Origin of the sequence: Roseofilum reptotaenium CS-1145 (genome assembly GCF_028330985.1) — a bacterium.
Taxonomy (GTDB): Bacteria; Cyanobacteriota; Cyanobacteriia; order Cyanobacteriales; family Desertifilaceae; genus Roseofilum; species Roseofilum reptotaenium.
Genome location: NZ_JAQMUE010000080.1, coordinates 115,343 through 173,013, shown reverse-complemented (window position 1 = coordinate 173,013; position 57,671 = coordinate 115,343). Strand labels below are relative to the sequence as shown.

Sequence of the window (57,671 nt, the reverse complement as noted above, 5' to 3'; positions counted from 1 at the left end):
ACCGAGCCAGCGCAGGAGTCTATGAAGACCTCTCTGGAAAAGCCATTATCGATCGCCTCCAAGAATATCTCACCAGTCCCTGGGAATCCGTCTATGAGGTTATCCCAGATGACTATGACACAATTAAAACTACCCTTATTTCCCTCATTGATGATCGCCACTGCTCCCTCGTTGTCACCACTGGAGGAACCGGCCCCGCTCCCAGGGACGTAACCCCGGAAGCCACGGAAGAAGTCTGTGACAAAATGCTGCCGGGATTTGGGGAACTCATGCGTTCCGTATCCCTACAATATGTTCCCACAGCCATCTTATCGCGACAAACCGCAGGCATTCGCGGCAGCGCCCTCATTGTCAATCTTCCTGGTAAACCGAAATCCATTCGAGAATGTTTAGATGCTGTATTTCCTGCCATTCCCTACTGCTTAGACTTGATTGGCGCACCCTATCTAGAGTGTAATTCGGACGTGATTCAAGTCTTTCGACCGAAGAAAAAGTAATTATGTTTAGATCCTAAGCCATACAAGCTATTGCCTATTGCCTAGCCAGAATCGCTATATCAAAAGTCTATTCTTCCTTTATTTCCTCCCATTCTCCTTGCAGAGTAAACCCTGCCCAATAAAACGGCGCTCTCCATTGAGTCTCGGTTTGCATCTCCAGTTGTGCCTCTTGCAAGGCTTTTGTGGGCGATAATTGTTCTTGCCACATCAGACGATAAAAACGAGTCATCATCTCTGCGGTGGCGGCATCATCAACATTCCATAAACTGACGAGTACCCTAGGCGTACCCGCATACATAAACCCTCGGGTTAATCCGATTAAGCCTTCTCCTTGAATTTCTTTCCCTAGTCCCGTTTGGCAAGCACTGAGAACCACCAAATCAGCAGATAAATCTAAGTTGTAAATGTCGTGGAGACGCAAAAATCCATTGCTGGGATTACCTTGTTCGTCGATTAAGGACAGCACTAACCCCGACAGTTCGGGATTGACGCTGTTGAGAATGCCGTGGGTGGCAAAATGCACCGTGCGATACTGGTTTAATGGAGTATGGGTGGCAAAAGCGTAGTTGGCTTCAAAGTCAAAGGCTTGAATCCGTTGGGATTCCGGGATAAGGGAGGCGATCGCCTCAGCTTCTTGCCGAGTACCGGGCAGTCGTTGGAGTTGAACACCTATATCTGTGGTGGCACGGGGAAGTAAGGACACAGAATTAGACGTTGAGGAAGAAGGATGATTCTCTAACCGTTCGTCATCTCGACTAAACACTGGATCGGCAACGATCGCCAATTGCTGAGGTGCGCTTTGGCGTTGGGAAAAATCTTGACGCAAAATGGCTAGGGTAGACAGGGAAGGAAGATGGACGAGTTCATAAGCTTCGACTAACGAACTCAAGTTGTTTTCTCTAGCATGGGGATTGGGGAGAGCGCTGAAGGGAATGTAGTGTAAGGCTCCATCAGCAACGATCGCCAGACGTTTTTTATCGCTGTGTTCTCTGAGAGGTTGGAGAATGAGGGAATTTAATGCTTCACCAGAGGCGATCGCTTTTTGGGGTTGATGACGAGAGCGAGGATGACCGATATCGCCACGAAATTGTCTAGCTTTTTGCTCAATGTCTTGACGAGAAGGAAGGATATAAGAGATTAAACGGTCTTGGGTAATTGCCCAGAGAAAACTGCCCTCTTCACCCAGAGCATATTGCAGAACTAAAGTATCGCGATCGAGAATATTTTGCTGAATTTCTTCTAAAGTCACAGGTTCAGGTTGAGTCAGGGCGGCATAGCTCGGACTTACTTCTCGGATTTTCCTTTGTAGAGCCTTGTATTGATTCAAGAGATATTGCCGTTCTTGTTTGAGGTTAACGACTTGTTCTTGAGTAAATTCTTCCTGATACAGGGCAACTTCCCGGCGATCGAGGGCATCTAATTGTTGCTGTAAGCGGCGTTCCTGAAGCACTAAATCCGGATCGACTCCTTTGCGAATATCGGTATTCGCTTCCGCAAGGAGTTCTAGGAGGCTTCTAGCGCGAGAGCGTTCGTTAATATTCAGCGCTTGCGCATCATAACCTTTAGTTGGATGGTGTTGATGCAACTCCATTAATAGGTCGATGTAGAACTCGTAATAGAGCTGTTTAGCAGCAAAAAAGGTTTGTCGTTCTTCCGGGGAATTTTTTCGAGCGCGTACTTCTTCGATGAGGGCGATCGCCGCTTCAATGCGATTCAAAGCCATGTTAAGGTTCCCGCGCTGGCGTTCTATTCGTGCCATCCCCAAGAGGGTATCTGCCTTAGTTTCCGGAACGGGATCTAATTTCAGAGCAGTGTTGAACGCATCCCAAGCTTGTTCCAAATGGCCTAACTCAGTATGAACCTTGCCTAATTCAACATAAAGGAAATCATACCGTCTATCGGCAACAATTAATGACTGGTTAAAGAACCTCAAAGCCGGTTCTAAATTCCCCAATTCAAAGTGAAGTTGACCAATTTTTCGCAAACTCGCACCTAGTTTCCATCGCAAACCCCCTGCTTCAAAAAGAGTTAGAGAGTCGTCATAAAACTCCAGCGCTTTTTCTGTCTCTTTCAATTGTTCGTAAACTGTCCCTAAATCCTCCAAGGTTTCTCCTTCTCTCCTGGCATTTCCCAGGTTGCGGTAAATTTGCAACGCTTGCTCATAGGAGGCGATCGCTTTTTCTCGATCTCCTAACTCTAGATAAATGCCTCCCAGTTTTGACCATATTCCAGCTTCTTTTTTAGGATTGTTAATCGTTTGAGTCAACCGCAAGGCTTCGCGATAAAACCCAAAAGCTTCCGGATAGTCTCCCGAACGAAAATAGAGGTTAGCTATCCAAGTTAAGGTATTGACCTCTCCTTCGGGAAAATTACGTTCTTGATACATCCTTCTAGCTTGCACAAAAAAATATAACGCCTGTTCGATATCTCCCAGTTCTACATAATCTTCTCCCACACGCATCAAGCCCGTGACTGCTTCATCTGTGCCAATGTTTTGATACTGTTGTCGATAGGCATTAAAGGCTTTCCATGCCTTCTGTGGATTGCCAATTTGATAGCAAGCCTTCCCAATTTCTCGAAAAACTTCGGCGCTTTTCATCGGTTTAGATTCAAGGAATTCTTGAGCGGAACTGACGGCGCGATCGCAAAACTCTATGGCTTTCTTTTGTTCTCCCGAATAGGCATAAATTCGACCAATCCGGAGCAACATATCCAGGGTTCGTTCTTCTCGAAACGATGCATCGGGTTCTTGTTCGTAAAGTTCCAAAGCTTGGTTATAAGAGGCTAAAGCATTTTCCAAATCTCCCAGAGTCGTGTACGTTATTCCCGTCCGGTACAGCGTCCAGGCTTCCCCAGAATGATCGCCATTGTCTTGGTAAACTTGCCGCGCTTGAGAAAATAGAAGGATAGCTTGTGGTACCTGCTCTAACTCGTAATGAAGTTCAGCCATCCGTCTGAGGTTTACGGCTTCTTTTTTATAGTCTCCTAACTGTTGATAAATGGGAGTGGCTTGCTGGTAAAACTCTAACGCACTTTCCTGTTCTCCGAATTTGATATAGTCATCACCAATTTCAATTAATGTTCTCGCTTCTCGCTCTAAATTTCCTTTTTCTCGGTAAACCTGTGCTGCTTGCTTGAAGGACTCTCGTGCAGGGTAATAATTGCCGAGTTCGTAGTCGATTTTGGCAATTGTTCTCAGATGAAAGACTTCACTAACACTGTCCCCTAATTCGCGGTCGATCGCAACTCTTTGGCGATAAAAATCTAAGGCTTCTTCTTTCTCTTCCAACTCATTTTCGTAGAGGGACGCAATCCGGTAAAGGGTTCTGGCTTCTCCAGGGCGATCGCCAAGACTCCGATAAAGGTTTAACATCCGATCGAGGGCTTCTAATCCCTGCTCCCACTCTCCGAATCGATGGACATGGATGGTGGCAATTTTCTCTAAAATTTGGGCTTCTCCCTCTCTATCACCAGCCTGTTGATACACTTGAACAGCTTGATTTAAGAAGGTTAGCATGTCTTCCTGACGATCGCGATCGCCATATCGTTCGGCGATCGCCAGCAAAAACGTGGCTTCCCCTTGCAGATCGTTGACCGCTTGATACACGTCTCGTGCTTTGTTATACTGCTCTAAGGCGGCTGCTGGTTCTTCTAAGCGATCGTAAATTTGACCTAAATGACCCAAAACTATGGGTTGGCGATATTGGAAATCTAATGCTTTATTTGTATCCCCAAGTTGACGATAAAAATGACTCATTCCTACCAATAGATCCAGTTCTTGGGAATAGTACTCTAGCGCTTTAGCCGTTTCTCCCAGATCGCTATAGATATTCCCTAAATGATTCAACATTTCCCCTTGCTTAACCCCATTTCCCAGATTTTCGTATAGGGTTAAGGCTTGTTGATAAAACGCTAATCCCTGTTGCAGATTATCGGAGGAAAGATAGCGATCGCCCAAAATTTCCAGGGTTAAGGCTTCGCCATCGAAATCATCTATCTCACGAGCCAGACTCAAAGCTTGCTGGTGAAACTCTAACGCTCTGGCTTGATTCTCGCTCCACCAGTAGCGAACCATTGTATTTAAGAGCCGAACGTTCTGTTTTTTTGCCCAATGGCTATCTTCTGAAGACGATGCACCAATTTCTTGGTAAATGGATCGAGAGCGATCGAATATGTCCAATCCGGCTTGCTCGTCAAACCATTCAAATAAGCGTAATCGAGTTAAATTGTTCAGAATAACCGCTTCGCCTTTGCGATCGCCAATCTCCTCATAAATTCTCAACGCTTGCTGGAACAATTCGTATCGTTCGCTGGTATCGGTTTTGGATTCTGCCAGCCAGTTGAGCAACTGTGCTTCCCCCTGTCGCGAGGCAAAGGTTGCGGTTTGAGGAGATTGGTTGAACACTTCATAAATGGCTAAGGCTTGATGAAAGAATTGGGCAGCTTTATCCGAATCACTGTGACGTTGTTGGTTTAAAATATCTGAGCGACGAGAGGTAACTGATGTAAAACCGCGATCGCTCGCAAATTGCCATTCTTTCTGCCATCGATCGGCATCCATGTCGTGAATTCTCCCCAGTTGCCCTAAAATCAAGGCTTCTTGGAGGCGATCGCCAAGCTGTTGAGCCAAAGCTAAAGCATCACGGTAACGCTCCCGCGCTGGGGTAGTGGCTCCCCAATATTGGTAGATGGAGCCAAGTTTAATTAAAGCTGCTGCTTCCTGCTCGGAATTCCCCGCCCTGTGCCATAGGTAACGGGCTTCTTCCCACTGGGCGATCGCCGGTAATTGAGCCGTCAAGGTTTGCTGCTTGCTTAAGCGCTCGCCTTTCTCCACCAAGTCTTGAGCCAAAACGAGACAAGAATTCTGGGTGAGAATAGATTCTGGGTTAGGTTTCGGGGCGATCGCCACAGATTCAGTGGTAACCAGCACTGTTAACCAGAAGGCAAACCAAAGACGATTCATGGTAGTTATATCATTTCTCTATATACATGCACACTCACAAGGGGCTTAGAGCCAATTGCCTCCCAAGGATCAATTGATGCAAACTTTTCTGGATTTGATATTACCCGTTGTCTGCGAACCCTATTCTACTCATTCACATTTTGGTCATAATCTTCCTGCAATAAGAATTTACCAAATTAAGTTAAGATTTAAACTGAAACCGGGTAAAACATCTTCTCCGGATAAGGTGGTTGGATTGTCTAACGTTTGTTTTTCTTGTCCCTGACGATAAATTTCAACTTGACGGTTTTTCGGGTCGATCAGCCAACCTAACCGAGTGCCATTATCCATATATTCGAGCATTTTATTTTGTAGGAGTGTCAAGGAATCGCTAGGCGATCGCAGCTCGATGACAAAATCGGGACACAAGGGCGGGAACTTCTTTTTCTGCTCTGCGGTTAAGGCTTCCCATTTGGCTAAGGGTATCCAAGACGCATCGGGGGAATAATCCGCCCCTTGAGGAAGCTTAAAACAAGTGGAAGAATCAAACCCTATTCCGGTTCCGTCTGTATCCGTCCAATTGGCTAATTGTTGAGCGATCTTAAAATTCCGGTTTCCCGTTTCTCCCCCTGTCGTTGGCATAATAATTAGGTCTCCTCGAGCCGTTCGTTCTAATCTTAAGTCGCGGTTGGCAACACAAAGTTGATAAAATTGTTCCTCGGTAATCGAGGCACTTTCTGGATTGTTTAAAATGAATGCTGTCATGGTTTTCTCTCCTTGTTGACATTCTCACCCGTCTGTCTGAAGCCATGGTAATTCAATTTTAGCTCGATCGTGCGCTTGCTAGTCCCTCGATACAGCAGAGCGATCGCAGTCCAGTTCGAGAATGGGCTAATAGGATATAGTGAAGCTAGAGTGCGATCTCCACTATCCTCCAAAACTATGAATAACCCATCAAAGATGTCCAACAATCAAAAACTCGCTCTACTTCAAGAAATTGAGCAAATTCCAGAAGAAGATATCCCCGGTTTGCTAGAACTGGTTCGTTGCCTTCGTCAACAGACTGTTCAAACCAATCCCGTGCAGAATTGGAATGATGCGATGGTTCGTCTTAATAGTGGAGATCGTCAAGACAAACAGCTCAAACAGCAAAGATTACAAGAGATGTTTGCCTCTTGGTCTGAGTTGGATGACGAATGCGAACAAAAAGAATCCTTAAAACTCATTGAATCTCTACAAAGAACATCCATTTATAGGTGGTAAGAGTCATAAAATCACTTTAATCTTTAATCAAAGGATTGCCGATCTCCATGATAGAACAGACTCTAGACAACCAACGTATAGTAATTTTCTTACTTAAAAGAGTTTGTTCATCGCTGATAAATTTTAATTCGATTGGTGGTAATTCCTTGTGGGGATATAGTTGCTCGAAGATTGCCGCTATTGCACACACAGATCTATTAGAAGTTCCACTATCTTCTAACAAGCGCTCGGCTTTTGCAGTGAAGTCGCGATCCATTAATAGGGCTGTGGCAACAAGTTGCGGTGCAACCCAACTGCCGTGTTTGATTCGAGACCACAGTAACTCTAAATAGAGTTCAACATCATCCAGCAGTAGAAGAATTACACAAGCGACTAAATGAGGTCGCCAATTATAGTCCTCAAAAATAATGATTAAATTATCCAATATTTCATAGTCTTGATATTCTGCAATAAGCTGCTTGACTTGCACAACAGCATTTTCCGCTCTCGAATTGAACTGTAGAAAAGCAAGATAATCGACTTTACAACATCTTCGCACCTCGCCATCAATTTCTCTGAGTTCAAAAATAAATGTTTGTTGTGTTCTTCTTTTTTTTTCTAGAATAGCTTTAGCGTCCTCATTCATTCTTTAAACACTAAACTTGAGATTTTTTATTCACCTTTATCTTTAGTTGCTGCTAAGATAAACCAAGTCCCTCGGCTGGCTAATGCTCCTTTATTGACCGTTAATTGTTGAGTTCTCAACCAACTGGGGATAAACTGTTGGGTAATGCGGTCCGGTTCAAACCCAGCTTCAGTAGTCAATGCTGCCAGGTCTTGCATTTTCATCGCGCTCCAATAGGGTTCATTATTATTCGCTGTTTCCCAATCAAATAAGAAAGCTTGATAGGGAGTCAGATAGGAATAGGGAGGAGATTCTAGGTGAACCATCATACCACCGGGACGCAGGAGGCGATCGCACTCTTTCAACACCCGCCGAATGGCCGAAACCGGGATTTCGTGGAATAAAATGTGACTGACAATTAAATCAAAGGAGCCATCTGCAAACGTCATGGACTCCGCATTCTGTTGATGGAAATGAACCTTGCGGTTTAAGGCTTCTGCTCGACCATGACCATACCGCAACAAGGGAGCGCTCAGATCTACCCCATGTACTTCTGCTTCTGGATAAGCTTCTACATAGGGGAGGGTACTGTGACCAACCGAACAACCTAAATCGAGAATATTCTGGGGTTGAAACTGTGGATATTCGGCTTTCAGATAGTGATGAATGAGGCTCTGTCCTAAGTCATCATTCAGAGAACCCAGCCATCCTAACCCATAGAGATAAACCCCATGGTCATAAATAGCGCCTGCGGTGACATCATCGTCTTGGTCTTCCGTATGATATCCCCCGGGCATACAGTGAATATCCACCTGGGTTTGATGGGAAGGCATAATAAATTTGGGGTCTAGGCTCAAAGAACCGAGGGAGGGATGTTTGGGTTTAGACCGCTCAATCAATTCTGGCAGTTGTCGCTCAACGCTGGTACTCACTGACTGCCAAAGCATTTCCTGATTCAGCCGTTTTAAGGCACCCATCCACTGGTAGCGTGGTTGGTTTTTCATGAAGCGACGAATTTCCCAAGGCTGAGGATTGGGGTTCTGGGCGGTTAATTCTGGCTCTATTTCTTGCTCGTACAGGGTTTTAATGCTAGGAAAGATCTTGTGCTGCAAATAGCCTTTGAAGCTCATGACAAATTCTTGACGCGCCCTTTCATCATGGGTCGCTTTCGGTAAAACGGGATGTTGATATTCTGAAGTCATCATGGCTATTGAGTTGGGCGGTTGTCGATCGCAGTCGCTTGATTTTAGCGCAAGATTTTTAATTCTGATCGGGGAATCTGAACGCTTCAGTGGTAAATGTTCCTAGCTTCTTCTATCGCTTCTAAAATGGAGAGAAAATACTTAACTAGAGAGATGAGTCGGAGTTAACCCATGAAGATTGAAATTGTTGGTCAAGACGCAGAAGCCGCAACCGAAGAGCTACTGAGGATTACCGGAATTGAGGGGACTTATGAAACCCTGAATGAACCCCAGAGAGCCGAGGTATTAACGATGATCGCCACTATTGTGGGTATTGTGGGAGGTACGATGGCGATCGCCAATCAACTTTACGAATGGTATCAGAAATCCCAGAAGAAAGACTCAGGACGCAAGCTGGAGAAAGTGATGATTGTCACCGATGACGGGCGGCGTTTACTGCTCAAAGATGCTACAATCGAGCAGATTAAAGAACTCTTGGAGTAAATAAAAATTGTTGATTATTAATTGTTAATTGTTAATTTTCCCATGGTTCGGATTCTACACATTCAATTGACCCCTGTAGGGAAAGACCAGGCTAGGTTTCAGTTTTTCTGGGATAATCCCAACCAATTTGAGCCACGGTTTCTAGCTCTGAGCGAGATTGAGGAATTACTCCAAATAAGCGAGACAGATTATTACACATTACTTCCCGTGTCCTATGCAGAGATGGGAGAAGAACTGTTTAACTGGCTTGATGGAACCGACCGACTGTTGCAATCTGCGCTAAATGAATCCCGAAAAAAGCACAGAGGCGAGCAAATTGTCCTGGCGATTTCCACATCAGGGAGATTGGCCAATCTTCCTTGGGAGATTTTGCACAACGGCAAACAATTCCTCGTGGAGCAAAAACCGCCGATTGTTCCCGTTCGCTGGGTAACAGAAGGGTTAGATGGTGAGCAATTGACGGTGAAGGAAGAAGCCAAACCCCGTTTTTTGAATATGGTATTTATGGCTTGTTCTCCCCAAGATGTGCAACCCGTGCTGGATTTTGAGGCAGAAGAAGGCCAGATCTTAATGGCAACCAAAGGGATTACCAAAGACCTGTGCTTAACTGTTGAAGAAAGCGGATGCCTGGAGGAATTTCAAGATATTTTTAATTCCGAAGAAGACCCATTTGATGTGGTTCATTTAACCGGTCATGGAACCATAGACGGTGAGCAACCTTATTTTCTCACGGAAGACGAATATGGGTATTGTCAGAAAAGCAGTGCGGCAGATATTGCTAAAACCTTACAACTGAATTATCCCAAGTTAGTCTTTTTGTCTGGGTGTCAAACAGGATATTCAAGATCTTCAGCAGGCCAACTAGTACTCTCGATGGCGGAAGAATTAGTCCTTGAGGGAGCGCCAGCCGTTTTAAGTTGGGGAGACCGAGTTCAAGATAAGGAAGCTTCCGCCATTGCGGCCACCTTGTATCGAGAATTATCGGCCGGCCAAACCCTGGTGCAGGCCTTGGGACTAACCTATCAGCGCCTATTAGAGGGCGAAGGTATGGTTAATCTTGTTACTTGGGATCTGGAATCGGGTCAAGGTGAGTATCGCCAATGGCACCTATTGCGGCTGTATGCTACCTCTTTGCCTGGTGTTTTGGTGACCAAACGTAACAGTCGAAGGCAACGGCGACAACCAGCACCCCCGCGCAACATTAAAGATTTTATTCCCACGCGAGAGCAAGAACTTCCCCTCGGCCCCAAAGAGTTTGTCGGTCGTCGTCGCCAGTTACAAAATTGTTTACGCAGTCTGAAAACGGATGAGGATAAGGTAGGAGTTCTCTTAACCGGAATGGGAGGTTGGGGGAAAAGTGCCATTGCTGCTCGATTATGCCAGCGCCTATTACCTTGGTTTAAGGAACCCATAGTTTGGACTTGGCAAGAACAACCCATCAACGAACAGAGCATTGTTAAGAAATTAAGCGATGAGCTGGAGGATGCAACAGAACGCCAACTGCTCCAGGGACAAGAAGAACTCAAATATCGACTGCGAAATCTATTTGCTGCATCTGACTCTCAGCCATTTTTATTGGTGTTGGATGATTTTGAGCAGAACTTGGAACTCATTTCCGGACAGTATAGACTCAAGCCAGAGACCGCCAGAGTTTTAAGAGCATTAGTCTGGGCTATGCAGAGGACTAATGCCGGACATCGGATGATTATTACCTGTCGCTATCAGTTTCAATCAGATCTTTTAGAGGGATTTTTTATCCAGCCCTTAGAAAGTTTTCATCATGCCGACCTGTTGAAAATCTTGCAGCGCTTGCCCCATTTTAACTCAGATGAGAACCAGGCATTAATTCCCCGCGCCCTAACCCTAGCCAGTGGCAATCCTCGTTTATTGAAAAAAATCAACGATGAAGTTCTCGTGCAAGACAATGCCGAGGAACGGCTGACCCAATGGGAAACTAACCCAGAAACCTGGAAGTACAAAGTGATTTGGGAAGATTTGAATCCCCTCATCGACGAGCCTCTAGCCAAAATTCTCAGTGCCTGTTTGGTGTACCGAATTCACGTCCCGATGGCGGCTTTAGAGGCAGTTTGCCAAGGACAATTGTCCAGTAGAGAAGAGGAACGAGAACAAATTGAGCGAGCGATGGCTTTGGGATTAATTGAAATTAGCTATCACCTGGAAGAAGACCAGCGCGAGTATCGAGTTTCACAGAATTTATCCCAGATTTTTTCAGCAGTCCGGTTACTAGAAGACACAGATAAACTTTATCCTCTATACCAAAAAGCTTGGAGTGCGTTAACTGAATTGTGGGCAAATCGAGGCAAGAAAAATCAAGAGCAATGGCAAGAGATATTTCGATTAAAGTTTGCCGATAAAGGAAATCCAGAACGATTTAGAGAAGGGTTCAAGCAAATGCTATCTGTTCAGTACAATACAGCAGCAGATCAAGGTTTTGAGAAGGAATTGAGGAAATTTAAATCTGAACTTACAAGAGATGGATTGTGCCAGGAATTAGAAACTTTATTACAGCAAGAAAAGTGGAGAGAAGCCGATGAAGAGACATCTTGGATTTTTTATCAAGTTATGGTATTAGATGGGTTTGATGATTTTTATGATCTTTACCGCAGAATTCCCAGCGATAACTTTAATGATATTGATATATTGTGGGTGCAATACAGCGATGGACAATTTGGATTTAGCATACAGAAACACATTTGGAAGACTTTAGGTGGACATCCTGATGCAGCCTCAGAAACTTGGAAAAATTTCTGCAAACAGATACAATGGCATGATGGAAGTGAATGGAAAAGATATGAGGACTTAAGCTTTGATAGAGAAAAAGCAGCGATTGGAGAATTACCAGCTCTTTCGTACACTCGATGGAAAAGGCCTGGTTTTGTAATGAGTTATGGAGAGTGGTTATTGGGGTATGGAGGAGCAGGCATAAATTGGCTAAAAGTTGTTTTTTATAGAAAAAAATCTAAAGTAAAACGTAAAATAGTTATCCGTCTAATGAGGCGGTAACGATAGAAATTAGTCAGACGTATCTTCAATTAATTTCAATTAATATTGTAAACCTGCCCGATCGCTGTTTGGTGTGGTTAGGGCGGGTTGACAGAGGTTATGGGTTGGTATTATAAATCGTTGGCGAACCCGCCCCTAAAGGCGATCGCATCTTCTCAAAGACAAAATCAGCTTACTCTTCTACTAAAATAGAAGCAATATCTCTAGACCCATGAATCAGTCTAATAATAGTTAATGTCTCTTCAGAATACTGATAAAAGATTAGATATTTTTCAAATCCCGTAACTCTCCATTTTCTCAATCCTTGTAAGTTAGGATTTTTGACTTCATATATCCGCCCAATACCTGGATTCTTAGCTAATTGTGAAAAAGTCGATCGCACCGCATCAAAAAAGCGCATAGCCGAGTCAGCATCGTTAATGGCGATATACTCAAAGTGTTGCTCTAAATCGAGATTTGCTTGTGGTGCGATCGCAATCTTTGAAGCCATACAACGTAACTAGGACAAATTATTGATTTTATCGACTAACTGACTTCTTTTCTCTTCCCACCATTCGTCTGTAACTTCAATGGGTGTACCGCTATTCAATCCTTCCAGTAAGAGTTGCTCTAAATACCGTTGTTCCGCTTGTTTCTGTGCTTGAGTAATTAAGCTCAAGATATAGTCATTGGCGTTTGAGTAACCTTCTTTTGTAGATTGCTGGCAAACAAAGTTATTGATAGACTCTGGCAGGGTTAGATTTAAGTGAGTCATACTCTTTTCGTAGGAATAATACTGTACGACAATGATTCTTTATTGTAGCATCTCCATCGAGCAAATAGCAGATGGGGATGGTCAAGCGATCGCACTCTTCAAATGTTTGTGTTAATCCAGACAAGAATCGATCGCTCTAAACAGCTATGTCTATGCTCCATTACAGAATATAGCAAGTCACTAAACGAGGAATATTTTAGGGTTTCCATCTACATGATTAGGATTAAGACAATAGCTAGCCAGTTTTGCATCTTCAATAATGGCACTTTCAGGGTTGGGCAGTCGATTGGCTGTCATCTAGTCGATTGGCTGTCATCTAGTTGACTTGAATTGCGATCGCTTAGGTAAAAAAGGCATTGACGTTGCAAGAAAAATCCGGAAGCAAAGGAGACGTTATCTCATCTTCCTCTAATAAGATCATCACTAATTCCAACTTCGCTCGTTCCCGTCGATAAACCTCTACCGTCTTTAATTGCCAGTCCACAATCCAATATTCCCGAACGCCCTGATTAGAATACAATTTAAACTTGCTTTCTTTATCCCGACGAACATCAGCTTTACTTTCCGATAACACTTCAACCACTAACTCTGGAGCCGCGATAAAATGACCCGATTCATCAACAGATTTGTTTAACCTCTCATTCGTCATCCAAACTAGATCGGGGATAACATTATCGGTCTCAGTAAAGATTAGCCCTGGATTGAATATTATTCACCTGTTCCTGTTGTTGCTATCCAGTTTTCTAGGACTGTGCAAATTTTACCTATAGTTTTTTGATGTTTCCAATGGGGGCGTGGGTTATGTACAATTCTCCATTGATAATTTCATAGCGGTTATTGTTATTGGGCAACAGTTCTAAATCGGCTGATGTCCAGGGAATTTGAACGTTTGTCATAGAAGTAAGGAGCTATGGAACGACAATTGATTTAACTATAGCGATTCTAAATCATGGGTTAACAGTTTGTGCTCATTCAGGCTTGCCTAGAGTTTAGCTAGGATTTTTTCCAAGGCAGGATAATTGATTTTGGCGTTGTGACGGGCATCAACGGGGATTTTAGATACAATTTTGATTTCATCGATTTGGGCAAATTCTAGGGCTGATTTGAGCTGGGAGAATTGATGTTCATCAGCCGGGTGTAGGGGATTTAATTCTAAAATTAGCCAGCGTTGGTTGTGATACTTAACTAGGGCGGCGCGTTGGATCGCCGGGAATTGATGGGCGATCGCCTCTACACTTAAAGGATAGAGTATCCCTTTATCGTCCTCAATCTTGGCACGGGTGCGGCCGAGCAGCCATAAATTCCCCTCAGCGTCGAGATACCCCGCATCTCCAGTACGATGCCAAGGGGTATCACCAACACAAAATTTGGTTTCTAAATCCCCCTCTCCGTTGACATAACCGGGTAAAACATGATCTCCACTGACCACAATTTCTCCCGGAGTCAGGGGCGGTAACGTATAGTCAGCAAAGGCTTCAGGAGTCAGGGGCGCAATGGGTGTTCCCCAGGAGTCGGGGATAATTTTTAGGTTGATTTCCGGTATAGGATGACCTGCGTATAGTCCTCCTAGGGAGCAAGGAGAAGAAGTATGGTTACTGAGCGAAGTCGAAGTATGGGCGATGGGTTCGGCTTCCGTGGAGCCATACATGGGGATAATTTGGGCACTTTTGGCACATTTTTGCAGGCGATCGCACAATTGAGGAAAAACCGGAGCGCCCCCTGTAAAAATACGCTGGAAACTCTCCAATCTCATCTTGTGCTGTCCGCAGTAGCTCACCAGACGCTCTAGAAATGCCGGAGAAGCAACCGTACTTGTGGGTTGATGAGTTTGAATTTGCCGCAAAATGGGAGCAGGATGAACAAATCCCGGTTTTCTCAAGTCCCCCGCAGGAATAAGACTCGTGACTCCAGAAGCCAGATTCGCCAAAATAAAGATCGGCAGGGTTGTCAAATCGATCGCTCCGGGTTGATGATGCAGATGATGCGCTAACACTTGATGCTGGGTGAGCAGAAAACCATGGGTACGCAAAGCCGCTTTCGGTTTCCCCGTGCTACCACTGGTAAACGTTAACAAGGCAGCCGTTTCAGCCATCGCTGGATGCACAGTTGGTGAAGGAGGATAACTCCGCCAACGCTGCCAATTTTTAAGCCCCGGAAGAAAAATATGGGGAACCAGTTTCAGAGGGATCTGCCGTAGAGCAGGAGATTTTAACAGCAGCAAGCTAGCTTTTGGCGTTGCCAGCAGTCCTTGAGGAGGGGCTATCTGACAACATTGTTCCAGATGAGTTTGACCAGCGCTAGGATCGAGAAACATAGCAATAATGCCCAGTTTGAAGAGCGCAAGTAGGGCAATGTAGAGATCGATAGACATGGGCAAAAATACCAGAAGCCGCTCCCCTGCTTTTAACCCCAACTCTTGCAAATAAGCCGCCGCACGACTCGAAGCGATATCCAATTCAGAAAAAGAAATCGACTGTTTCTGGGTAATAATAGCCGGATAATCCCCAGACTGACGACACTGTTCTTGCAGGCGATAGGCAATATTCACCATTACTCCTCCTGCAACCATTGGGGAGGGTTAACAATAAGCTGTGCAGCGCGCTCATGATCCAAGGGTTTGGCAAAAAAGTACCCTTGAGCCATTTCACACCCTAGAACTTGTAATTGTTTGATTTGCTCTATGGTTTCCACCCCTTCAGCCGTCACATCCATACCCAATTGATGAGCTAGGGTAATAATTGCTTCGACAATTTTCAAATTATCTTCATTTTCATCCAAATCTCGAATAAACGAGCGGTCAATTTTCAAGGTATCTACTTTTAAGCGCTGAAGATAGCTCAGAGAAGAATAACCCGTGCCAAAATCATCTAAGCATACGCGAATTTGGCGGTCTTGAAACTGTTCAATCAACCCTTCTGATTTATCATTTTCCATAATCACACTTTCCGTAATTTCCAGCTTGATTAAGTTGCCATCAATTTCCACCCCTTGCAATATCTTATCGAGTTGCTCAACCAAGTCTGCCTGTAAGAATTGCTTGGTGGAAAGGTTAATGCTAATTGTGATGGGAAAATATTGGAGATAACGCTCTTGCCAAATTCTCAGTTGTTGACAGGCTTCTTTTAAGATCCAACGGCCTATGGGGACAATTAACCCGGTTTCTTCAGCCGCTGGAATAAATTCATTGGGAGGTCTAAATCCTTGCTCTGGATGTTGCCAGCGCACGAGGGCTTCAAAACCGGTTATTCTACCCGTTTTCAAGGAAACAATCGGCTGATATTGCAGGTAAAACTCATGGCATTTTAGGGCTTGCCGTAAATCCATTTCTAGCCGCAGCAAAGATACAGCATTGGCGTGCATGGCTGAGTCAAAAATCTGATAGCTTCCTTGCTTTAAAACTTTTGCCCGGTACATCGCCGTTTCTGCATCTCGGAGAATCTCTTGAGGAGGGCGTTCTTCTCCAATATAGAAGGTAATCCCAGTACTGATATTAAGGTAGACTGTGTGTTGATCCACATGCAAGGCAGCCAAGAATTCTTGATGAATTTGTTGGGCAATATCGGTAACTTCTTCTAAGTTGCGAATTTCTTCGAGTAAGATTGCAAATTCATCTCCCCCTAAATGGGCTAACGTATCGATTAGACGGGTTAAGCTTTCCAAGCGGCGAGCCATGGCAACAATCAATTGATCCCCGATCGCGTGACCTAAAGAGTCATTGATGACTTTGAAGCGATCGCCATCAATAAACAAGACAGCAAATCGATAATCAGGTTGATGGTTTTGCCGGCTGACGGCATCTTCCAATCGCTCTAAGAATAACGTCCGATTGGGCAATCCCGTCAAGTTACTATAATAGGCTTGATGATGGAGGCGTTTCTGAACTTTGTGACGTTCAATAATTTCCTTTTTCAGTTCCTGATTGGCTTCCTCTAGTCGTGCAGTCCGCTCTTGCACCCGTCGTTCTAGTTCCAGGTTGAGTTGTTCGACTTGGGCTTGGGCCGCTTGGCGATCGCGGATTTCTTGCTGCAAACACGCTTGTTGCTGTTTAATCTTTTTACTTAAGCTCTGGATTTTAAGCTGGGTTTTCAATCGAATAATCGTTTCGGGTTCATTATAGCCACTAAAAATACAATCAAAAACCCCCATAGCAATCAAGGTTTCGGATTGAACCTCTAGCCGATGATCGGCAATTAAAACGACCGGAATTTCACAGGTTTTGATATTTTCTTTCAGTTTTAAACACAGATCGCGATCTTCCGATTGAATCTCGCTCACTTTAAGAATAATCAAATCCGGCTGAGTGGATCGGGCAATCATTAGCGCCATCAGAGGATTAGGAATATGGCGCAGCGTATATCCTTCTTGACTGAATCGGTGAGCTAAATCCTCAAATCCTTGGGATTGGCGATCGACCAGTAAGATATTTCCGAGGGGCAAAGATAATTGAATCTGATCCATTTGTTCATTGGCAGATGCATACGATCTAGACACGGAAGAAGACGAGAACAACATTCAGGAGCGGTTGTACGAGTGAAGGCTAGATTATGGAGCCAGCGATCGCCACAGTTATCCAAGAGTAATTTTATAATTTTATCTCTCTTGAAGGGAGTATCTGAGAAAAGTCAACTTAAATTCAGGTTTTCTCTATTGTAAAACACACTGGATTCTCCTGAAGCGACTATTCTACGTCCTCAGTCTGGTTATGCACCCAACCATTGATAATTTTATATCCCCAATGGGAATTAGCGGCTGCCAGTCGTTGAGCGGCTTCTGGTTCGGCGATCGCGCACAAGTCGATCAGCTTTTGATATCCTTCTTGTTTTTCCAGCTCTCGACGCTCCTGAGCCTGTTTTTGACGCTGCTCAGGGCCGATTTTGGGTCTTCCTGGAAGTAGGGAATCGATTTGATGTAACGGTTCCATGGGGAATGGGGGATGGGGGGATGGGGAATAGGGAGATAGGGGGGTTTGATCGTATTATTAAAAGTTAACTTTTGAAAAAAGGATAAAATCCTCTCTCCACGAGACTTTGAGCGATCGCCAAAAATGACGCATGAAACCCCACTGCTCCCTGAGCGGAGTCGAAGGGAACATCCTTAATTCCCCTAAAAGGGCAACGAGGGTTGCACTTGATTATCAATAATCTCATATCCCCATTCGGGATGTTGCTGGAGTTGCTGTTTGACCCAACTGCGTCCCAGGGGACTTTGATAGGCTTTTTGCAATTGCTCTAGGGACGGGGAACTGTCTTGATCGCCAGAAGGTTCAGATTCAGGTAAGGCGCTCGGGGCAGAAACTTGTAATAATTTCTCCATCACCTGTTCTTTGGTAATTTCGGGTCGTTGAGTAAACGAAGGAGGTAGATAGGGCGTGCTTAAGCCTTGTTGTTTGGCTTTCAGCGCTCGATCGGCGAGGCGATCGCACTTTCGCAGAAATCCTGCCCATAAATCTTGAGCCAATACGGGTTTTCTTAAGTCAGCTCGTGCTTTGGAAACAGCGACTTCTAGGGGTTCTCTCTTCTGGACATAATATTGAATCCGTTCTTCTTCAAAGGCAGGATAAGGCACTCCCGGTTCAATTTCCCAATCCCGTTTGACTTGCTGACTCGACCCCAAGGGGCGATCGCTGATAAACTCCTCCCAAAAGGGTGAAATCATGCCTTTGGTGAGTCCATCGACAATCTTAAACATCCATCCCGATGGATTGTCTAAGCCTTTTTGTTTGGCATACTCTAGAAGTTGGGACTGAAAAGCTTCAAATTGTTCTTGAGAAGTCCAAGGGCCGGTAAATTGGTAATGGGGAGTGACACTAACTGCGATCGGCTGGCGTTTTGCCGGAAAATAAGGGTCAGCAGGAGGTGAAGAAGCACGCGTTTCTCCAGGCTGAAGAGCCATTTCTAGCTGTTCCAGGTTAAGGCGCATATCGACTATATCCCCTCTACCCGGTACAAGACGCTCTTCGAGCAATCCTTTTTGGGCTAACTGTTGGCGAGCTAGTTGCTGTTCTGCCTCAGTTAAGCCCGTTTGAGCTGTGAGGTCTTGACCATTGATTCTGATCCAGTTGTCAGAGCGATCGCCCTGTCGTTGTAGAATATGCCAAGCCAAAATACTAGCCACCACCCCACCCGTAGCCGTCGCCACTTGGGAATAATAGACTTTCGGATCTCCTAAATTTTGACAAAATTGGGCAAGAGTCATATGAGGCAATAGGCAGTAGGCAACAGGCAGTAGGCAATGGGTAATTCCCTATCTCCTCATCAGAGAGAGGGCGTTTTTTGCAATTCTGGCTTTTCTTCATCCAGAATTGCCCCTTCTACTGGGCAAACTTCTAAACAAATTCCACAGTCAATACAAGTATCGAAGTCAATCCAAAACCAATCCGTTCCTTTCGTATTTTTACCCGGGCCGGGGTGAATGCAAGCCACGGGACACGCTTCTACACAGTCGGCGACTCCTTCACAAATATTAGTAACAATGGTATGAGGCATGGTGTTTCTGTCGATCGGGTAAGGTTCATCAATAGGGTGAGTCGGGCAATACCTTCGCCAATCTTTAGAAGGCAAGGGACGGGTTCTCCCTTGTTCAGCCCAGTGAAAGCTAACCTACTGCAAAAAGGCGAAGGTATGGTAGGGGTAAAAAATGTTTCGCCCCTACTCTAGGAAATCGATTCAATCTGGGGGTTACCTTGGGCATCTATCCAAGCAATTTGGTGAATCCGCCGCTCTTTGGCATAGTTTTTAACCGCTTCTTGAGTTTCCCATTCTAGTAAGTTTACCTGGACTCGAATACTGGGCGTTTGAGAGCGCAAGGTTTCGGCATAGGTGAATGCAGCGCCCAACGCTCGATGAGTTAAGGGAACCACGAGGCAGTCGCTGGCGGGAATTTCGGTCGGCAGGCGATCGCCCCCTTGAAGCACTTGTTGCAAGGCTTCGATATTCAGACAAAAGCCAATACCGGGCAAGCTTTCATGTTGAGGATGATACACAGCTACCAATTGATCGTAGCGTCCCCCTTGACCGAGGATTTTTACCTCTGTACCCTGGCGACTGGCCACTTCAAAGACAATGCCACTGTAATAATCAAAGGTGCGAATTAAACTCAAATCCACAATAATCGGTAAAGGGGGTTGATTGGGGCGACTCTCTTGTAGCAGGTCGATTAAGGTTTTTAAGTTTTCTAATTTACTCTGTTCTTCTGGAGTCAGATCGAGAGCGGTTAATTTCTGGAAGACTTGGGAGGGTTCTCCTCGAAGGTTGAAAAGTAGTTGTGCCCGTTGCTGTAAGTCTTCAGGGAGATCGAGCTGTTGTAAGGCAATATAATCTAGACTGGAGATCGCCTCTCGGATCGGTTTTTGATATTCTGCTGGGAATGAGGATAACAGAGACTGGGTTAATCCGGCTTCTCCAATCACCCAAACCCATTGATCTAAACTGAATTCTAGGGCTTGTAGGCAATCCGCCAGTAATAATAAGATCTCAGCATCAGCCGCTACTCCACCAGCACCCAACAATTCTACTCCGGCTTGATAGAATTCCTGCTGCTGACCATAGTCTCCTTTCGGCGATCGCACGAAAACATTAGCACTATAATAAAATCGCTTGGGATTAGTCACCCGGTTAAAATATTTACGAGTTGCCGCAGTCCGGGCAATGGAGGCCGTCACTTCCGGCCTCAAACCTAACTCTTCTTGACCCTGCTGAAGTTGAATCACAGTAGAGCGATTAATCGCGCCTCCTGCCATCAATGTATCCAATCTCTCCAACGTTGAGGTAATAATCCGATGGTAACCCCACTGATGAAACACTTGATACAGACGGTCTTCAATCCAGTTTTTTTGGGCAACGTCCAGGGGAAGTAAATCCCTAGCCCCTGGAGCAGACTGATAAACCATTACTTTTTCTTTCCACCACCAATCGTAATCCCGAATATCTTAATCCCTTGACTGGCTTTTTGATCGGTTTTGCTCGCATCCGTGCGTTTTTTCATCAACGCTTCTAGTTTTTTCTGGGATTCTAGAGCTTCCGCATGTTTGGGATCGCCTTCGAGAGCTTTGTTGAGATGGACTTTAGCCATGGTTTTCTGCCCTTGTTTGAGGTAAATCAGACCCATTAAGCTATGGCAATCACTATTGGTTGGTTCTAACTTCAGAGCATCCCGCAATTCTAGGATTGCTTTCGGGAAGTTCCCTTTTTCAACCAGTTCCTTCGCTCGCCCATAATAGCCGTCAATCGGTGATTTTTTCTCAGGCTTCGGTGCAGGAGGAGGCGGTGGGTTTCCAGGTTTAGGAGGGGGAGGAGTAGCTGCTTTCGTTTTACTTGCTGCTTTTGCGCCTGAACTCCCTACCTGCATCAGGTAAACCATATTCAATTCGCTAATTTCCCCAGTAATTTTACTGAAGTCATCTAAGGATTGGTATTGTTGAGTCGCCAAATCCTCCATTGCTTTTTTATACTCAACTTCCACGTCCTTCGCTTGGGCAAGTTTTTTTGCTGCCTCACTTTGTAAGGTTTCACTCCTGTTTTGCTGAGTCGCTTGTTGGCCTTTCAGGCGCAACATTACCATATATTCTTTGTATTCTTTCTCCTGGGAAAGTTTTTCATAGGCTGGGTTCACCAGTTTGGAGAGGATTTGGCTGGCTTGTTGTTTTTCTTCTGGGGTTCCCGTGGAACTACTGTCTGGATGGAGGTTTTTTGCAATGCGCATATAGCGCTTGCGAATTTGCCGACTGTCTGCCTGGATGGGAACTCCTAGGATGGCGTGAAAGTCGGTGAAGTCAAGTTGAAACAGACCTTGATTAATGTTAAAAGACATACTTGCTGTTTGACTGTGCCAAGGGATGATTTCTCATTTTAGTGTACTCTTAGCTAATTGTTATAAATTCTCTCCATTGAGGGGGGAAAGGGGAAATTTGCGAGAGGACCTGAATCATGGGGTCATGAAGATGCCCATTGGTGGCTAAAATCCGACCGGTTGTTATATCGAATCTACTGCCATCATAGGCGCTCACTTTCCCTCCCGCTTCTTTGACCAGAACCGTACCAGCGGTAATATCCCAGGGGGACAACCCCCTTTCCCAGTAGCCATCTAAACGTCCACAGGCAACGTAGGCCAGGTCAATAGCGGCGGAACCTCCCCGGCGAACTCCTTGGGTAAGATGGGTAAAATGGCAGAATTGGGCATAGTTATTATCGTCGGTTTCTCGGCGATCGTAGGCGAAACCGGTAACGAGGAGGCTATCCGCTAGGGTGGGAGTTGTGGAAACGGCGATCGCCTGGCGGTTTAGGGTCGCTCCTAAGCCTTGTGCGGCGCGAAAGAGTTCTTGACGGGATGGATCGAAGACGACCCCCACTTGGGGCACTCCATCGATTAATAAGCCTATGGAAACGGAGAAATTGGGATAGCCATGGGAGTAGTTGGTTGTCCCATCAAGGGGATCGATCGCCCACAGATATCGACTTTGGCGATCGCCCAGCTTTCCCGACTCTTCCGCTAAAATATTATGGTCGGGAAAATGACGCTGCAATATCTCTAAAATCACGACTTCCGAAGCCTTATCTGCTTCCGTGACAATATCTCCCGGCCGGCCTTTTTCCCGGATATCTGTTAATTTTCCTTGGTAAGACATCACCACCGCACCACCAGCTAAAGCGGCTTCTGTGGCAATCTCTAAGTAGGTTTGTAAATTGTCGGTCATGGATCAATGAGTAATGGATAATGGGTGGGGCAATTTTTTTCGCTCCTACTGTTGATAACGGAACTCACTGGGAGTCAACCGCATCGGGTTTTCTCGATTCCAAATACCAAGCTCCAGAGTTCTTGCTCTTTGTTCGGCATACTGGAGACGTTGACTATATTGGGTATTGGGAAACCATTCCTGAGCTAAAGCATACCCTTCTTTGACCAATTCTTCGTTAATCAAGTCTCCATCCTGCCAAATATAGCCCAAGGTACGCCCATATTTATCTTCAATTTCTCGATCCCCTTCTAAGATTACAGCTTGTTTTTCAACACGATTTTTTAGATATTCCTTCGCCTCTATTCCCCAAGGTTTCTGTTCTACGGATGGGGCACTAATCCCAATCAGTCTTATGGTTTTAGAAGTGGAACGATCGCCGATTACTTCTAAGGTATTTCCACTGACAATTCTCACCACAGTTACCATTTCTCCCTCCAGAGGAGAAGAGTGACAGCCCCAGAGAGAAATAATACTGCACACTAGTATAATCCGTTTTTTAATATTCATGGACAAATTGATCTACAATAGACTAATTGAGTTTCAACCGATACCATCAAACTAAAATATGGAAGTTTATGATCCCATCGCAACGCAATACAAAGAATTTCGCGAAAACCTAATCTACGACATCTATTATTATGTTGAGACCTATACTTATTTGAGCCAATTAGGAGATCTATCCGGCAAATCCATTCTCGATCTTGGTTGTGGAGACGGGATACACAGCCGCAACTTTAAAAAAAAAGGTGCCTCACGAGTCGTTGGAGTCGATATATCCACCCAAATGCTCGAGTTAGCTAGGGCAGAAGAAGCCAAAGAACCCCTGGGAATAGAATATATCCTTAGCGATATGTGCGAACTGGGCAAAATAGATGCTTTTGATGTAGTTGCTGCAGCTTTTTCCATTAACCACGCACAAACCAAAGAGCACCTGCGCCAAATGTGCCAAACTATCTATGACAACTTAAAACCAGGGGGCCAGTTTGTGGCGCTCAACAATAATCTTGGCTTATCTCCAGAATCCTATGAGTGCCTGGAAAAATACGGCTATTACAGGAACAAAGATCTTGGTGATTTTGAAGAAGGAATGCCCATTCCTAGCTTGGCTTTTGAAGTGAATGGAGAACAGGTTGTAATTGATGACTGTTATTTGAGTCAAGAAACTTATGAATGGGCATTCCAAGAAGTCGGATTTAAGCGAGTGAACTGGTATAAACCCATGGTTTCGCCTGAAGGAATTGAAAAATGGGGTCAAGAGTATTGGCAGGATTTCTTAGATCATCCCCCCATGCGATTAATTGAATGCCAGAAATAATCTTTTTTAGGGTTTAATCATCTTCTAGAGGTAAGCCGATTTCTATTTTTCCTTTGCCAAAATAGCGCCCAAATTGCAGTTCATATACTTCATCTTCATCCTGAGTTTCCACTTCTAAATCGGATCTGGCATAACTGACACACAAGAGAGCATAACCTTGTTTTTGTAAGTCAGGAGAGAGTCCCATGGCTTCCGGTTGATAGATTTCTCCAGAGAGGATACGCACCGCGCAGGTTGTACAAGCACCATTGCGACAGGAAAACGGTAAATCCACCCCTTGAGTTTCGCAATTGTGGAGAATATAGCGGTCATCGGGGACTTCCAGAGTGTGGTATTGGTCAGTGTGGCGATTATGAATTTTAATGGTGTAAATCTGGGTCATGGTTACCGTTCAAGTTTTATCTGTGGAATCTATTATCTCATTGAAGCTCATCGATCTCGATATCAAAGAGGGAAAAATTTGGCAACAGCGCCGGGTGAAGATTCAAGAATCGGTTTTTTGCCAAAATCGCCGATCGCTACAAACCCCTTTTAAGGCGATATCCCAATGATCGACGGGCAGTTGCTCAACCCAAGCAAAATCAAAGAGAATACCCATCGTGGGAATAGACTGCCAATCCTCTGAACTCAGTAACCGGTCATAGTATCCACCCCCATAGCCTAAACGATATCCCTGGCGATCGCAGCCCACGGCGGGAACCAAAATTAAATCTACATCCTGGGGCTGTAGCACGGGGGAATCCGGATGAGGTTCAAAAATGCCATATTTTCCCGCTTGCAGGGGTTCTGAAGGCTTCCAGACATGCCAGGAGAGGGATTTTCCCACAGTTCGAGGTAATCCCCAAACTTGCCGTTCGCCCCACAAAACACTCAGATCGGCTTCTCGGCGATGACTCCAATAGGCGAGAATGGTTTGAGCGTGCTGAAACAGGGGAGCCTGTTTCAGGGTTTGGCAGAGGCGATCGCTTTTCGTTTTCCAGTCTTCTAAAGATAGGGACTCGCGAGCAATGAGGAGCTGTTTACGAAGTTGGCGTTTATCCATTCAATCTATTAACCATTAATCATTAACCATTGATTCATTATTCATTAGACTTCTTGCATAAGTGGGTAGAACATGAAGAGGAATAGAGTAATCCTGTATTCTTATAGTGCTTTGTGCTAGGGAATAGGATTGTGGTATATGGCTTTGGGGATTCGGTCTTGTACTCCATAACGCAAGCAAAGCACTGTATCTCTATTCCCTATTCCCTCACCTTCTGCAAGAAGTTTATCCTTCATAATCCGTCTATGCTTCTCCTGATGATTCGGGGAAAACTAACCGAAATAAGGCCCAAATAAACGTGCTTTCATCGGGTTCTATGCCATTGACATCAATGACTTCTTTGGCCACATCAAAGGCAAATGTTTGTTGATGGAAGGGGAGCGTGCGTAAGGCTTTATAGGCTAACTGGAGTGCCATAGTGGGGTTATTAGCTGCTTCTTGCACCTTAGAGATCGCCCGATCCAGCTCCTCATAAACCAGATCGGGAGACACTTCTAGTTTATGGGCCAGACGATCGACAATCAATTCCTTTTCTTCAGCATTGGCAGAACCATCAACAACGGCTGCCAGAGCGGTCAAAGTAACTATATTTTTTAAGAAAGGATTCATTCGTATTATTCCTAAACATCAAAACGATAGGGGATGGGGGGATAGTGGGCTTTCTGTATTGCCCCCTTTTCCCCCTTTCCCCCATCTTTTTCTAAAGCACCATTTTAGGTGGTCACGACACTATGCCGCCTCTCCATGAGTGCGATACCAGTCAATGGTTCGTTTCAGCCCTTCGCGAAACTCCATATTCGCTGTAAACCCAAACCAGTCTTTTGCCCGTTGGGTATCTAAGCATCGGCGGGGTTGACCATTGGGTTTATCCGTTTGCCAGACAATTTCGCCCTTAAATTCCATTAACTCACAAATGAGTTCAACTAGATCGCGGATGGTAATTTCGTAACCAGTTCCTAAGTTCACGGGTTCAGAGTCATTGTACTTCTGAGTGGCCATCACGATGCCCCGTGCGGCATCGGTGGAATAGAGAAACTCACGACTCGGCGATCCATCTCCCCAAGCAGGAAGGGTTGTATCTCCCCGCTGTTGAGCTTCGTAGACTTTGCGAATTAAGGCGGGAATCACATGGGAACTACTCGGATCGAAGTTATCTTCTGGCCCATATAAGTTTACTGGCAAGAGGAAAATGCCATTCAACCCATATTGTTGCCGATAGGATTGGAGCTGAACCAGGAGCGCTTTTTTGGCAATGCCATAGGGAGCATTGGTTTCTTCCGGGTAGCCGTTCCAGAGGTCTTCTTCTTTGAAAGGAACAGGGGTAAATTTCGGATAGGCGCAAATGGTTCCAACACAGACAAATTTTTCGATACCCGCTTGGTAAGCCGCATGGATAAGCTGGGTTCCCATCATCAAGTTATCGTAAAACAGTTCTGCCGGTTTCTCCCGGTTGAGACCGATTCCTCCCACATGGGCAGCCAGGTGGATGATGATATCTTGATTTTGGACAACTTGCTCGCAGGCAGCCATTTGCCGAAGATCGTATTCGCGCGATCGCACAATGGTAATATGATTTCGGTTTGCTCCTGCCCCCTCAAGCTGCTCAATCACCTGACGACCGAGAAAACCCGCGCCTCCCGTGACCAAAATCCGCTTATCTTGCAATTCTATGGTGGTCATCTTTTTTCCTCAATCTGCCTTAGTCAAATCCATTGCCCAACTGTTTGGCTTTTTCCAGCACTTCTCGATCGGAGTCCACCATCAATTTTACTAGCTCCTCGAAGGTAACGGAGGGTTCCCAACCCAGCTTTTCTTTAGCTTTGCTCGGGTCACCAATGAGTAAATCCACTTCCGCAGGACGTAAATAGCGCTCGTCAAACTCCACATAATCTTGCCAGCTTAAACCCACATGGGTAAAGGCAATATCAAGAAATTCGCGAATGGAGTGGGTTTCATTGGTGGCGACGACATAATCATCCGGTTCATCTTGCTGAAGCATGAGCCACATAGCACGTACATAGTCTTTGGCATATCCCCAATCCCGTTTGGCATCCAAGTTTCCTAAATAGAGTTTCTTTTGCAGTCCAGCTTTAATCCGAGCCACTGCACGGGTGATTTTACGCGTTACAAAGGTTTCACCTCGACGAGGGGATTCATGGTTAAACAGGATGCCATTACAGGCAAATAATTTGTAGGATTCCCGGTAGTTAATGGTTTGCCAATGGGCATAGACTTTAGCGCAGGAGTAAGGACTTCTGGGATAGAAGGGGGTGGTTTCTTTTTGAGGTACTTCTTGGACTTTCCCAAACATCTCGGACGATCCGGCTTGATAGAATCTGACCTGATTGCCGGTACGCTGTTGGTAGTCTCGAATGGCTTCTAAGAGCCGTAGGGTTCCCATGGCGACAGTATCAACGGTATATTCGGGGGAGTCGAAACTGACGCGCACGTGGGATTGAGCGCCCAAATTGTAGACCTCATGAGGTTGAATTTCTTCTAAGATCCGGCGGAGGGTTGTGCCGTCGGTGAGATCGCCGTAGTGCAGGAAAAATCGGGCTTGTTCTTCATGGGGATCGATGTAAATATGGTCGATGCGATCGGTATTGAAGGTGGAACTGCGGCGAATGATTCCGTGAACCTCATACCCCTTCTCGAGTAATAATTCACTCAAATAAGAACCATCTTGACCGGTAATTCCTGTAATCAGCGATCGCTTGCGTTGTGTCATCGGTAATCTTCCTTGCGTCGTTTAAATTAGAGTTAATGGTACCTGATGCCGACCCTAAAACCTATGAGTTCTGGGCATTCAGAGAACGCCCCATCTAGCTTAACACCTTGCCTTTGGCTCTTAAGGTGATCTCATCCCAGGTCACTGCTGAGAATGCCAGGTTCTAGATGTTCCCAACCCGAATCTGCCCTGTTCATCTATAGTAAAAAATAAAATCATGGACTGGTTAGAGATTGATGAAAATTGGGTATTAGTGCCCCCAAGACCGATCGCGATCGTTCATTTTTTGGGGGGGGCATTTATAGGCGCAGCGCCCCATGTGACCTATCGTTGGTTATTGGAGGCGATCGCTACTCAAGGCTATATTATCGTCACCACGCCCTTTATCAATACCTTCGATCATTATCAGATTGCACGATCGGTTCTAGAGCAATTCAATCAGACCTTAACTCAATTAGAGCGTTTAGGAAAACTGCGACGGCGCTATTTACCCCTTTACGGTTTAGGCCATAGTATGGGCTGTAAACTGCACCTGATCATCGGAAGTTTCCCCAAAATTAATCATGCTGGAAATATTTTCATTGCCTACAATAATTATCCCGTGAATCAATCCATTCCCCTGGGTCAAGAACTCAATCTGGCCACCATGTTCCAATTGGAATTCACCCCCTCTCCAGAACAAACAGAAGTTTTGATCGAGAAAGACTATCAGATCCGGCGCAATCTGTTAATTCGCTTTCAGAACGATAACATCGATCAAAGTTCCCGATTAATTGAAATTTTACGAGCCAGATTTGCCAATATGGTGACTTTACAAAGACTTCCCGGTAATCATTTAACGCCCACGGGACAAGATATTAATTGGCAAGCTGGACGGGAATTTAGTCCTTTAGATGCCATGGGACAATGGGTCAAACAGGAGTTTATTTACAAAGATATTACTCGGTTAAAAGCCGAAATTTTGCGATGGCTGAATCCAGGCTTTAGTAGATAATGAAGAGGTTCTAGATATGCATGAAAAAGATAAGACTATAATTGTTCAAACAGACTCTCTTAAAGAGTTAGCCGAGTTCTGGGATACACACGATCTCACTGATTTTGAAGACCGGTTAGAAGAAGTTACGGAGCCGATTTTTGAACGTTCATCTTTAGGAAAAACTGGAGATGATCCTATCAAACCACTACGAACGAAGCAAGACCTCATGTCCTCCATCTTGGCACACCGTGAGACGATTAAAACTTATGGAGTCAGAAGTTTTGGTGTGTTTGGATCGTTTCAGCGTGGGGAGGCAGATGACGAGAGTGATGTGGATGTTTTTGTGGTGTTTGAGCCAGAACAAAAAACCTTTCGGAATTTTATGGATCTCTGTTTCTTTCTAGAAGATTTGTTTGGGCGCAGGATAAATTTGGTCACGCCAGAATCCCTGAGTCCTCACTTTGGCAACCAGATTCTCCAGGAGGTGGAGTATGTCTGTCTCACTTAGGGATAAGAAGTATAATCTCATTAGTCGTTAACGGTTAAGACTATGGATATCGAACAATTTTGGGCGCTCTACAATGCTGGAGAGAGGGACTTTTCGGGAGAAAATTTGAGTGGATTCGATTTGAGTGGAGCTAATTTGAACGACTTTCAAGGGACTCAGGAAGAGTTGGAACAGATGAGTGAGAGCGAAAGGAAACAATATGCTGCATTGGCTAAAGCCAATTTACAGAAAGCCAATCTCAATCGTAGCAATTTCTGGGGAGCCAGTTTGCAAGAAATTAACTTGAGTGACGCGAAATTAGTGAGAGCAACCCTCAGACATGTTAATTTAAGCAAAGCTATAGCTCATAAGGCTGACTTTACCGAAGCCGATCTAAGTGGAAGCAATTTAGCGTGTGCTGATCTCAGCTCTTCAACCCTATCAGGACTGGATCTCAGAAGAGCAAATTTGACCGGGACGAACTTTCAAAATGTGAGTGAAGAACAATGGGAGACGATTAAACATGACAGAGCTTTGTTCTGGAATACTATACCTCCTGATGAGGAAAGCTTTTTTATGGAAAAGCCATCGAGTTTCTCATTGAGAATGAGCGCCCAACAATTGTTAGAAGACTATAGAAATGGAGAGCGTAACTTTTCGGTATTAGACTTGAGTGGAGAGAATTTGCAGGGTTTCAATTTACAGGGTTTCAATTTAAGTGATTCTGAAGGAGAAGAGAGCCAAACCTGTTCGATTGATTTAAGTTGGTCAAACTTAAGCCAGGCTAATTTGAGAGACGTGAATTTAGCCGGAGTGAAATTGCAGGGAACTAAATTTATAGAGGCAGATTTGAGAGGAGCAAACTTTCAGGGGGCAGATTTGAGAGGAGTTAACTTTCAGGGGGCAAACTTAGAAGGAGCTAATTTTCAAGGAGTGACATTATCTACTTATGCTTATGCCTATCTCAAGCGCGGTCGTTATTTTACTACCTTTCTGCGTAGTTACTTCGATCTCGCTAATCTTAGGGGAGTCAGTCTAAGTTGTTCTTCGATTAACCATACTTCTTTTAGTCAGGCATGTTTAAGTGAAATTGACCTGAGCTATTCACATGTATCCAATCTATATTTAAGCGACAATACAGCCGAAAGAATAAATTTACAAAATTCCATAATTTCTATCAAGCTGAACAATATTACATTAGATAATGTGAACTTATCTAATTCCAGAATATTTTCAAGTCTAGATAGTGAATATCATCTAACCAATATTAATTTAGAAGGTGCAACATTGTATGTGTCATTAGATAGGAATGGCGAAATCAAAAATGTTAATTTACGACAAGCTAAGTTAAAAAATCAAGATTTTTATTTTTATGATTATGATTTAGATAATGTGGATTTGACTCAAGCTAAATTAACGGATGTTGATTTGAGTCTAGTTGAATCTAATAAACTCATATTAGAAGACATTTGGTATTGTGGTGTAAGGATGCCGGATGGAAGTCTCCAAACTGAAATTCGCTCAATGGATGGTCGCGAATTATTACGCCAATATGCATTTGGAGAAAGGTGCTTTGGTTGTGTTGATGTAACCGGTGCCCATCTGAATCGGGCTAATTTAACCAGTGCAGATTTTAGTCGGGCGGTTTTAACCGATGCCGATCTGAGTCGGGCTAATTTAAGAGGTACCAATCTAAGATATGCTAATTTAACCGGTGCCCATCTGAGCCGGGCAAAGTTGTCTTATGCCAATCTGCAATATGCAACTTTAGAGAAAGCAAACTTGAGTTATGCTGATCTGACGGAAACAATCTTAGCCGGTACGATCTTAACTGATGCCAACTTATTAGGAGCGACGTTAGACGATTGGCCTGAAGATTATGAGTTAGAGCCGACCAAAGCATTTGACTGTGATGGCGACGAGATAGTTCTGCACAATACAACGATGCCCGATGGCAGGGTAATGACGGGTTTTCTCTACTGTAGAAATGACTAAATTAAAGATTAACTTTGAGGACTTATGGAAATCTAGAAATTTTAGTTTTTAATTGATCATGGGATTAATAATTGCGGGCGATCGCTCTGGAGTGGGGAAGACGACCATCACGTTAGCGCTATTGGCCAGCTTACGAGAACAAGGGGTATCGGTGCAATCATTTAAAGTGGGGCCAGATTATATCGATCCCATGTTTCATAGTTATATTACGGGTCGCCCTTGCCGCAATTTAGATCCGGTGTTAACCTCTCCAGAATGGGTGCAAACCTGTTATCTGCACCATGGGCAAACCGCAGATTGTGCCGTGGTAGAAGGGGTGATGGGACTGTTTGATGGCTTGCCCTATAATTGCCACCCGGACGATCGCCATTTCGGCTCTACCGCCCATGTAGCCAAACTGCTAAACTTACCGGTGATGCTGGTATTAGATTGCGGGCGGATGTCCAATTCTGTCGCCGCGATCGCCCATGGCTTCCAAACCTTCGACCCCAGCCTCAACTTAGCCGGAATTATCCTCAATCGGGTGGGGAGCGATCGCCATCAAGAATACCTGGAAGCGGCGCTAGAACCCCTCAATCTGCCCATTTTAGGCGTATTTCCCCGTCAAACTCAAATTACCATCCCAGACCGCCATCTAGGGCTAATTCCCACGGCTGAATTACCGCAGTTGAACGAGATTTTAGACCGATTAGCCCACTTAGGCAAACATCATTTTAACTGGCAAAAGTTGCAGCAATTTCTCAAAGTCCCAGCGTCACTGTGTCTCCCCATCTCCCCATCCCCCCATCCCCCTATCCCCCCATCCCCTAGCGATAAGCTCCGATTAGCGATCGCCCAAGATCCAGCCTTCAGCTTCTACTATGCCGATAACTTAGATATCCTGCAAAACCTAGGCGTAGAACTCGTTCCCTGGAGTCCGCTGGGCGATCGCACCCTTCCCCCTGCTATTGACGGACTCTACTTCGGGGGAGGATTTCCAGAAATGTTCGCCGAGCAATTAACAGAAAATCAACCCGCTCGCCAAGCCATACACCAAGCGATTGTAGCCGGACTGCCCACCTATGCCGAATGTGGCGGTTTAATGGTATTGTGCCAAAGTCTTACCACATTTGAAGGGAAAACTTGGGAGATGGTGGGAATTTTACCCTCCCACGTCACGATGGAGAAAAAGCTCACCCTCGGCTATCGAAAAGCCAGCACTCTCCATGATAGTCCCCTGGTGGCAGCCGGTACAACCCTTCAAGGCCATGAGTTTCATCGCTCCCAACTCAGTCCTCCTTTCCCCACCCCAGAAGACCAAGCCCTTCCCTTATTTCAATTAAAAGGCTACGATCGCCATACACTCTCGGTAAGCGAAGGATGGCAAATTTATAATCTTCATGCATCATACTTGCATTTACACTGGGGCGATCGCCCAGACATTCCTCGGCGTTTTGTGCAAAATATGTTAGCAATTAGGGAGGGGATTAGATGAGTATGACGAAAATTTACGATTGGATCGTAATTGGGGCAGGCATTACCGGTAGCGCTCTAGCCTATGAACTCAGTAAGCTAGGATTAGAGATACTTCTTTTAGATCAAAGCGCTGATGGCGATCGCGCCACCCGCTATAGTTATGGAGGCATTCATTGGTATGGCACTTCAGGAGACATAGGAAGATTGTTCCATGAAGGAAAAGCCAGACACGAGCAATTATCCAATGAATTAGGCATGGATACCGAGTTTCGAGCGGTAGAGTTTCTGTTTACCGTCGATCCAGGGCAAGATGTGGCACACACAATCGCCGCTTACCAGCAGATGAGCGATCCATTTCAGATGTTAACCCCCCAAGAAGCCTGTGAAATCGAACCTTTGCTCAATCCAGAGGCGATCGTTAGTGCCTTTATCTTACAGCAAGCTCAGGTTAACCCCATTCTCCTCAATCAAGCCTATCAACAGGCGACGATCCGTCAAGGGGGAGTCATGGAAATTGGGGAAGTCCTGGAATTACGAAAGGAGCTGGATCAGTCCTATCACATCAGGACTTCTGAAGCCTCCTATCAGTCGAAAAACGTAGTGGTTTGTGCCGGTGGATGGACTCGAAAACTGCTCAAACAAGCTGGAATTGATATTCCTATTTATTTTACCCATGCAGAATTGGTAGAAATTGTCGAGACTGACAAGCGTTTATCTAGTTTTGTCATCCCTTCCCAAACCCAACTCTATCAGCTTGAAACCTATTCAAGTCGTCCAGAATTGGAATTCCTTTGGGATGAACCGGGACACGAGTTAGCCCCTGCCATTGTTGATACCAGTGCGGTACAGTTTCTAGGGGGACGATTATTATTAGGACAATTAAGCCGCACGGTAACCGATCCCCAGGCTCAGATTAATCCCCAAAGGAGTGAGAACGAAATTCGCCAAAAAGTTGGCCAAATCTTACCCTCTTTAGCTCAAGAACCGGGAACCTGGCATTCTTGTTTAGTGGCATTTGTGCATCAGAATTTTGCCATTATGGGGGCGATACCCAAACGAGACGGATTATATGTTTTTTCCGGGTTTACTGCTCCTATTACCTTAGTTCCGGCGATCGCCCCCCGGTTTGCCCGTCAGTTAACCGGTACTCCCGATCCTCTGCTATCTCCATTTATAGTGAATTCGATTAACCATGAGACATTGTTTTAGAGGGGGTTTGAAACTTGCCCCTACAATAGACTAATCATCGACTATAGTTATGATTATCGTGGGCTGCAATGACGGACCGTTCTCACAATTTCCAAGAGTGATAGAAGAGGGATAAGATAAAACTCATGTCTGTCCAAGTAGCATTACACTTTATCGAGCAATTTCGTGCAGATGAACAATTCAAAACTCGACTTTTAGCCCTCAATAAAAACCCGAACTTAGAAGGCTTTGTTCAACTCGGTTCTGAACTGGGACTCCATTTCACCGTGGCTGAACTGAATGAAGCGCACAAACATGACTGGGCAATGCGCGGGTTGCTGTATTCAAAAGACGACGGGTAATGATTTCAAACCGCGTGCTAGAAAAGTATCTTCCCATTCAAGGGATTCGGTTGCTATGGATAATTCAGGCAAGCGGTTTACCAGCGTACCCACGGCAATTTCTGCCAATAATTTACCCAAATGCCTCCCCAGACAAATATGAATTCCTCGACCGAAAGAAAGATAGGGATTGGGTTGGCGCTGAATATCAAACTTCTCTGGGTTGGGAAACTTGGCAGGGTCTCGATTACCAGCAGCTAACATGCAATTGACGATTTCACCCCGATGAATGGTTGTATTTGAGAGTTGAATATCGGACAGTGCCGTGCGCGAGACGACTTGAAACGGGCCTTCATAGCGCAAAACTTCAGATATAGTCGTTTCTATTAAAGACGGATTTGCTTGTAGCTGTCTTAGCTGCTGGGGATGATCGAGCAAAGTTAAGATGCTGTTGCCAATTAAATGCTTAGTTGTTGAATCTCCAGCAAAAAATAGGAGGATGCAATTGGCAATCAGTTCTTCTTCGCTCAATTGACCCTCAGCTTGTGCTTGAACTAGGGTGCTAATTAGATTCTCTTGCGGTTGGCGATCGCTGTAGTGTTTAGCAATTAAGCTGCGGAAATATTGGGCCAAACCAGCGATCGCCAGCAAACCTTTCTCGTTAGCGATCGCAGTTGCGTCCAAGTCTCCCACTGCAGACAAGCCCTCTGACCATTGTTGAAAGCGCGGATGCCATTCTGATTTTGGAATTCCCAATATCTCACAATTTACATCAAGGGTAAGCGGATAAGCGAAATCCTTGATAATATCCATTATGCCCCGCTCTTTCGCGCGCTCAATGAGGTCGTCAACTTTCTCCTGAATGCGCGATCGCCATGTTTTAATTCGTGTTGGACTGAAAGGAGCCACTAACGATTGACGGATTCTCGTATGATCTGGCGGATTGCGAAGCACCAACCACAGCGCCATCAGTCTTTGACTATCCTGACGCAAAGACAAAAAATGGTGAATTGCCTCTTGGTTAGCGGTTGTCACTCCTGCTAGCCCCGATTCCGATCTCCCAAAGCTAGGGTTGGTCAGAGCTTCCACAATATCAGCGTAGCGCGTCAGCACCCAATCGTTTCGTTCCGGTCGATAGTAGATCGGATGGTGAGTTCGCAGGTAATCATAGGTAGGATAGGGGTTGGCGCGAAATTCTGGCGATCGCGGATTAAAGGGTAAAGGTATTTTTTCACTCATCTTTCTGCCACAATGTCGATTAGGGGAAATGACTGGCACCAGCCCACTGGATCTCGCAGTGCTGCATCTACAAGAGCACGAAGGATAGCAAGCTGTCCGGGAGGCTGGCGATCGCCATAAACGCGATCTAGATTTTCTTTCCACAGTGCGATCGTCCGCAATGATTGAAATCGCTTGTTTTTGATATAATTAATTTGCCAGCCTGCTTGCTCCAGATATTGGGTCAATTCTGAAACCGTACAAAGTTCCATTGATTCGCCAAAAGTCGTCCTTTCTCCCCAATAGTTATCTGTAATACAGTTGACTGAAAGGAGCAGGCGTGGGGCTAACGATCGCAGCCGCTCCAGCAGTCTAGCTTTGTTTCTGATATGAGACATCATTTCCAGGCAAAATATTAGATCGTATTCCCCTCTGATTTCCTCTGTTTCTAGCTCCAAGTCTTGCTGCCAAACATTTAAACCCAGGCTCTGGCAATACTCGACTTGGGTGCTACTCAATGATATTCCGGTTACCGAGCAATTGCGATCGCTAATTAGCATTTTGGCCGGTCCTCCCCAACCGCAGCCAATATCTAAAACCCGTGTGCCAGCAGGGATATAAGGATAAAAATTTCTCACGGTTTGCTTTAAACCCGTTTCTAAATCTTCGGAACCGCGAAAATAGCCAAAATGGTAATGTAGATCTCCACCAATAATTTCTTGCCATTCACTAACCGATTCGGCAGAATAAAACCGATCTAAATCGCAATTTGTTTCGGAACGGGTATTCATTGTTAACTTTTCCCAGATAACCACTGATGTTCAAACCACAGATAAGCTTTGGCTTCTAAGGAATCTGGCGATCGCCAAACCACCTTAATATGACTTAAGCGGCGATCGAATATCGTAAAACGATCCCTAGGCTGCAAAAGAGAAGCGGCAATTAAGTCACTCGGCCAAGATACTTTAGCATTTAGAGGATTCGTTTGACCTGGCCAGCTTAATAAAGCCTCTGGCTTGTCAGGCAAGCATAACCCTCGTTCTACTAAATAATCTAAGAAAATAGCCCAACGGGTTTCGTCTGGAGGCTGTTGGAGGAAAATACATTCTAAGCCAATTTGGGGATAAACGATCTGACCGACATCCAGACATACCGTTAGGCGATCGACTAACCCGAATAATTGTATCATCAAAGCTTCGAGTTCCTCAGTTTCCTCCTGCCAGCCAATTTCTTGCAAATAGGGAATTAACAAATCGGGTTGCAAACGTTTAACATTAACTCGCAAAGCGGGTGAGTTTCGAGAGAGCATCACACCGATATGACTAATAAATACCCCATCAGGACAAGCCCTAAAGCATTGCTCCAGATTATCCTGCCACTCGTGCCAACCCAAAGAACCTAGAAGTAAATCCAGGGATTGGGTAGCAATAGCATAGGTTTCAATGGCTGGCGATACCTCTTGTGGCAATCCGAAGAAAATGGCGGGGAGGGGCAGAAAAACTGATGAATCATCAATATCATACTCTAACCAAATTTCCGAAATTGACTGAAGGGATAACTGCCATTGAGCCAAGAAATCTTGCAATTGGGACGCTCTTGGATCTACCGATATGCTGTTAGTTGAAGTAACAACAGCAGAAATGTGTTCTTCCAGCACAGTCCACTCACTCTCGTCGGGTACAACGCACTGCTGGAAATCGACTGGGGAGGAGTTGGTACTGAGGCGGCATTCAAAGCCACCCCGCAGAATGGGGGCTAGATTGCTCGCTAATGCTTTTAACCCCAATGCCGCATCAGGGTTCACTAATGTTGGCATCAGATGGGGCAAAAGGAGATCGATGGACTCTCTGAGAGTGGAGTTCATTGGGCTAGAACAATACTTGTAAGGATTTTAGTCCGTGAGCCTTATAAGATTCTTCCCATTCTGGGTTTTCATTAGCCAAGGTAATTTTCGGTAAGCGACTGATCAATGTTCCTACCCCTATCCGCGCGACTAACTTAGCCAGCCTCGACCCCATGCAGGAACGCATCCCATAACCAAAGGTAAGATATGGGTTAGGCTGGCGGCAAATATCAAACTTATCGGGTTCGAGAAATTGCTCTGGATCGCGGTTCGCCGCACCAATAACCAAAATCATTTTCTCTCCTTTCCGAATGGTTTGACCGCCTATTTCAATATCGGCTAAGGGCCTCCTGATAATGTACTGTCCCGGGCCGTCGTAGCGCAAGCATTCATCGATCGCCGTTTTCATCAAAGTTGAATTGTTTTGCAGCAAGCGCAATTGCTCGGGATGGCGCAGGAGGGCGAGCATCCCATTGCCGATAATATGGTGATTGGAACCTTGACCCGTAAAAAATAAAAATGTACTGTTCGCGAGCAGCTCGTCTTCGCTCAGTTCTCCTTGGGCTTGTGCGTGAAGCATTGTGCCCATAAGATTGTCCTGTGGCTCTGTAGCCTCGAGCAATTGGGAAATTAATTTGCGAAAGTATTGTGTCAGATTTGTCAATGCGAATTGACCCCGTTCGTAAGTGGTCTGGGATTTATTCAGATCGATGGATAGGGCGATCTCCCGCGCAAGGGGCACGAGGCGCTGGCGATCTTCTACAGGGATTCCGAGAAGTTCTGAGATAGCTTCGACCACAAGCGGATAAGCAAAATCTTCAATGATGTCCATATTTCCCGATGCCAGTACCTTATCAATAGCGCGATCGGCCATCATTTGCAGGTGCGGTTCGAGACGGCTAATCTTTTGATGGGTAAATCCTGGATTGAGTACCTTCTGTAGGCGATCGTGCTGCGGTGGATTGGTGACAATAATCCAATGTTGTCTGAGCCTTTGGCTTTCTTCCCGCAAATGCAAAAACCGATCGAGAAGTGGGTTTTGTCTATCTTGAGGAGTTTGCAGGTCTTGCGGATGTGGCTCGGTTCGATCGCCCAGTGGCTCTACTCCATCGCGAGGATCGATGCGATTATCTTTGAGAAGGGTCACAATATCAGCATAGCGCGTCAAAATCCAATCTTCTGTTGACTGCCGGTAATGGATGGGGTCTGTGGCGCGGAGGCGATCGTAGACGGGATATGGATTGGCGCGAAATGCTGCATTTCTGGGATTGAATTCCATCATTTATTTTCTAATAAATTCCTTGCCCTTTTTCAGGGTTCTACTTTAATCGGATTCCTTCTACCGTTTGGCAAAAACTATATATCTTTTTCCAGAGGTGGTATTTTGTCGCTCTCGATAGTAACAACCTTTCCATCTTGCCAAATACTAATTGATTGGCCCAGTTTGCGATGTCTCTCGATCGCCTCGGCAATAGCTTGTTTCACACCCGCATAAATTTTTTGATGCAGTGGTGAAAGGGGAGGATTTTTAGGGTTCATCTATATCTCCAGTAATTGAACTCCAGATTTCCGCTTGATAAACGATGGGCTTGGAGGCTTCGCTATTATAACTAGCTACTAATTGAATGTCTAACCCTGAATTGTTGCAGACAATACAACTATCGCTTAATGGCAAATACAATTGGCTGAAATTTTTTCTGCCTCTTTCATAACGACGACGGATAGTTGCTTCAGGAATATTATGCCCTCCACTAGCCACCCGTGCCTACGCGGGCGATCGCTAATTCCGGGCTGACCAACCAAAAATAAATTAAATTAACCGCATACCCTTTAGTTTTACAGCGTTGCAAGAATCGGACATAATGGCGAGAGGCAAGGGTGGTTTCAAATGCAAAATCAGCTCCAGCATCGGATAGTGAATTTAACCGTTCTAGCATCAAGCGTCCAGCTTGGATGGCGACAGACTCAGGATTAAATGGTGAGAGTCCAGCCGCAATTTCATCAGCATTGACGTACTCAAGCAATTTTAAACTGTTTGGCAACAATTTCATTGCGGTAGTTGTTTTGCCGGAACCGTTACAACCGCCGATGATGTAAACTTCTGGCACAATCCTGTTACGATCTATCCGTTATTTATAGCTTGCGGAGATAGTTGTACCAGCCAAATCTGCCAAAATAGCATCGCAGAGTTGGGGCAATGCCTCCAAGCTATCCTTGCGAGAGATCGCGCGCACGGGGACTTGCCTGGCGACGCGACCAAAACCAGCAAACTCCCGCCCTTGCTTGTCCGCATCTAATTTGAAATGACTTACAGAGCGCTGCTGCATCAACTTCATCACTGCTATTGCTGGAGGAATGGGTTCTATCTTTGGCGCTTCTAAACCCAGCTTCCGTTCTCCAAGAATGTAGATAGCCACCAAGGGCAATGGTTCGCTCTGAAACTGCCAAGCGGTGTCAGACTTACTGTTATCGCTTAAATCGAGAAAACGTTTCTCCGAAGATCGGAAAATCTTGGTTAAGTCAGCTTCCGAACCGTAGAGAGCATTCACACTTTGCGGCCACAGTCGCAGGCGAGGATATCCGGGTTGTACCAGGAAATGTTCTTCGCACTCCTGGAGAACTGCAATATCATCGGCTAGAATCGAGTATCCTCGATTAGCCAAAGCGGCTGCCGTCGTTGACTTTCCAGCTCCTGTTTCCCCGACGATCGCGATCGCCCGGCCGTCGGTTTCTACGACGCAAGCATGAAGACAGAGCATACCTCGCAAGCGCAAGGCACAAGCGAGAACCTGTCCTACCAATAACGTTGTCACATCTTCGATACGAGACTGAGGCCAAGTTGCTTTGATATGAGTCGCATCAGAGTCTATCTCGAAATTAACGTGTCCGTATCGTCCGTCTCCGCGAAACCAGATCTGTAAGTAGGTGCCATCTGCTTTTTCTATCCAGTCTATTCCAGAGGGAAGATCGTCGGTTAACGGCGATCGCAACATCCCATTCAGATCGACCCAAACATCTACGGGCGTATTAGCACTCGCAGGCGTTAGACCGGGAAGAGGCTGGTTCGCCTCTAAGGTTAAGCCATAAGTCGCATATCTAAAGGATTGCTCCATTTTATCTAAAATGCTTATGGGATTGCTAGTGTTGACGATCGATTGGGGATTAACCAAACACTGCCATCATGCCCAAAAGGCAGATAACAGTGCTTGATTCATCGCGACATTCAAGTCAGGTCAAAAACTCGAAAGTTGGAATTAGGAACCATACTGATTAAAGAATGAACCGCCATCATTCCCGGTGGCAGGACGAGGCTGAGTCAGAGTCAGCTCGCTCACACTGCCAAATTTCCGCAGTTTGGGAGTGCGGTATTCCCTGTGCTCGGCAGTATTTCCTTGGTTTTCATTTATTTGTCGCATGGTAGATCTCCTCAAGTTCAATTCGGGGATAACATTAGTCTGGGTCTTTACTCACGCCAGTTATTGGTGACGCAACCAGTATGCCAAGTGCAGAACTAGACCAGCTTGATTATAGCTTGCAGGAGTTAGTTGTCCAATCGATTGCAGTTTTTGCAGCAGGAGCTCGCTGTTGACATAGTTTGTTAGTTCTGGTGCAGTCATCAATTCCACCATCCAGGGCTGAAGTCCGTGCTGCTGCATGAAAGTGTAATGAGGAAACCCTTGCAGGGTTGTTTTAGGTCGCTGGCGAACGGACTCGGGCAACAGACCTTTCATAGCTTCCCTGAGCAAGAATTTATTTTCAAACCAGGGAGTAGGCGGCACAGAAAGCAAGTATGATACCAAGCGCAAATCGAAAAAGGGAAAGCGAGCTTTAAGAGGAAAACCAGTGAAGCCCGGATCGGACCAAGAAAATATGTTTGACCACAAGGGAGCAGTCGCCATCCCGTAGCGATCTCTCTGGGGCGAGACCCTATATGTTTCATATATTTCTTCCTGTCGCGCTTTCAATTGCATTCGTTCGGCGAAATCTGGGTTAAACCAGTCAGGAAAATCAATCGTTTGTTGCTCTTGCGGCTCTCTTTTGAGCCACTGGTGCAACCGGGTTCGCAACCTCACTCGGGCGCGAAGGGAGTCGATGTAACCCAAAATATTATTCCGATCCTGTCGCAACTTATCCTGGGAAGAGGGCACTGGCTCGAATGCCGGATCGCCGCCAAACCCAGCTAGTCGCACCCGACTGTATGCTGCTACGCGCCGCGTCAGATCGACTTCAGCCACTTGGGTGGGAATTAATAGGGGTTCGGGATATATATAATCTGGGTGTTCTGGAGGGGCTTGCCCGATGTAGTCTTCTGCTACCAGATACTCAATTGGAAAACCTGCCATTTCAGCAACTTGCGCGGCATAGTCTCCTTCGTCGTCGGGAATCAGTTGCTTATATATAATAGTGTAAGCTCGAAAGTCTACCGAGGAATGGTTTGCCTTCATTAACCTATAAGCAGTAGCGGCAATACTGGTGGAGTCCATTCCCCCGCTTAAATTGCTACCAGCGATATGGGTTCGCAGTCTGTCTGCAACTGAGTGTTCAAATAATTCCCGAAACTGCTCGACATATTCTTCCGGGTGTTGATAATTCAGGTATTCCACATCTTCGGGCAATTGCCAGTAACGCTGAATGTTAATTCTACCTTCAGAGTAAATTAGGGTGTGAGCGGGGGGCAATTTCTGGATATCGGCAAAGGTGGTGGTCGCCCGATCCATGTTGTTACCAAAGAGGAGGAAATCGGCGATCGCGCTCTCATTCAGGCGATCGGATACTCCAGGATGGAAGCGCACGGTATTGAGATGATTGCTAAACACCAGAGTTTGCCCCATTTGTGCATAATAAAAGGGGACAATGCCAAACTGGTCTCTGGCACAAAATAAACGTTGTTCGTGGCTATCCCAAATGGCAAAAGCAAAATCCCCGCTCAGTCGTTCTAAACAAGCGTCTCCCCAAACCTGATAGGCATGTAAAACCAAGTCAACATCAGGCGCATTGTTCTCTAGATTGCATCCCGAAGCACGCAAGCGTTCAATTAGCTCCTGACGGCGATCCAAGCGGATATCCCCGGTAATCCAAATCTTCCCATTTAAACCCAGAGGTTGCTGTTCATTTTCCGATTCCCAGGTTGTCCGCAAGAGAGCATGACCGAAACCCACATACCCCTCACTCCATATATCCCTAGCATCAGGAGCTTGAGGTCTCATTAAATCGGTCATTTGCTGTAAAAGATTGGTATCAATGGGTTGACCGTCCCCATTGACAATACCGACAATACCGCTCATAAAGTCATATACTGCATTTGACTTGCTATTCAATTAAACCAAAATCTGTCAATGTTCGATCAATTAACCCTGTTTGAGAGCGATCTGATGCATGAAGTGAAGCCAGTGACGGCCGGGGAGCGATTGACGATTGTCAGTTGGTTCTTGGGAGAAGAATAACACCGATGCAATCTCAACTACAACTGCTCAAAAATCTGAAAAGAGCGATCGCTTTAGTTTGGCAAAGCACTCCCTTTTGGGCGACTCTGACGATTATCCTCGTCTTCTTACAAGGTTTATTGCCGTTAGCCTCACTGTATTTAATGAAGTTACTGATTGATACGGTGACTGCGGGGATTGGCAAGGGGATGGCTGCCTTTTATGATGTCCTGGCGATCGTGATTCTGGTGGGGATAACGGCACTGATTACCAATCTACTACGGGCTTTATCTGGGTATGCCACCCAAGCTCAATCGCAAATTGTTACTGATTCTGTCAATGATATTTTACACAGCAAATCCGTTGAGCTTGACCTGGAATATTACGAAAATGCCAATTTTTATAATTCTCTCCACCGCGCTCAACAGGAAGCCAGCTATCGACCGCAAAACCTACTCAATAGTTTGCTACAGTTGGCTCAAAATGCAATTTCTCTGGTGGCGATCGCCGCATTACTGCTCTCCCTCCATTGGTCAATTAGTCTAGTCTTATTAGCCGCAGCACTTCCCGTGTTATTGGTTCGTTTACAGCAGAGCAAAATACTGTACCGGCAGCAAAAAACTTGGACGGGTAAAGAGCGTATGGCTTGGTACTTCCATTGGATGCTGACGCTGAATTCCTATGCCAAAGAAATCCGGTTATTCGATCTTGGCTCTCTATTTCGCCGACGTTATTATAACCTACGCCAGGAAATTCGTCAAGAAAAATTAGCTCTGGCTCGGCAACGGGCGATCGCCGATTTTTTAACTCAATTGAGTGGTATTCTCGCGATTTTTGCCGTATTTAGTTTTATTGCCTATCAAACCATCCAAGGAGAAATCACGCTCGGAAGTTTGGTCATGTATTACCAAGGCTTTCAACGAGGTCAAGCCTTTTTAGGACAGCTTCTGTCTAATATAGCGAGTTTATATGAAAATAGTTTGTTTCTCTCCCATCTTTACGAATTCCTGGACTTAAAACCCACTATTGCTAATCCGATCCATCCTCAATGGCTTCCTCAACCTTTCCAAAAAGGTTTAAGATTTGAAAATGTTTCCTTCCAATATCCCCATAGTCGTCGTCCCTTACTCGAAGACATTAATCTGACGATTCCCGCAGGAGAAACAGTCGCGTTAGTGGGAGAAAATGGCGCAGGAAAAACCACGTTAATTAAATTATTATGTCGTCTCTACGATCCGACAAATGGACGAATTACAATTGATGGCGTTGACTTGCGCGAACTTTCTGTTATCGATTGGCGACGAAACATAAGTGTCGTGTTTCAAGATTATGTGCGCTACAATTTAACAGTTCGAGAAAATATTGGCTTTGGGAACATTGACCATATTGATAATCACCCAGATATCATCAAAGCCGCGCAAAAATCCGGAGCGGAAGGAATTATTTCTCGACTGCCAAGAGGCTATGATACCATGTTAGGAACGCAATTTGAAGAAGGAGAAGAATTGAGCATTGGCGAATGGCAAAAAGTGGCGATCGCTCGTGCATTTTTGCGTCCAGCTCAACTGCTGATTCTCGATGAACCCACCAGCGCACTTGATGCTGAGGCAGAATATGAAGTATTTGAACAATTCCGTCAACTGATTCAAGGAAAAACCGCTATTCTCATCAGCCATCGTCTGTCTACAGTCAAGATGGTCGATCGCATCTTTGTTTTAGAAAATGGTAGCATTGTTGAAACAGGCTCTCACGAAGAATTGCTGGGAGTAGGCGGTACTTACGCTCGCTTGTTTGCTATTCAAGCTAAGTATTATCAATAATATCAACCTTTGAATAAATTCCAGAGAGACGATATTTTTTCTTTGGTGATTTTATGCTTTCCGATTAACCTGACAATTCTCAGGGGATAATAGACAAAAAACAAAAGATCGGGCAGGGGAAATAATTCTCGATCGCTTGCATTCACACGAAAAATAATCTTTAGCAAATATTGCAACCTACTCCATAAAGTGTTTTCTCTTCTCTCCCACAAACTGATAATAAAGAAGATATAGCCATATTCCATGTTTTTATGATACATATACTCTTTATGTTGTCTGGCAACTTTCACCACTTCTGGAAACTGCTTCAGCTTGTCTGAAAATATCTCTGGAAGGGAAATCTGTAGATAGGTTTGGGCGATCGCAACTCCCAGCAAAAATACGCGATCGCTCTCATCTGTTCCACATTGAGCCATAACTTGCTGCCAATTCACCTCTGGATAAGTCTGTATTAATGCTCCAAAATCACAGATTCTTTTTAATGTATTCCAACTGTCTTTTGTTCCCTGAAGATAACTAATAGCGATACAACTTTCTGGAGAGAATGTGGCGACTTCTTTCCCCAAAAAAGATAAAGTTTGCAAGCCCTCAAAAAAGAGTTCAGGCTCGATCTGTAGATAAAAGTCTTGTGGCGCTAACTTATAATGTACGTCGATGTTCACTTGGCGATCGGGTAACACCATCTGAGCTTCTCCAAGACTCTCTTCATTTGCACCAAATTTCTTGTCATAATACCCTTGCTCAATCAGCACATCTTTAGCTTTAGAGAAATCTTGAGGACGAACTAAGACATCCAAATCAGAAAACTCTCTCAATACCATATTACCATAAGCCAAATTTGCCCAGATTGGCCCCTTAAAAGGAATGGCTTGAATATTATGTTCTGCAAATAAGTTCAGCACTTGCAACAGTTTATTGGTCAGAAACAAATTATAGGTCATTCGTTGTTGAACTTTAAGTTCTATTCTCTCCAATACAGATGAAGGAATGACCTCTGGATGAGTTGCTTTTAGAGTTTGAACCAGGATCATAAAGACATTATTCTGAACTGCATTTTGCACCAGAATATCCCAGTGTAAATTAGTCCGGAGTAAACCGCAAACATCAGAGGAAGTAGCTGAATTTAATTGATAACGAATACAGCACAAAAGCAAGTTCTTTTCAGCTAAATCGCTTTGATTCTGACTGGCGATTTGAGAGCCTATGTGATGTTCTGTTTGTTCTTGAATCATTGTTTACGGTGGTAAGATTTATCAAGCTATTGATTGACAATTTCCGTAACATTTTACCAGAGCGTTATGGAATATAAACGGGTAACCTGAATGGCTTTATTTGTCCAAGAAGAGAATGCCGATATTGACTGATGGGAACGCCACCACCTCTTTTTGTCTTTGATGGTTCTAGTTCTGGGATTAATGTCCAGATGGGAGACCAAGTGTAAGTCACGGGAGTCGTCGATCAATTGTTTGGTCTCACAGAGTGAAGCAACATTACCAACTTTACCGTTTGCTCAGTGTCATGGAACTGTTTCAGCTCGATCGCTCATCCAAAGCAGTGATGTTTGGAGAATACACTCGGCTTGAGCCAGTGGAGTAGGTCAACCAAAGAATGCTCTCAAGAAGAGGAATTTGTCCCAACTGCCTCCTCTTTGACGGTTATGTAACAGAAGGGGGGAGTTAAGAATCGTTACTCACTGCTTCTTGGCTGGCGATTCAAGTTAAAAGCAAAGTGACAGAAGAGGGATATTCTTTACCTAAAGTTTATCTCGTCTTCAGCAACACTTGACCAGAGCTTTATGAAATATAAATGATCGCACCTTACTGTAAAAAGCTGTGTGGCTTCCTCCTAGTCTTGGGTACTGACGCAAGTTAAGAGACAAATGATTCAGAAGTCAAGCCGGGATTAATCGCCTTCGGAACTTCTCCAGAGTGCGATACCCATTCGTTTACCCATCTACTCAATCACAGCAAACTAAGCACAGTAAAAAACAATGGCACTCAATCCAGGGGACATCGCATTTGTCCAATACAACGCCGATAACCCAGACAACTTCGCTTTCGTTGCTCTTGTCAATATTGCCGATAGCGAATCTATTCTCTTCACCGATAACGGTTGGCAATCTAACAACACCTTTCGTGCTAATGAAAACACTATTACCTGGACTCCCCCTGCTGGCGGCATCACTGCGGGAACGGTGGTAACCATTACCGGAACTACAGCATCTTCCGGGACACTCAGTGCAACTACACCTGCACTAAGTACCAGTGGAGACCAGATCCTCGCCTATCAGGGAGCATCTGACTTTATCGCCGCTATTAACAATGAAGGGACGACAGGAGTATGGCAAGCTGATGCCACTAGTAGTAATACCTCAGCATTACCTCAAGGACTCACCAACGGCACTAATGCTGTAGCCTTGATTGAAATCGATAATGCCCAGTACGTAGGCACTACATCTGGGACTCAAGCTGAATTACTCGCTGCTATCAATAATTCTGCCAATTGGACGGGTAGTAATAGTACAGCTCAAACCTTCTCTGGAAGCTTTACTGTTAGTGGTTCTCCCTCTCCCTCACCTTCACCTGCTCCCTCCATCACCTCAATTCACGACATCCAGGGAAGCAGCGCGGCTAGTGCCCTTGATGGCAATACGGTAACGATTGAAGGTATTGTTGTTGGCGACTTCCAAGACGGAGCTGGAGCTGGAACCAATGGCGATCTCAATGGCTTTTTTGTCCAAGAAGAAGATGCCGATGCTGATGGAAATGCCGTCACCTCAGAAGGAATTTTTGTCTTTGACGGTTTCAGTCCTGCGGTTAATGTCCAGGTGGGCGATAAAGTGCAAGTGACTGGAGAAGTTGAGGAATTTTTTGGTCTGACGGAGCTAACTAACGTCAGCAACGTTACGGTTGTTTCTTCTGGAAATACTTTACCTACTGCGACGGATATCTCCCTTCCCGTTGCTTCCACGGTAACTAATGCGGATGGCGAACTCATCCCCGATCTGGAACAATACGAAGGGATGTTAGTCCGCTTTACCGATACCTTGAGTGTAACGGAAATGTTTCAGCTCGATCGCTTCGGAGAGCTAAGAGTTTCCCAAGGCGGACGCTTAGAACAGTTTACGCAAAATAATGCTCCCAATGTGGCCGGATTTGCTACTCACCAGCAAGATATTGCCCGGCGTAACATTGTTATTGATGACGGTCAAACGGTTCAAAATCCTGACCCCATTATCTTTCCTGATGGTAGCCTCTCTACTGCTGATGGCTTCCGCATGGGAGATACCGTAACCAATTTGACTGGAGTAGTCAACTTTAGTCGGGGGAGTGGGGGTTCTGGAGACCAAAACTACCGCATTCACCCCACGGTTGCACCGACGTTCGTCTCGACTAACCCCCGGCCGGCAACGCCTAATGCTGTTGGTGGCAGCCTAAAAGTCGCTGGTTTCAATGTTCTCAATTACTTCACTACTCTAGATGAAGGCAGCAACACCACTGCTAATGGTAATAACCCTCGTGGCGCAGATAATGCCACAGAGTTTACTCGGCAAACGGAAAAACTGGTTACAGCGTTAAGTACTTTAGATGCTGATATTGTTGGGTTAGTGGAGGTTGAAAATGACTTTCAAGCCGGAAGTAGCGGTAATGCGATTGAAAATCTGGTGAATGAGTTAAATGCCTCGGTTGGTGCCGGAACCTATGATTGGGTGAATCCGGGAACTCAGTTTGTGGGGGATGATGTGATCGCGGTAGGATTCATCTACAAACCGAGTCAAGTGTCTCTCTCTGGTAATAGCAGCATCTTAAATACAGCCGCTTTCCTCGACCCGAACAATTCTGGACAGAACCGCAACCGTGCGGCTTTAGCCCAAACCTTCACCGAAACCACTTCTGGGGAAAGCTTTACCGCTGTTGTCAATCACTTCAAGTCTAAGGGCAGTTCTGGCCTGACTGATACCAGTAATCCAGATTTTGACCAGTTGGATGGTCAAGGGTTTTGGTCTGATACCCGTGCTGATGCGGCTACTGCTCTGGCCAATTGGGTCAATACTGACCCCACCAATAGCGGCGATAGTGATTTCTTGATTTTGGGCGATCTCAACGCCTATGCTCAAGAAGATGCGATTACTAACCTGGAAAACGCAGGATATACAGATTTAGCCCAACAGTTTCTCGGCTCTGATGCCTATTCGTTCGTCTTCGACGGACAAACGGGAACCCTAGACTATGCTCTGGCGAATTCCAGCTTGCTCTCGCAGGTGACTGGAACGACGGAGTGGCACGTCAATGCAGATGAACCCGATGCGATCGACTATAATACGGACTTTGGTCGGAATACTGGTATTTTTGATGGATCAGTTCCCTTCCGCAACTCCGATCACGACCCCGTAATTGTTGGTCTTAATCTAGGAGCGTCTGCACCAACGCCAACGCCGACTCCTACGCCGACTCCCACCCCAACGCCAACCCCGACTCCTGGGAATGGAACGGTTGAAATTAGTCTGAATGCGGAACAGGTTGCTGCTGTAGTGGCAGCTTTGGATAATCCTCCTCCTTTCCCCTCGCCCAATTTAGCCAGCGTAACTATCACGGGAATCAATACGTTTGATCTTCTTCTGGGAGACAACCAGAATGAGACGTTCAATGCTAGAGGGGGCCCGGATATCGTTGTTGCTGGTGGTGGAGATGATAACGTCAATGGAGAGGCTGGAGCCGATCTGCTAATTGGTAATCAAGGTCGCGATATTATCAGTGGTGATGCTGGGAATGATGTTATTTTTGGTGGTCAAGGTGATGATGCTGCCCGTGGTGGTGATGGCGGCGATCTGGTAAGTGGCGATCGCGGTAACGACCTGTTGCAAGGAAATGGGGGTAATGACCAACTCTTTGGTGGTAGCGGTAATGATAACCTCAATGGAGGGCCGGGTAACGACTTGGCCTATGGTGGACGAGGGGACGATCTGCTGCGTGGCGGTCAAAATGACGATATCCTTATCGGTAATTTAGGTAATGATGGTCTACGTGGAGATGCCGGTAACGATCGGTTATTGGGCAATCAAGGCGCGGATTACTTAGATGGCGGTGTGGGTAACGATACTCTGCGTGGAGGTCGAGACAGCGATACTCTCCTCGGTGGTACTGGCGATGATCTCCTCTATGGAGATATCGGTAATGATAGTCTCGTCGGTGGAGTCGGGAGTGATGTCTTTGTGCTACAGAATGGTCGTGGAACCGATCGCATCGCTGATTTTGGTACAGGCGATCGGATTGGGTTAGCTGGAGGGTTAACCGTCCAACAGTTACAAATTACCCAAACTGGAGCCAATGTTACTCTTTCATTTGGCAATCAAATCCTAGCAGTGGTGGAACAAACCAATGTGAGTGCCTTAACTCCCGACCTATTCCTGAGCGTATAATCCATAGTAGAAGAACTCAATCGAGTGGGGGTAATCTCCTCCACTTTGATTGTTGTATAGCAGAGAAGAAAGGAGTTAAGAATCGTGACTTACTGCTTGCTGGCGATCGCCCTCCGGTTTGCCCATCAGTTAACCGGTACTCCCGATCCTCTGCTCTCCCCATTTACCCTAAAACCGATCTAAAAAACTTGCTTGTCTGCTCTTGATGAATTATAAGCTAGTAACAAGCAAATGTGAGGAGTTGAATGGATGAGCGCCCTTAAAAGTGCCTTAGAGATTTTGGAAGAAACGAGTCGGACATTTTATATTCCGATTATCCGTCTTCCTCCTAATCTACAAGAAGCAGTGGCTTCTGCCTATTTATGTATGCGTGCCATTGATGAGGTTGAGGATCATCCAACTCTGGACAATGAGGTAAAAAGCCAGATTTTGCGTCAGATGAGTTGGGGATTACAGTCTGGGGTCAATAATGGCACATTGGCACAAGCTCGCTTGAATTGGGGCAGGTATGAGTCCGAGATTCCAGAGGTGAGTTTGCGATTATATGAGTGGGCAACCTTAGCACCCCAAGATATTTCTCCCCGCATTTGGGATGCTACCGCAGCGATGGCGAACCGGATGGCTGCTTGGGCTGAGTGTAACTGGAATGTCGTGACTGAGCGGGATTTAGACTGTTATACCTTTAGTGTCGCTGGGGCTGTGGGCTTGATGCTTTCGGATCTGTGGGCATGGTATGATGGCACGCAGACGAATCGGACTGAGGCGATCGCCTTTGGACGAGGGTTACAAGCCGTGAACATTCTCCGCAATCACCACGAGGATCGCCAGCGTGGAGTAGATTTTTTTCCCCAAGATTGGACAATTTCTCAGATGCAAGCCTATGCCCGTCGTAATTTAGAGTTAGCCAATCAGTATACAGAAGCTTTGCCTGCTGGGCCAGCATTGGAGTTTTGTAAGATTCCTCTGGCTCTAGCTCATGCAACCTTAGACGTATTGCAAGCAGGAGAGGAAAAGCTCTCTCGGACTGCGGTGTTAACCTTGATTCAACAGATGACAAGGTAGTGGGATAGAGGGATGGAGAGATTAGACTTCTTGCAGAAGGTGAGGGAATAGGGAATAGGGAATGGGGAATAGGTATTAGAATACAGGATTCCTGCATTACTATTCATTTTCTGCCCATTTATGCAAGAGGTCTATTGGCTATCCCCCCTATCTCCCTATCCTCCCATCGCAACGCAAAGCGCTGTATTATAGCGACTATTGAATCGATTGGTACTGCTTACGATTCTCTCGACAGGAATCAGGAAGCATTTCTATCGAAAGATCGGGAAGATTATCCAGCATTGAATCCCAGGTTCTGTGTGACTGTAGAGCTTCTACAACAACAGGCAGTGGATCGGGGAGAATGACCTGAAAATCTGCTTCTTCAGGCAACTGAATCTTAAATGCTAAAGACTCCTGGGGAGGAGAAAATTGAGCATTGACTCCTTCTTTGTTCCCTCTGGGATCTACCCGATACCAACCAGTTTCTGGTAAGTAGATCGCATTGAAACCATGTAAGCTGTAGGGGGCACCTTGATCATCAATACTCAATCGTTGATAACAAAAGCCTGCCGGGATTTGATTAGCTCGAAGAAGCGCAGCGAGTAAATGGCTCTTAGCGTAGCAATACCCTGTTTTGTGCCTCAGAACATCAGACGCACGACAAGTCACAGGATTCATTTGATAATCAAAACTATGATAGATTTCATCTCGCACCCACTCGAAACAAACTTGAGCTTTTTCTAATACAGTTTTACAGTCTAAGGTGATTTTTGTGGCACAGTCCATAACTTCTGGGTTTTGCCAGTCAATCACGTCAGTCGCTTGCAAGAATTCTTCCATAGTATTTATATCAAATCCGCTTAAACAGTTGTCATTACGATCGCAGGGAAGCAATTACCAAGACTAGCAAGATGGGAGAGATTGTTTCACTCCACTGCGTTCGGTTCGCAATGACATAGTGTAACAGATTATTTGGATTTGATATTATTTTGGGTAAGGATTGAGTTGAGGAGGATGAGATGATCGATAAATTCAATACCATATTATTAGACATGAATCAAACCTTCATGTTCGATAGCGATCGCTTTAGCCCGAATGAAGATTACTCAATCATTTATCGTCAGCTTGGTGGAGTGATGGAACCCACTGGCGTAAATCAGTTGATTGGAGGTGCTTACGATTACCTCGATATTCGCTACCCCGATCCAGTATATCGAGAGTCATTTCCTAGTTTAAGAGAAGCTTTTGAGAATGTCATGCTGCTAGAGTCGGTTTTAGCAGAAGATGTAGAATTGTTAGTAGAGACATTTGCACACCATGAATTAGGAACTGTTCCTACAGAATATGCGGCAGCGATTAATCAACTCTCTGAGCAGTTTCGACTGGGATTAGTTATTGACATTTGGTCACCCAAAATTTTATGGGTTGAGACCTTAGAATAATGTGGTATTCTTTCGGTTTGTGAAGCGGTGTTCTTTTCTTCAGACTGGGGAATAGTCAAACCCTCTCCACTACCCTTTTTAAAAGTTTTGGAACAAATGCAGGTCAATCCACAAAATGCAGTCATGATTGGTGACTCAATCAGGCGAGATTTAGGGGGAGCAACGGCAGCAGGAATGGATTGTATTCTGGTAGGAGGTGGAAAACATCCATCTGCACTGGGGGCAGCCGATAATTTAATCGAGTTAGTCAAGTCGGGAGTGCTGCTAGTAAATGGCTCTTAGCATAACAATACCCTGTTTTGTGTCTAAGAACATCAGAAGAATGACAAGTTCAGGATTCATTTGATAATCACAACTATTTTATAACCCCCTTAAAAATTGCTCATAACCTTCCTTAAACTTTTCTTTGCCATCTCGCTCAAGAATACTGCCATGAGCCATAACAACTCGCTCAAAGTCCCATTTTAGAACTTGTTTAACCGATGCTCTAACTGGTTCTAATTTGGTGGTGGCAATGCGCTCTAGTAAAGATGGACTCAATTGTTTATATCCACCAAGGATTCTAGCTGCAAATTGTGTGAGGAATGGAAAGCTTTCGTCAAAGTGAAATGCTGTATCTGTCAAAATTAAAGTGCGGCTGGATGCATGAAAAAAGACACATTCATTGAGTTCATCAACTCCGTTTAAGCCGAAAATCCTAAAGCCATTGAAAAAGACGAACTCTAACCCAGCGAATAACTCACCCCTATCTCCCTGAATAGTGCGATCAATCGGCAATTCTGGTTTTTTCAGGCTTAAACCAGGTGCAGCCCAAAAGGTCGCTTGAGGATAACGCGATTTGAAATAAGCGGCAAATAAATAGTGATACAGGTTGGGAGCAATGATGTGTTTAACAACTCCAAGTTTGCCAAGCTGATTGATGAGTGTCTCACTCGTTTGAATTGGAGAAATCACGACTAATTCTCGATTGGGTAATCGAATCACTGTCATTTTTGTTCCGACACTGAGTCCAAGATATCGGAGCGGTTGTTGGGCAACCCAAATATCTGTGTCAACTTCTTTGAGCATTAGGAAACTCCACAGGATGAGTTAAGATTATACTCTCTCATTGCTGTCTTAGCAGTCTGCGCCTCAAACTTGAGTATCTCGTATGATGGTTGCATCAATTTCAACCAGTTGGTCTGGATAACCCAACCGGCAAACCCCCAGTAGGGTAGCTGGAGGGACTTGATTGGCAAACCATGTTGCGATCGCACCCCATGCCGCGAGAAGATTAGCCTGCTCGCCTACAACATATACGACGAGCTGCTGAATATCGGCTTGAGTAAAATTGTAAGCACCCAGTAGAGTGTGAAGATTATGCAAGCATTGTGTCGCTTGTGCAGAAGGATCGTCCTTACCAACCAATTGAGCATTTGTATCATGGGGAACTTGACCTGCCACATACAGTTGATTCCCGATCTGTTTGGCATAACGGTAGTTTGATGTTTTTGGCAGTCCCACTGCTGCCTCGATTTCGTTCATTTCAAGACTCCTGGTTCAATTACAAATTGTGGAATCACTCGCCAGACAATCAAAGGCTGAATTCAGAGTTCATAGCACTTGATATAGGGACAAAAAAATCCATATAATTTATATAGCCAGCTTTCTCTTAAGATAGTCATATGTGGCCAAGTTGTATAGAAAATCTAATGCCATTTGGGTATACTCTGTCAGAAGAGTTGCCCGAGTTCCTCCGTGAGGGGTTTGAAAAAAATGGCATTACCGAGTTTGTTCCGGTGCGGATAGTCGCTCTTCTGGGTACATGCCGTACTGATGAGTACATGGACTGTCCCAATCTGCCTGAGTGGCATCTGGACAACGCTAGTTCTTATGATGATCCAAAGGAGGAGTATTTAGCTGATATTGGCATATATTTCTGGTTCGATTTTGACATATTAGATCGCGATCGCCAGATTTTACCGTTGCGATCTGTATTTAATGGAGGAGATGCTGACTGTAATGATGGCATCTGGGGAGTAGTATGGGATCGTAATACTGGGACAGAAGTGGCTCATGTTAGAAGCATTGGAGGTGATGAAAGCGAGATAGAGGTGATTTCCCAGAAGCACATCAACTCATACCAACCGCACAATATTTGCCTCCCTGAAGCAACCAGTCCTGAGTTTTTTTGTGGTCTTTACTTTGTGCAGGATTTGGAGTTAGAAATACTAATTGGACTAGCAATCCAATGGTGTTATCTGAGATGACTATATACCCCGAAGATTTTTAGAGTAAGCAATGCTACCCTACTTTTGAGTAACCGCCCGCGATCGCTAAGGAAAGAATCAGGGTTTCAGCGCCCTATTTCTTGATTAACAGTAACAATGCAAACATCCCCAGGAGGAAGGCTTCAGTTCCCAAGAGTCCGTTCAAGGTTTGGGCATCTTCAGGCTGGAGGATAAACTGCGATCGCCACATCGTATACGGTAAGAATTGTAGTCCGATAATGCCACAAAATACGAGCCACACTGACCAGCCTAAACCTCGCCAGAGGGCGATCGCCGCTACCATCTCAAAACTTAACAGAGCCACATCCATGCCACGCCAGAGTAGGGGAGTCGATAACCAGGGAGTCCCTGTCAACCCAGCCATATTGCCTATGTGAACGGTTGCGCCATAGAGCAGAACTAACGCCAAAAACTTGGCATAGCGAGCTGTCCAAGGATAGCTTAGGGCAGCATGATGGGGCATATCAGGGATTATCTCTACTTTTTTCATTCTTTTAATGTATGAAATTTAATATAAATGAATTTACCCATTACCCTTCTGAGAGCGCTATCTCTTTGCGTTTGAGGATGACGAGAGTGATATCATCATAAATCTTTTGCGTACCAATGTAGTGCTTGAGGTCAGTGATAATAGCGGTTTTAATCTCATCGGCGCTCTGATGGCGATCGCTCTTAATCATAGTACAGAGGCGATCGATTCCATAATGTACCTTATCGAGATTTTCCGCTTCCGTAATTCCATCCGTATACAAAACCGCCACATCTCCAGGATTTAGAGCTAATTCCAGTTGATGAAAGAACGTCCCCACATTCCGATCTAACCCAATAGGAAAGCCTAAATCCAGAGTGTCAATACATTCTACTTCACCCATTGAGCGTACTATAATTAACGATTCATGTTGTCCACTCAACCTTAAAACGCCCTCATTGTATTCTAGAAGGGACAACGTTAAGTGTTTATCAGAATTCATGCGCTCAATATTCTCTAAAATAGTCCGATTTAAAATCGTGAAAAAATCCTTTATATCGGCAAACTGGCTATAACTCAAACACCGAATTGCCGTTTGTACCATAATCGCTAAAACACCGCTTTCGAGTCCATGTCCCGTCACATCCCCAATACTGACAATGATACCTTGATCTTGTAAGAAAATATCATAATAATCTCCTCCGACTTCATCGGCTGTTTCCATAAAACCGGCAATCTCCAAATCTTCAATCACAGGGAGAGATTCCGTTTTAGGCAACAGAATTTTTTGCAGGCGACTGGTAATTTCAACTTCCGTGGCTAACCGCAAATTTTCCAACTTTAGAGATTTCAGATTTAAATGCATTTTGACTCGTGCCAAAAATCCATCCTTAGATACAGGTTTAGTCAAATAGTCATTTGCTCCTAACTCTAAGCCCATCACTAAATCAGCCACTTGATTGTTTGTACTTAACAAAATAATTGGTAACTCTGTGGGACTTTGAGTGAGGCGAACTTGGCGAGTAACTTCGTATCCAGTCATGCGAGGCATCATGACATCGACAACCATTAAATCTGGGATTAATCCTTGGGCTAAAAGATCTAATGCCTCTTCGCCACTTTGAGCTAAAATAATTCCATAATCTCCTGAATTTAGATAGCTCGTATAGAATTGAAGATCGGTCAGTTCGTCATCAACGATCAAAATTTTGTGCTTTTCATTCTGACAATCTGTGGGTTGCCAGATTTGTGCCATTGAGGAAACCTGAGTGAGGTCGGATATTCTTTCCTCTTGAGATTTTGACTCCTTAAAATTTACGTTGTCAGTAATAGGTAAAGTGAAAATAAAACTTGAGCCTAATCCTAGGGTAGAGACAACGTGTAACTCTCCCCCATGTAATTCAATTAAACGTTTTGTTAACGCTAAACCTAATCCTAGACCACCATACATCTGCGCGATCTGTTCATTTTCTTGTTCAAAAGGCTTGAAGATACGATCGATTTTATCTTCGGAAATTCCAATACCACTATCTTGGACTGTAATCTCTAAATAATCGTCAACGCGAGTAGCAATTAAGAGTATACATCCATAGTCAGTAAATTTAATTGCATTATTAATGAGTTCATAAAAAATTTGCTCCAGTCGTTTTTCATCAGCGCTAACCAAAGGGAGATCGGAGGGGATTTGGTTCTTAATTTTAATATTTTTAGTCCCAATTAAGGGATAGCATTGGGTTAAAGTAACCTCGGCGATCGCTCGTAACTCAACCGCCTTACAGTTGAGGGTCAATTCATCATAGTTCAGCCGTGATAAATCTAAAATATTATTGACTAAATTAACGAGTCTACGACCACTAGAAACAATCAAAGATAAATTAAACTGAGTGTGTTCGCATAATTTTACAGATGCGGTCTCTAAGATCGATTCGGCCAAACCAATCATTCCATTTAAGGGAGTTCTGAGTTCATAGGATATATTGGCTAAAAATTCATCTTTGAGCCGATCGATCCGTTCTAATTCTTGATTTTTGGTCTCCAAATCAGAAAATGACAGTTGAATTTGATCGGCCATTCGATTAAAGGAATCGGCCAATTCTCGCAACTCATCAAATCGCCGCAAAGTTACCCGGTTATACCATTCTCCTTGAGCCACAGCTTTAGCAGATTCACTGAGTTTCTTAATCGGATTAATTACACGCTGTGCAGTGATACTGCCGATTAAACTAGCGACTAATAATGCGCTTAAACAGAGGATCAGTGTATGAGATAGATTGGTATAAATGGGGCCCATAAAGTCCGATATGGGAATCACAACAATCACTAACCAATCCAAACCGTGATTATCGGTTAATGGGGCAATATGAACTAAGTGATTTTGAGAATGACGATCAAACAGTAACTGTTTTTGACTGGAGAGGTTTTGCCAATTGTCAAATCGATGGAGAAGATACTGACTGGTGTCTTTAATCAGAGCATTGTTACTGTGAATTGCCTGAACTCTTTTGGGTTTATCTTGGTCAAATTGATACAGGAGTTCGTCCGTTGAAGAGGAAACAACAGCTCCCGATTGATCGACAATAAATGCGATTCCAGATGGACTCACTTTTAAACTTTTGAGTAATTCATTAATATAGGTTAATGAAATTTCTGCCCCTAATACGCCTAGAATTTCACCGGTAGGTCGTGCCACAGGGG

General features: G+C 44.9%; 52 protein-coding genes and 3 pseudogenes (2 of these 55 running past the window's edge). 18 read left to right on the top strand and 37 right to left on the bottom strand.

Annotation, left to right across the window (positions count from 1 at the left end; translation table 11 throughout):
• Positions 1–497: the 3' portion of a molybdopterin adenylyltransferase gene (mog, locus tag PN466_RS16745; protein ID WP_271941256.1), read on the top strand. The gene continues 34 nt to the left of window position 1, outside the view; the window shows 497 of its 531 coding nt (coding positions 35–531); its start codon lies off the left edge, out of view; it ends in the stop codon at positions 495–497.
• Between the two features lie 67 nt (positions 498–564).
• Here mog and PN466_RS16740 read toward each other — a convergent pair whose 3' ends face one another.
• Together PN466_RS16740 and PN466_RS16735 are read right to left on the bottom strand one after the other, a co-directional pair.
• Positions 565–5,460: a tetratricopeptide repeat protein gene (locus tag PN466_RS16740; protein WP_271941252.1), complete on the bottom strand. Its 4,896-nt coding sequence runs from the start codon at positions 5,458–5,460 to the stop codon at positions 565–567.
• Between the two features lie 168 nt (positions 5,461–5,628).
• On the bottom strand, positions 5,629–6,204 hold the full coding sequence (locus PN466_RS16735) for a Uma2 family endonuclease (RefSeq protein ID WP_271941250.1): 576 nt from the start codon (positions 6,202–6,204) through the stop codon (positions 5,629–5,631).
• A 195-nt stretch (positions 6,205–6,399) separates the two neighbouring features.
• Between PN466_RS16735 and PN466_RS16730 the strand changes: the two genes are divergently transcribed.
• Complete coding sequence (locus PN466_RS16730; RefSeq protein ID WP_271941247.1) at positions 6,400–6,702, top strand: hypothetical protein; 303 nt, start codon at positions 6,400–6,402, stop codon at positions 6,700–6,702.
• 16 nt (positions 6,703–6,718) lie between these two features.
• Here the strand turns inward: PN466_RS16730 and PN466_RS16725 are convergent, their stop codons facing one another.
• The gene (locus PN466_RS16725) at positions 6,719–7,327 is read right to left on the bottom strand and encodes a hypothetical protein (RefSeq protein ID WP_271941243.1); all 609 of its coding nucleotides are present in this window, start codon (positions 7,325–7,327) and stop codon (positions 6,719–6,721) included.
• Positions 7,328–7,353: 26 nt separating this feature from the next.
• On the bottom strand, positions 7,354–8,511 hold the full coding sequence (locus PN466_RS16720) for a class I SAM-dependent methyltransferase (RefSeq protein WP_271941240.1): 1,158 nt from the start codon (positions 8,509–8,511) through the stop codon (positions 7,354–7,356).
• A 168-nt stretch (positions 8,512–8,679) separates the two neighbouring features.
• On the opposite strand from PN466_RS16720, the gene PN466_RS16715 reads away from it, so the two are divergent.
• Complete coding sequence (locus tag PN466_RS16715) at positions 8,680–8,991, top strand: hypothetical protein (protein WP_271941237.1); 312 nt, start codon at positions 8,680–8,682, stop codon at positions 8,989–8,991.
• A gap of 42 nt (positions 8,992–9,033) precedes the next feature.
• Positions 9,034–12,015 carry a CHAT domain-containing protein gene (locus PN466_RS16710; RefSeq protein ID WP_271941234.1) on the top strand — a complete coding sequence of 994 codons (2,982 nt, stop codon included), beginning with the start codon at positions 9,034–9,036 and terminating at the stop codon, positions 12,013–12,015.
• A gap of 172 nt (positions 12,016–12,187) precedes the next feature.
• Here PN466_RS16710 and PN466_RS16705 read toward each other — a convergent pair whose 3' ends face one another.
• From PN466_RS16705 to PN466_RS16650, 12 genes and pseudogenes are all read right to left on the bottom strand, one after another.
• Entirely contained in the window at positions 12,188–12,505 is a 318-nt protein-coding gene (locus tag PN466_RS16705; protein WP_271941231.1) for a type II toxin-antitoxin system RelE/ParE family toxin, read from the bottom strand.
• 9 nt (positions 12,506–12,514) lie between these two features.
• On the bottom strand, positions 12,515–12,769 hold the full coding sequence (locus PN466_RS16700) for a type II toxin-antitoxin system ParD family antitoxin (protein ID WP_271941228.1): 255 nt from the start codon (positions 12,767–12,769) through the stop codon (positions 12,515–12,517).
• Between the two features lie 340 nt (positions 12,770–13,109).
• Positions 13,110–13,665, bottom strand: a pseudogene (locus tag PN466_RS26405) (Uma2 family endonuclease).
• Positions 13,666–13,751: 86 nt separating this feature from the next.
• On the bottom strand, positions 13,752–15,320 hold the full coding sequence (locus PN466_RS16690) for an AMP-binding protein (RefSeq protein ID WP_271941225.1): 1,569 nt from the start codon (positions 15,318–15,320) through the stop codon (positions 13,752–13,754).
• The gene (locus tag PN466_RS16685) at positions 15,320–17,227 is read right to left on the bottom strand and encodes a GGDEF and EAL domain-containing protein (protein WP_271941222.1); all 1,908 of its coding nucleotides are present in this window, start codon (positions 17,225–17,227) and stop codon (positions 15,320–15,322) included. Before PN466_RS16685 ends, PN466_RS16690 begins: the two co-directional genes overlap by 1 nt.
• 220 nt (positions 17,228–17,447) lie before the next feature.
• The gene (locus PN466_RS16680) at positions 17,448–17,690 is read right to left on the bottom strand and encodes a hypothetical protein (RefSeq protein WP_271941220.1); all 243 of its coding nucleotides are present in this window, start codon (positions 17,688–17,690) and stop codon (positions 17,448–17,450) included.
• Positions 17,691–17,872: 182 nt separating this feature from the next.
• Positions 17,873–18,964 carry a hypothetical protein gene (locus PN466_RS16675; RefSeq protein WP_271941217.1) on the bottom strand — a complete coding sequence of 364 codons (1,092 nt, stop codon included), beginning with the start codon at positions 18,962–18,964 and terminating at the stop codon, positions 17,873–17,875.
• Between the two features lie 59 nt (positions 18,965–19,023).
• Positions 19,024–19,254 (bottom strand): indolepyruvate ferredoxin oxidoreductase subunit alpha, encoded by a 231-nt coding sequence (locus PN466_RS16670; protein ID WP_271941213.1) that lies wholly within the window; start codon positions 19,252–19,254, stop codon positions 19,024–19,026.
• A gap of 167 nt (positions 19,255–19,421) precedes the next feature.
• Positions 19,422–20,657, bottom strand: a complete 1,236-nt coding sequence (locus PN466_RS16665; protein WP_271941210.1) for an ATP phosphoribosyltransferase regulatory subunit — start codon at positions 20,655–20,657, stop codon at positions 19,422–19,424.
• Entirely contained in the window at positions 20,657–21,577 is a 921-nt protein-coding gene (locus PN466_RS16660) for a J domain-containing protein (RefSeq protein WP_271941207.1), read from the bottom strand. Before PN466_RS16660 ends, PN466_RS16665 begins: the two co-directional genes overlap by 1 nt.
• Positions 21,578–21,626: 49 nt before the next feature.
• Positions 21,627–22,460, bottom strand: coding sequence for an inositol monophosphatase family protein (locus tag PN466_RS16655; RefSeq protein ID WP_271941204.1), 834 nt, complete (start codon positions 22,458–22,460; stop codon positions 21,627–21,629).
• Between the two features lie 45 nt (positions 22,461–22,505).
• A complete protein-coding gene (locus tag PN466_RS16650; RefSeq protein ID WP_271941201.1) occupies positions 22,506–23,009 on the bottom strand; it encodes a thermonuclease family protein in 504 nt (167 codons plus the stop codon).
• Between the two features lie 58 nt (positions 23,010–23,067).
• Here PN466_RS16650 and PN466_RS16645 point away from each other — a divergent pair, with 58 nt between their 5' ends.
• Complete coding sequence (locus PN466_RS16645; RefSeq protein WP_271941199.1) at positions 23,068–23,817, top strand: class I SAM-dependent methyltransferase; 750 nt, start codon at positions 23,068–23,070, stop codon at positions 23,815–23,817.
• A 13-nt stretch (positions 23,818–23,830) separates the two neighbouring features.
• Here PN466_RS16645 and PN466_RS16640 read toward each other — a convergent pair whose 3' ends face one another.
• From PN466_RS16640 to gmd, 5 genes are all read right to left on the bottom strand, one after another.
• Positions 23,831–24,199, bottom strand: coding sequence for a 2Fe-2S iron-sulfur cluster-binding protein (locus tag PN466_RS16640; protein ID WP_271941196.1), 369 nt, complete (start codon positions 24,197–24,199; stop codon positions 23,831–23,833).
• Positions 24,200–24,301: 102 nt separating this feature from the next.
• Positions 24,302–24,859 carry a 5-formyltetrahydrofolate cyclo-ligase gene (locus PN466_RS16635; RefSeq protein WP_271941193.1) on the bottom strand — a complete coding sequence of 186 codons (558 nt, stop codon included), beginning with the start codon at positions 24,857–24,859 and terminating at the stop codon, positions 24,302–24,304.
• Positions 24,860–25,102: 243 nt separating this feature from the next.
• Positions 25,103–25,468, bottom strand: a complete 366-nt coding sequence (locus PN466_RS16630) for a hypothetical protein (protein ID WP_271941191.1) — start codon at positions 25,466–25,468, stop codon at positions 25,103–25,105.
• A gap of 120 nt (positions 25,469–25,588) precedes the next feature.
• Positions 25,589–26,539: a GDP-L-fucose synthase family protein gene (locus tag PN466_RS16625; RefSeq protein WP_271941188.1), complete on the bottom strand. Its 951-nt coding sequence runs from the start codon at positions 26,537–26,539 to the stop codon at positions 25,589–25,591.
• Between the two features lie 19 nt (positions 26,540–26,558).
• Positions 26,559–27,587: a GDP-mannose 4,6-dehydratase gene (gene gmd / locus PN466_RS16620; RefSeq protein WP_271941185.1), complete on the bottom strand. Its 1,029-nt coding sequence runs from the start codon at positions 27,585–27,587 to the stop codon at positions 26,559–26,561.
• A 217-nt stretch (positions 27,588–27,804) separates the two neighbouring features.
• Here gmd and PN466_RS16615 point away from each other — a divergent pair, with 217 nt between their 5' ends.
• The 6 genes from PN466_RS16615 to PN466_RS16590 all read left to right on the top strand — a co-directional run bounded on the left by PN466_RS16615 (position 27,805) and on the right by PN466_RS16590 (position 34,050).
• Positions 27,805–28,581, top strand: a complete 777-nt coding sequence (locus PN466_RS16615; protein ID WP_271941182.1) for a DUF1350 family protein — start codon at positions 27,805–27,807, stop codon at positions 28,579–28,581.
• A 16-nt stretch (positions 28,582–28,597) separates the two neighbouring features.
• Positions 28,598–29,071, top strand: coding sequence for a nucleotidyltransferase family protein (locus PN466_RS26005; protein ID WP_271941179.1), 474 nt, complete (start codon positions 28,598–28,600; stop codon positions 29,069–29,071).
• 42 nt (positions 29,072–29,113) lie between these two features.
• Positions 29,114–31,045: a pentapeptide repeat-containing protein gene (locus tag PN466_RS16605; RefSeq protein WP_271941178.1), complete on the top strand. Its 1,932-nt coding sequence runs from the start codon at positions 29,114–29,116 to the stop codon at positions 31,043–31,045.
• Positions 31,046–31,103: 58 nt separating this feature from the next.
• Positions 31,104–32,519, top strand: coding sequence for a cobyrinate a,c-diamide synthase (locus PN466_RS16600; protein ID WP_271941176.1), 1,416 nt, complete (start codon positions 31,104–31,106; stop codon positions 32,517–32,519).
• A gap of 2 nt (positions 32,520–32,521) precedes the next feature.
• Complete coding sequence (locus PN466_RS16595) at positions 32,522–33,709, top strand: NAD(P)/FAD-dependent oxidoreductase (RefSeq protein ID WP_271941173.1); 1,188 nt, start codon at positions 32,522–32,524, stop codon at positions 33,707–33,709.
• 125 nt (positions 33,710–33,834) lie between these two features.
• On the top strand, positions 33,835–34,050 hold the full coding sequence (locus PN466_RS16590; protein WP_271941170.1) for a Nif11-like leader peptide family natural product precursor: 216 nt from the start codon (positions 33,835–33,837) through the stop codon (positions 34,048–34,050).
• Here PN466_RS16590 and PN466_RS16585 read toward each other — a convergent pair.
• From PN466_RS16585 to PN466_RS16540, 9 genes and pseudogenes are all read right to left on the bottom strand, one after another.
• The gene (locus PN466_RS16585) at positions 34,033–35,268 is read right to left on the bottom strand and encodes a cytochrome P450 (protein WP_271941168.1); all 1,236 of its coding nucleotides are present in this window, start codon (positions 35,266–35,268) and stop codon (positions 34,033–34,035) included. The two genes, PN466_RS16590 and PN466_RS16585, sit on opposite strands and share 18 nt — an antisense overlap.
• Positions 35,265–36,038, bottom strand: a complete 774-nt coding sequence (locus tag PN466_RS16580; protein WP_271941165.1) for an SAM-dependent methyltransferase — start codon at positions 36,036–36,038, stop codon at positions 35,265–35,267. Before PN466_RS16580 ends, PN466_RS16585 begins: the two co-directional genes overlap by 4 nt.
• 2 nt (positions 36,039–36,040) lie before the next feature.
• Positions 36,041–37,111 (bottom strand): hypothetical protein, encoded by a 1,071-nt coding sequence (locus tag PN466_RS16575; protein ID WP_271941162.1) that lies wholly within the window; start codon positions 37,109–37,111, stop codon positions 36,041–36,043.
• Positions 37,112–37,115: 4 nt separating this feature from the next.
• Positions 37,116–38,372 carry a cytochrome P450 gene (locus tag PN466_RS16570; RefSeq protein WP_271941160.1) on the bottom strand — a complete coding sequence of 419 codons (1,257 nt, stop codon included), beginning with the start codon at positions 38,370–38,372 and terminating at the stop codon, positions 37,116–37,118.
• A 74-nt stretch (positions 38,373–38,446) separates the two neighbouring features.
• Complete coding sequence (locus PN466_RS16565) at positions 38,447–38,629, bottom strand: hypothetical protein (protein WP_271941157.1); 183 nt, start codon at positions 38,627–38,629, stop codon at positions 38,447–38,449.
• Positions 38,619–39,198 (bottom strand): annotated as a pseudogene (locus tag PN466_RS26400) (zeta toxin family protein). The gene PN466_RS16565 and the pseudogene PN466_RS26400 overlap by 11 nt, the downstream one beginning before the upstream one ends.
• A gap of 21 nt (positions 39,199–39,219) precedes the next feature.
• Positions 39,220–40,203, bottom strand: a complete 984-nt coding sequence (locus PN466_RS16550) for a serine/threonine protein kinase (protein WP_271941148.1) — start codon at positions 40,201–40,203, stop codon at positions 39,220–39,222.
• Positions 40,204–40,344: 141 nt separating this feature from the next.
• On the bottom strand, positions 40,345–40,506 hold the full coding sequence (locus PN466_RS16545) for a lasso RiPP family leader peptide-containing protein (protein WP_271941145.1): 162 nt from the start codon (positions 40,504–40,506) through the stop codon (positions 40,345–40,347).
• Positions 40,507–40,566: 60 nt separating this feature from the next.
• Complete coding sequence (locus PN466_RS16540) at positions 40,567–42,375, bottom strand: asparagine synthetase B family protein (RefSeq protein ID WP_271941142.1); 1,809 nt, start codon at positions 42,373–42,375, stop codon at positions 40,567–40,569.
• 51 nt (positions 42,376–42,426) lie between these two features.
• Here PN466_RS16540 and PN466_RS16535 point away from each other — a divergent pair, with 51 nt between their 5' ends.
• Positions 42,427–42,534, top strand: coding sequence for a 2OG-Fe(II) oxygenase (locus PN466_RS16535; protein ID WP_271941139.1), 108 nt, complete (start codon positions 42,427–42,429; stop codon positions 42,532–42,534).
• A 5-nt stretch (positions 42,535–42,539) separates the two neighbouring features.
• Positions 42,540–44,333 carry an ABC transporter ATP-binding protein gene (locus PN466_RS16530; RefSeq protein ID WP_271941137.1) on the top strand — a complete coding sequence of 598 codons (1,794 nt, stop codon included), beginning with the start codon at positions 42,540–42,542 and terminating at the stop codon, positions 44,331–44,333.
• A 2-nt stretch (positions 44,334–44,335) separates the two neighbouring features.
• Here the strand turns inward: PN466_RS16530 and PN466_RS16525 are convergent, their stop codons facing one another.
• Positions 44,336–45,565, bottom strand: coding sequence for a nucleotidyltransferase domain-containing protein (locus tag PN466_RS16525; RefSeq protein ID WP_271941134.1), 1,230 nt, complete (start codon positions 45,563–45,565; stop codon positions 44,336–44,338).
• A 758-nt stretch (positions 45,566–46,323) separates the two neighbouring features.
• Between PN466_RS16525 and PN466_RS16520 the strand changes: the two genes are divergently transcribed.
• Both PN466_RS16520 and PN466_RS16515 read left to right on the top strand, forming a co-directional pair.
• Positions 46,324–49,752 carry an ExeM/NucH family extracellular endonuclease gene (locus PN466_RS16520; RefSeq protein WP_271941131.1) on the top strand — a complete coding sequence of 1,143 codons (3,429 nt, stop codon included), beginning with the start codon at positions 46,324–46,326 and terminating at the stop codon, positions 49,750–49,752.
• 249 nt (positions 49,753–50,001) lie between these two features.
• Complete coding sequence (locus PN466_RS16515; RefSeq protein WP_271941130.1) at positions 50,002–50,814, top strand: phytoene/squalene synthase family protein; 813 nt, start codon at positions 50,002–50,004, stop codon at positions 50,812–50,814.
• Positions 50,815–51,009: 195 nt separating this feature from the next.
• On the opposite strand, the gene PN466_RS16510 is transcribed toward PN466_RS16515, so the two are convergent.
• Positions 51,010–51,636: a transglutaminase-like domain-containing protein gene (locus tag PN466_RS16510; protein ID WP_271941127.1), complete on the bottom strand. Its 627-nt coding sequence runs from the start codon at positions 51,634–51,636 to the stop codon at positions 51,010–51,012.
• Positions 51,637–51,815: 179 nt separating this feature from the next.
• On the opposite strand from PN466_RS16510, the gene PN466_RS16505 reads away from it, so the two are divergent.
• Together PN466_RS16505 and PN466_RS16500 are read left to right on the top strand one after the other, a co-directional pair.
• A complete protein-coding gene (locus PN466_RS16505) occupies positions 51,816–52,238 on the top strand; it encodes a hypothetical protein (protein WP_271941124.1) in 423 nt (140 codons plus the stop codon).
• Between the two features lie 6 nt (positions 52,239–52,244).
• On the top strand, positions 52,245–52,520 hold the full coding sequence (locus tag PN466_RS16500) for an HAD family hydrolase (protein ID WP_271941344.1): 276 nt from the start codon (positions 52,245–52,247) through the stop codon (positions 52,518–52,520).
• On the opposite strand, the pseudogene PN466_RS26395 reads toward PN466_RS16500, so the two are convergent.
• The 3 genes and pseudogenes from PN466_RS26395 to PN466_RS16490 all read right to left on the bottom strand — a co-directional run.
• Positions 52,495–52,598: pseudogene (locus PN466_RS26395) on the bottom strand (Cro/Cl family transcriptional regulator); the annotation flags it as partial. The gene PN466_RS16500 and the pseudogene PN466_RS26395 sit on opposite strands and share 26 nt — an antisense overlap.
• Positions 52,599–53,306 (bottom strand): DUF4336 domain-containing protein, encoded by a 708-nt coding sequence (locus PN466_RS16495; RefSeq protein ID WP_271941121.1) that lies wholly within the window; start codon positions 53,304–53,306, stop codon positions 52,599–52,601.
• 63 nt (positions 53,307–53,369) lie between these two features.
• The gene (locus tag PN466_RS16490; RefSeq protein ID WP_271941119.1) at positions 53,370–53,762 is read right to left on the bottom strand and encodes a RidA family protein; all 393 of its coding nucleotides are present in this window, start codon (positions 53,760–53,762) and stop codon (positions 53,370–53,372) included.
• 167 nt (positions 53,763–53,929) lie between these two features.
• On the opposite strand from PN466_RS16490, the gene PN466_RS16485 reads away from it, so the two are divergent.
• Complete coding sequence (locus PN466_RS16485) at positions 53,930–54,487, top strand: hypothetical protein (protein WP_271941116.1); 558 nt, start codon at positions 53,930–53,932, stop codon at positions 54,485–54,487.
• 94 nt (positions 54,488–54,581) lie between these two features.
• Here the strand turns inward: PN466_RS16485 and PN466_RS16480 are convergent, their stop codons facing one another.
• Together PN466_RS16480 and PN466_RS16475 are read right to left on the bottom strand one after the other, a co-directional pair.
• A complete protein-coding gene (locus tag PN466_RS16480; protein ID WP_271941114.1) occupies positions 54,582–54,998 on the bottom strand; it encodes a hypothetical protein in 417 nt (138 codons plus the stop codon).
• 40 nt (positions 54,999–55,038) lie between these two features.
• Positions 55,039–57,671, bottom strand: partial view of a SpoIIE family protein phosphatase gene (locus tag PN466_RS16475; RefSeq protein ID WP_271941112.1) — the 3' portion only. The gene runs 796 nt beyond the window's last position; the window shows 2,633 of its 3,429 coding nt (coding positions 797–3,429); its start codon lies off the right edge, out of view; its stop codon occupies positions 55,039–55,041.

Excerpts from the sequence above, each read along its gene's own strand:
- PN466_RS16515 (WP_271941130.1), top strand. The coding sequence starts at position 50,002 with ATGAGCGCCCTTAAAAGTGCCTTAGAGATTTTGGAAGAAACGAGTCGG.
- PN466_RS16590 (WP_271941170.1), top strand. The coding sequence starts at position 33,835 with ATGTCTGTCCAAGTAGCATTACACTTTATCGAGCAATTTCGTGCAGAT.
- PN466_RS16625 (WP_271941188.1), bottom strand. The coding sequence starts at position 26,539 with ATGACCACCATAGAATTGCAAGATAAGCGGATTTTGGTCACGGGAGGC.
- PN466_RS16575 (WP_271941162.1), bottom strand. The coding sequence starts at position 37,111 with ATGAACTCCACTCTCAGAGAGTCCATCGATCTCCTTTTGCCCCATCTG.
- PN466_RS16600 (WP_271941176.1), top strand. The coding sequence starts at position 31,104 with ATGGGATTAATAATTGCGGGCGATCGCTCTGGAGTGGGGAAGACGACC.
- PN466_RS16655 (WP_271941204.1), bottom strand. The coding sequence starts at position 22,460 with ATGACCGACAATTTACAAACCTACTTAGAGATTGCCACAGAAGCCGCT.
- PN466_RS16665 (WP_271941210.1), bottom strand. The coding sequence starts at position 20,657 with ATGGTTTATCAGTCTGCTCCAGGGGCTAGGGATTTACTTCCCCTGGAC.
- PN466_RS16580 (WP_271941165.1), bottom strand. The coding sequence starts at position 36,038 with ATGAATACCCGTTCCGAAACAAATTGCGATTTAGATCGGTTTTATTCT.
- PN466_RS16675 (WP_271941217.1), bottom strand. The coding sequence starts at position 18,964 with ATGACTCTTGCCCAATTTTGTCAAAATTTAGGAGATCCGAAAGTCTAT.
- PN466_RS16510 (WP_271941127.1), bottom strand. The coding sequence starts at position 51,636 with ATGGAAGAATTCTTGCAAGCGACTGACGTGATTGACTGGCAAAACCCA.
- PN466_RS16685 (WP_271941222.1), bottom strand. The coding sequence starts at position 17,227 with ATGGATCAGATTCAATTATCTTTGCCCCTCGGAAATATCTTACTGGTC.
- PN466_RS16650 (WP_271941201.1), bottom strand. The coding sequence starts at position 23,009 with ATGAATATTAAAAAACGGATTATACTAGTGTGCAGTATTATTTCTCTC.
- PN466_RS16730 (WP_271941247.1), top strand. The coding sequence starts at position 6,400 with ATGTCCAACAATCAAAAACTCGCTCTACTTCAAGAAATTGAGCAAATT.
- PN466_RS16520 (WP_271941131.1), top strand. The coding sequence starts at position 46,324 with ATGGCACTCAATCCAGGGGACATCGCATTTGTCCAATACAACGCCGAT.
- PN466_RS16530 (WP_271941137.1), top strand. The coding sequence starts at position 42,540 with ATGCAATCTCAACTACAACTGCTCAAAAATCTGAAAAGAGCGATCGCT.
- PN466_RS16660 (WP_271941207.1), bottom strand. The coding sequence starts at position 21,577 with ATGTCTTTTAACATTAATCAAGGTCTGTTTCAACTTGACTTCACCGAC.
- PN466_RS16715 (WP_271941237.1), top strand. The coding sequence starts at position 8,680 with ATGAAGATTGAAATTGTTGGTCAAGACGCAGAAGCCGCAACCGAAGAG.
- PN466_RS16735 (WP_271941250.1), bottom strand. The coding sequence starts at position 6,204 with ATGACAGCATTCATTTTAAACAATCCAGAAAGTGCCTCGATTACCGAG.
- PN466_RS16490 (WP_271941119.1), bottom strand. The coding sequence starts at position 53,762 with ATGAACGAAATCGAGGCAGCAGTGGGACTGCCAAAAACATCAAACTAC.
- PN466_RS16540 (WP_271941142.1), bottom strand. The coding sequence starts at position 42,375 with ATGAGCGGTATTGTCGGTATTGTCAATGGGGACGGTCAACCCATTGAT.
- PN466_RS16595 (WP_271941173.1), top strand. The coding sequence starts at position 32,522 with ATGACGAAAATTTACGATTGGATCGTAATTGGGGCAGGCATTACCGGT.
- PN466_RS16725 (WP_271941243.1), bottom strand. The coding sequence starts at position 7,327 with ATGAATGAGGACGCTAAAGCTATTCTAGAAAAAAAAAGAAGAACACAA.
- PN466_RS16640 (WP_271941196.1), bottom strand. The coding sequence starts at position 24,199 with ATGACCCAGATTTACACCATTAAAATTCATAATCGCCACACTGACCAA.
- PN466_RS16680 (WP_271941220.1), bottom strand. The coding sequence starts at position 17,690 with ATGGAACCGTTACATCAAATCGATTCCCTACTTCCAGGAAGACCCAAA.
- PN466_RS16570 (WP_271941160.1), bottom strand. The coding sequence starts at position 38,372 with ATGATGGAATTCAATCCCAGAAATGCAGCATTTCGCGCCAATCCATAT.
- PN466_RS16740 (WP_271941252.1), bottom strand. The coding sequence starts at position 5,460 with ATGAATCGTCTTTGGTTTGCCTTCTGGTTAACAGTGCTGGTTACCACT.
- PN466_RS16480 (WP_271941114.1), bottom strand. The coding sequence starts at position 54,998 with ATGAAAAAAGTAGAGATAATCCCTGATATGCCCCATCATGCTGCCCTA.
- PN466_RS16525 (WP_271941134.1), bottom strand. The coding sequence starts at position 45,565 with ATGATTCAAGAACAAACAGAACATCACATAGGCTCTCAAATCGCCAGT.
- PN466_RS16710 (WP_271941234.1), top strand. The coding sequence starts at position 9,034 with ATGGTTCGGATTCTACACATTCAATTGACCCCTGTAGGGAAAGACCAG.
- PN466_RS16495 (WP_271941121.1), bottom strand. The coding sequence starts at position 53,306 with ATGCTCAAAGAAGTTGACACAGATATTTGGGTTGCCCAACAACCGCTC.
- PN466_RS16635 (WP_271941193.1), bottom strand. The coding sequence starts at position 24,859 with ATGGATAAACGCCAACTTCGTAAACAGCTCCTCATTGCTCGCGAGTCC.
- PN466_RS16690 (WP_271941225.1), bottom strand. The coding sequence starts at position 15,320 with ATGGTGAATATTGCCTATCGCCTGCAAGAACAGTGTCGTCAGTCTGGG.
- PN466_RS16670 (WP_271941213.1), bottom strand. The coding sequence starts at position 19,254 with ATGCCTCATACCATTGTTACTAATATTTGTGAAGGAGTCGCCGACTGT.
- PN466_RS16720 (WP_271941240.1), bottom strand. The coding sequence starts at position 8,511 with ATGATGACTTCAGAATATCAACATCCCGTTTTACCGAAAGCGACCCAT.
- PN466_RS26005 (WP_271941179.1), top strand. The coding sequence starts at position 28,598 with ATGCATGAAAAAGATAAGACTATAATTGTTCAAACAGACTCTCTTAAA.
- PN466_RS16615 (WP_271941182.1), top strand. The coding sequence starts at position 27,805 with ATGGACTGGTTAGAGATTGATGAAAATTGGGTATTAGTGCCCCCAAGA.
- PN466_RS16550 (WP_271941148.1), bottom strand. The coding sequence starts at position 40,203 with ATGGAGCAATCCTTTAGATATGCGACTTATGGCTTAACCTTAGAGGCG.
- PN466_RS16630 (WP_271941191.1), bottom strand. The coding sequence starts at position 25,468 with ATGAATCCTTTCTTAAAAAATATAGTTACTTTGACCGCTCTGGCAGCC.
- gmd (WP_271941185.1), bottom strand. The coding sequence starts at position 27,587 with ATGACACAACGCAAGCGATCGCTGATTACAGGAATTACCGGTCAAGAT.
- PN466_RS16585 (WP_271941168.1), bottom strand. The coding sequence starts at position 35,268 with ATGAGTGAAAAAATACCTTTACCCTTTAATCCGCGATCGCCAGAATTT.
- PN466_RS16705 (WP_271941231.1), bottom strand. The coding sequence starts at position 12,505 with ATGGCTTCAAAGATTGCGATCGCACCACAAGCAAATCTCGATTTAGAG.
- PN466_RS16700 (WP_271941228.1), bottom strand. The coding sequence starts at position 12,769 with ATGACTCACTTAAATCTAACCCTGCCAGAGTCTATCAATAACTTTGTT.
- PN466_RS16535 (WP_271941139.1), top strand. The coding sequence starts at position 42,427 with ATGTTCGATCAATTAACCCTGTTTGAGAGCGATCTGATGCATGAAGTG.
- PN466_RS16645 (WP_271941199.1), top strand. The coding sequence starts at position 23,068 with ATGGAAGTTTATGATCCCATCGCAACGCAATACAAAGAATTTCGCGAA.
- PN466_RS16565 (WP_271941157.1), bottom strand. The coding sequence starts at position 38,629 with ATGAACCCTAAAAATCCTCCCCTTTCACCACTGCATCAAAAAATTTAT.
- PN466_RS16505 (WP_271941124.1), top strand. The coding sequence starts at position 51,816 with ATGATCGATAAATTCAATACCATATTATTAGACATGAATCAAACCTTC.
- PN466_RS16545 (WP_271941145.1), bottom strand. The coding sequence starts at position 40,506 with ATGCGACAAATAAATGAAAACCAAGGAAATACTGCCGAGCACAGGGAA.
- PN466_RS16485 (WP_271941116.1), top strand. The coding sequence starts at position 53,930 with ATGCCATTTGGGTATACTCTGTCAGAAGAGTTGCCCGAGTTCCTCCGT.
- PN466_RS16605 (WP_271941178.1), top strand. The coding sequence starts at position 29,114 with ATGGATATCGAACAATTTTGGGCGCTCTACAATGCTGGAGAGAGGGAC.